Raw genomic sequence first — 56,816 nt, 5'->3', positions numbered from 1 at the left:
TGCCACGACGGCCAGCATCAGGACGGCGAAGGTGGAGACCTTGATGCCACCAGCGGTGGACGCCGAGCCGCCGCCGATCATCATGAGGATGTCCTGGACGAAGTGGGTCTGGGACTGCATCGCGCCGACGTCGAGGGCCGACAAGCCCGATGAGCGCGTGTTGACGCCGGCCAGCAGCGAGTTGAGGACCTTCGACCCCAGGCCGAGCCCGCCCAGGGTCTCCGGGTTCGTCCACTCGGTGAGGGCCAGCATCACGCTGCCGATGACGGTGAGCACCGTGTAGGTGGCCAGCGTCAGCTTCGTGTGGAGCGTCCACCGCCGGGGCGTGCGCCACCGCGAGGCGACGTCCGTGATGACGGGGAACCCGATGGCCCCGACGAACGTCCCCAGCGCGATGGGCAGCAGGATCCCCCAGTCATTGACATGGGGAGCCATGCCCTCGGAGGTGATGACGAACCCGGCGTTGTTGAACACGGAGACCGCCATGAAGAAGGAGTGCCAGACCGCCTCCGAGAGGGTGTCCCTGAGGTCCAGGAAGACGGGCAGGAAGACGACGAAGAGGACGCCCTCGGCCACCAGCGAGGTCGCGATGACGGCGCGCAGCAGGGTCCCCACCTGGCCGAGCCCCGTCGACCCCGTCTCCTGGGCGGCGAGCATGCGCTGGGTCAGGCCGAGGTGGCGCGACACGGCGAAGCCCAGGATCGAGGCCAGCGTCATCAGGCCGAGCCCGCCCACGGAGATGCCGAGCGCGATGACGACCTGCCCGAACGACGACCAGGACGTCGCCGTGTCGACGGTGGTCAGCCCGGTGACGCACACGGCGGAGACCGCGGTGAACACCACGTCGACGAAGGGGACGCGGTGCGAGCCGGCGGCGGACACCGGCAGGCACAGCAGGATCGTGATGAGGACGATGATCCCGAAGAACACGGCCAGGGTGAGGCGCGCGGGCGAGTTCCGGGCCTGCCGGTCGAACCAGTCGCGCAGCCGTTCCCCGCGGGAGCGGCGCAGCAGCGTCGAGCTGGGCCCCTGGACGGCGCGGACCAGCGGCGTCCCGCGGCGGGGACCGCCCAGCAGCGGATCGGGATCGCGGTCGAGCGAGGTCCGGTCGACGGCCTCCTCGGGATCCGCGCTGGGCGCCAGCAGCTGCCTCTCGCGCCGGCGGCGCCGGATCCTGGTCCTGCGGATCATATGCTCCCGTCCTGGTTGGGGGTCCTGTGGCGGGGCCGGGCGCTGCGCGCAGCCCCGCGGGGTTCCCCGGGACGGGGACGAGGGCGGTGCCGTGTCCCGTTGCGCGGCGGCGCCGGACTCAGACGACTCTCATCGTAGGCGGTGGACAGGTGCGACAGGTGGGTCGCATGAGACACATCGTCGATAGTTGTCGAAGCGGCTGCGCGTTCCACTATCATGACCGGGAGGCTTGTCTTGGTTCGGGTGTGGCCCGTCCGCCTCTGGTTCTTGGGAGACGTGCATGGAGAAGCAGTCCGTGCCCCGTTTCATGACGGTGGCAGAAGTGGCGGACCTCATGCGCGTGTCGAAGATGACGGTCTATCGGCTGATCCAGAAGGGCGACATCCCCGCGATCAGGGTCGGGAAGAGCTTCCGGGTCCCTCAGGCCGCGGTCCGCCAGCTCATCGACGCGGGCCTGGCCGACTGGTCCGATGACCGCACCACGGGAATCGGCGGGTAAGATAGGGCCGTTGTGTCTCCACCCCGGGGACGCGGACCGGGCATCGTACTGTCGACGAGGGAGGAACCCCATGGGCTCCGTGATCAAGAAGCGCCGCAAGCGCATGGCGAAGAAGAAGCACCGCAAGCTGCTGCGCAAGACGCGTCACCAGCGTCGCAACAAGAAGTGACGTGTCGGGATCATGATTCCCGAGTGGGGCCCGGCCGGAACGGCCGGGCCCGACGTGTCTCTCCCGGCGTCCGGCGCGCGCCGGACATGACCGGCGGCCCGGCCCCGCGCACCCGCGTGGGACAATGACGCCATGGCAGAGGACACGGGGCGCGCGTCGTCGACGCTGGTCATCGGACTGGGGCGATTCGGGTCAGCGGTCGCGGCGACGCTGGACCGCCTGGGCCGGGAGATCCTCGGCGTGGAGAAGGACCCCCGCCGCGTCCAGCAGTTCGCCGGGCGCATCCCCCTGGTGGAGGCCGACGCCTCGAACATGGAGGCCCTCGAGCAGCTGGGCGCCTCGGAGTTCTCCTCCGCCGTGGTCGGGATCGGCTCCTCGCTGGAGGCGTCGGTCCTCATCACCGCCAACCTGGTGGACATCGGCATCGACTCGATCTGGGCGAAGGCGATCTCCCGCGAGCACGGCCGCATCCTGCGGCGCATCGGGGCCCACCACGTCGTCTACCCGGAGTTCGATGCCGGGCAGCGCACGGCGCACCTGGTCGGCGGGCACATGCTCGACTACATCGAGATGGACAAGCAGGGTTTCGCCATCATGAAGCTGCGCCCGCCGAAGGAGGTCCACGGCTTCACCGTCGGCGAGCTGGACCTCAGGGGCCGCTACGGCGTCAACCTGCTGGGCATCCTCCGGCCCGGAGAGCCCTTCGAGTACGCGGACAGCCATACGCGCATCAACCCCGAGGACATCATCATCGTCTCCGGCGACGCCATGCTGCTTGAGCGCTTCGCCGACCAGCCCTGAGCCGAGGGGCCCCGCCGGCGGCGCGGCCGGGCCCCGCCCGTTCAGTTGCGCAGGCCGTGCAGGGGCGCGGGAATGCGGCCTCCGCGGGCGACCAGCGCCTCGGAGCCGAACGCGCTGACCGGCATGACGGGGGCGCGTCCCAGGAGCCCGCCGAAGTCGAGCTCGTCGCCGACATCCTTGCCGGGAGCCGGGATGATCCGCACGCCCGTGGTCTTGTGGTTCATGACGCCGATCGCGGCCTCGTCCGCGATGATGCCCGCGATCGTCGACGAGGGCGTCGCCCCGGGCACCGCCACCATGTCCAGCCCGACCGAGCAGATGCAGGTCATGGCCTCCAGCTTGTCCAGCGTGATCGCGCCGATGCGGGCCGCCTCGATCATCCCGATGTCCTCGCTGACGGGGATGAACGACCCCGACAGCCCGCCGACATGCGAGCAGGCCATCAGGCCGCCCTTCTTGACCGCGTCGTTGAGGAGGGCGAGCGCGGCGGTGGTGCCCGGCGCGCCGACCCGCTCGACGCCGATCTCCTCGATGATGCGGGCCACCGAGTCCCCGACCTCGGCCGTGGGCGCCAGGGAGAGGTCGACGATGCCGAAGTCCACCCCCAGTCGCTCCGCCGCGGTCGTGCCCACCAGCTGGCCCATGCGGGTCACCTGGAAGGCGGCCTTCTTGATGGTCTCGGCGACCTCGTCGAAGGGGGCGCCCTGGACCTTCTCCACCGCCCGCTTGACCACGCCGGGCCCGGAGACCCCCACCGAGACCACGCAGTCCGTCTGCTCCACGCCGTGGAAGGCGCCCGCCATGAACGGGTTGTCCCCCACCGCGTTGGCGAAGACCACCAGCTTCGCGGCGCCCAGGCCGCCGGCGTCCGCGGTGGCGGCCGCGGTCCGCGTGACGACCCGCCCCATCTCCGCCACGGCCGACATGTTGATGCCGGCGCGCGTGGACCCGATGTTCACCGAGGAGCACACGAGGTCGGTCGCGGCCAGCGCCTCGGGAATCGAGTCCATGAGCGCCCGGTCGGCCTCGGTCGCCCCCGCGTCCACCAGCGCCGAGTATCCGCCGAGGAAATCGATGCCCACCTCGCGGGCTGCCCGGTCCAGGGTGCGCGCGAACTCCACGCACCCGGCCGCCCCCTCCCGGGAGGCGCCCGCGACCAGCGCGATCGGGGTGACGGCGACGCGCTTGTTGATGATCGGGATGCCCAGTTCAGCCTCGATGCGGCGGCATGTCTCCACGAGGTGCTCCGCCCGGCCCGTGATGCGGTCGTAGACCTTGCGCCGGGCCGTCGGGCCGTCGGAGTCGAGGCAGTCCAGCAGGGAGATCCCCATCGTCACCGTGCGGATGTCGAGGCGGTCCTCCTCCAGCATGCGGATCGTGTCCAGGATGCCCTGGCCGGCCGCCGTCAGGTTCGTCATGTCCGCGCCCCTCACAGCTGGTGCATCGCGTCGAAGATGGCCTCGGACTGCACGCGGACCGCGACGCCCAGCCGGTCGCCCGCGCCGCGCATGGAGTCCTGCACGTCGATGAGGTCGGGAGAGCCGTCGGTGAGCTCGCCCTCCATGATCATCGTGAAGTACTCCCCCATCAGGGTCTGGGAGACGTTGACGATGTTGACGCCGAGATCCGCCAGGGCAGTGGAGACCCCCGCGATGATCCCCACGTGGTCCACCCCGGTGACGGTGATGATGATGTGCATGGGGTCCATCGTGCCACCTGGGCGCGTCCCCTCCCGACGCGCCGCGTCAGAACAGGCCGGTGATCCGGCCGTCCGCGTCGACGTCGATCCGCTCGGCCGCGGGGGAGGCCGGAAGCCCCGGCATCGTCGTCACCGAGCCCGCGAGCGCGACGACGAAACCGGCGCCCGCGTCCACCGTCAAGTCGCGCACGGTGACGGTGAACCCTCGGGGGGCGCCCAGCAGGCGGGGGTCGTCGGAGAAGCTGTACTGCGTCTTCGCCACGCACACGGGAAGCCCGCCGAACCCGTTGTCCTCCAGCGCCCGGGCCTGGCGCCGCGCGGCAGGCGTGAGCTCGACGCCGTCCGCCCGGTAGACGCGGCGGCACAGCTGGCCGAGCTTGTCCTCCAGGGAGGAGCGCACGTCGTAGGCGTACCGGAATCCGCCGTCCCGTCCGGCGGCGCCGCCCTCGCGCCCCTTCCCCCCGCACAGGTCGATGACCGCGCGAGCCAGGTCCGTCCCGCCCGCGCCCCCGCGCGCCCAGACCTCCGAGCGCACGGCGCGCACGCCCTGGTCGGCGCAGCTGCGCTGGACGAGGTCGAGCTCGGCCTCCGTGTCTGAGGGGAAGACGTTGAGGGCGACGACGGCCGGAAGCCCGAAGACGTCGGTGATCGTGCGGACGTGCTGGAGGAGGTTCGGCAGCCCGCGCCCGACGGACTCGGCATCCGGGACGTCCAGGCTCCCCCTGGCGACGCCCCCGTGCATCTTCAGGGAGCGGACCGTGGCGACGACGACCACCGCGTCGGGCACCAGCCCGGAGGCCCGCGTGACGATGTCGAGGAACTTCTCCGCGCCGAGGTCCGCGCCGAATCCCGCCTCGGTGACCGCGTAGTCCCCCAGCTCCAGGGCCATGCGGGTGGCGACCACGGAGTTGCAGCCGTGCGCGATGTTGGCGAAGGGGCCGCCGTGGACCAGGGCCGGCGTGTGCTCGAGCGTCTGGACGAGGTTCGGTTTGAGCGCGTCGCGCAGCAGGGCCGTCAGCGCTCCGGCGGCGTGCAGGTCGGCGCAGGTGACGGGGCGCCCGTCCGGGGTGGAGCCCACGACCATGCGCGCCAGCCGGGCGTGCAGGTCCTCCAGCGAGGTGGCCAGGCACAGCACGGCCATCACCTCGCTGGCGGCGGTGATCTGGAAGGAGTCCTCGCGCGGGGTCCCGTTGACGGGACCGCCCAGCCCGCTGACGAGATGTCGCAGTTGGCGGTCGTTGACGTCCAGCGCCCGTTTCCAGGTGATCCGCCGGGGATCGATGCCCAGCGCGTTGCCGTGGTGGATGTGGTTGTCCACCATGGCGGCGAGCAGGTTCGCGGCGGCGCCGATCGCGTGGAGGTCGCCCGTGAAGTGCAGGTTGATGTCCTCCATGGGGACGACCTGCGCGAGGCCGCCGCCCGCGGCGCCCCCCTTGAGCCCGAACACCGGGCCGAGGCTGGGCTCGCGCAACGCCACCACGGACCTCTCCCCGAGGACGCGCAGGGCGTCGGCCAGGCCGACGGTGGTCACCGTCTTCCCCTCGCCCGCGGGCGTCGGGGACATGGCGGTGACGAGGACGAGCCGGCCCCGCCTGCGCTCGGGCCTCCCGGGGGCCCCTTCGCCGTCCGGAGCCGGCAGGACCGAGAGGTCGACTTTCGCCTTGTCCCGCCCATAGGGGTGGAGCTGGTCGGGGGCGATGCCCAGGCCCGAGGCGATGTCGCCGATCGGGTCCAGATGGGCTGCCTGCGCGATCTCGATGTCCGACGGAAGCGGCGTGGATGTCATGGCCTGTCTGTGTCCTTCGCGATGCCCGGTGGCGGTCGTCCCCCAGTCTGCCATTCTCCGATGCCCCCGGGTTCCCGCGCGCGGGCCCGGCCGGGGCGGCGGCGCAGATGCCGATGCCTGCGTCTACGGTGTCCCCATGGCGAGGACGAAGACGGAGTACCGGTGCGCGGAGTGCGGGTGGACGTCCCCGAAATGGGTCGGCCAGTGCCGTGAGTGCCGCGCCTGGGGCACCCTGGAGGAGGCGGGGTCCCCCGGCCTCGCCGTGCCCGCGGCCGCGGCGCCGCGCCGAGCCGCGGTGCCCATGACGCAGGTGGACGCCTCCGGGGCGCGGCGGCGGCCCACCGGCGTGGGCGAGCTCGACCGCGTCCTGGGCGGCGGCATCGTCCCCGGCGCCGTCGTGCTGCTGGCGGGCGAGCCCGGTGTCGGCAAGTCCACACTCCTGTTGGACGTCGCGGCGCGGGCGGCCTTCGCCCAGCGGATGGCGGGCGGCCTGGGTCCCGTCCTGTATGTGACGGGAGAGGAGTCCGCCTCCCAGGTGAAGTCGCGCGCCGAACGCATCGGGGCGGTCGACGAGTCGCTGCTCCTGGCGGATGAGAACGACCTCGGCGCCGTCCTGGGCCACGTGGAGGCGAACGCGCCCTCGCTCCTCGTCGTCGACTCGGTGCAGACCCTGCAGTCCTCCCAGGTCGAGGGCGGCGCGGGCGGTGTCACGCAGGTGAGGGCCGTGGCGGCCGGGCTGATCCGCACGGCGAAGGAGCGGGCCATGCCGGTGCTGCTGGTCGGCCATGTCACGAAGGACGGCGGGATCGCTGGGCCCCGCGTGCTCGAGCATCTGGTCGACGTCGTCTGCCAGTTCGAGGGCGACCGCCATTCCCCGCTGCGTCTGCTGCGCGCCGTCAAGAACCGGTACGGGCCCACGGACGAGGTCGGCTGCTTCGAGCTCAGCGACACCGGCATCACGGGCCTGCCCGACCCCTCGGGGTTGTTCCTGTCCCAGACCTCCCTCGATGTGCCCGGGACCTGCGCGACGGTCAGCCTCGAGGGACGCCGCCCGATGCCCACCGAGGTCCAGGCCCTCCTGGCCGAGCCCTCGGGGCCCCCGCGGCGCACGACCTCGGGGGTGGACCGCAATCGCGTCCTCATGCTGCTCGCGGTCCTCGACACGAGGCTGCGGGTGCGCAGCTCCGACAAGGACGTCTACGTGTCTACCGTGGGGGGCGCCCGCACCGCCGAGCCCGCGGTCGACCTGGCGATGGCGCTGGCCATCGTCTCCTCCCTCACCGGAAAGGCGCCGCGGAGGGGAACGGTGGCCTTCGGCGAGGTCGGGCTCACCGGGGAGGTCCGCGCGTGCACGGGCGTCCAGCGCAGGCTCCAGGAGGCGGCCCGCCTCGGCTTCTCCCGCGCCGTCGTCCCCGCCCAGGGCTCCGCGGAGCTGCACGCCGTCGCGGGCCTCGACATCCTCCCGGCGTCCGACCTCGCGACGGCCGTCGCCGCCGCTCTGCCCTAGACCTGCCGTAGACTCAAGGGGTAGTCGGCATCCGCTGCTTCATATCCCGGGCGGAGGACAGTCAGGAGACATGAACTCAGATCAGGCGACGCTCCGATCGGCCCTCCAGCTGATCGCCCCCGGAACCGCGCTCCGCGAGGGACTCGACCGCATCCAGCATTCCCACACGGGGGCGCTCATCGTCCTCGGGTTCACCCCCGAGGTCGAGGCCCTGTGCTCCGGCGGCTTCGAGCTCGACGTGGAGTTCACGCCCGCCCGCCTGCGCGAGCTGTGCAAGATGGACGGCGCCGTGGTCCTGGACACCGACAACTGGCGGATCCGCCGCGCGAACGTCCAGCTGCTGCCCGACCCTTCGATCCCGACCGACGAGTCGGGCATGCGCCACCGGACGGCTCAGCGCACGGCCCGTCAGACCGGGCTGCCGGTGTTGTCCCTGTCCGCCTCGATGCGGCTCATCTCGATCTACGTCGGAGACCTCCACCATCCGTTGTACGAGCCCGAGGCCCTCCTCGCCCGCGCCAACCAGGCGGTGGACACTCTCGACCGCTACTGCCAGCGCCTCGACGAGGTCCTCCAGACCCTCACCATCCTCGAGATGCGCGACTCCGCGACCGTCCGCGACGTCGCCACCGTGATCCAGCGCATGGAGATGATCCGCCGGATCACCTCCGAGATCAACGGCTACCTGGAGGAGCTGGGATCCGACGGCCGGCTGCTCGCCCTCCAGGTCGATGACCTGGTGCGCGGCTCGGCCTCCGAGCGCGCGCTGGTCCTGCGCGACTACGTCCACACGTCTTCCGCGGTCGCCGCCGCGGAGAGCCAGCTGTCCGAGCTCGGCGGCGACCAGCTCATCGACCTCACCGCCATCGCGAACGTCCTGGGCCTGGGCGTCTTCGACATCGCGGACCTCGACCGCATCATCCAGCCCCGCGGCATCCGCGCCCTCTCGCTGGTCCCCCGCCTGCCGTGGAGCGTCATCAAGACGATCGCGGAGAACTGGGACTCGCTCTCCGAGCTGCGCGCCGCCAGCGTCGAGGACCTGCAGAAGATCGAGGGGATCGGGCCCTACCGCGCCAAGCTCATCCACGAGAACCTCGAGCGGCAGCATGCGATGGCGGCCGCGGGCGTCGTCGGCTGGTGACCCGGCGTCGGCGCCGGGGCGCCTACCGGACCTCGAAGATCGCCTCGTCGCCGATCCGCTGGCCGTCGAGCAGGACCTGCGCGCGGTAGGTCCCAGCGTCGGCGATGTCGCCCGCGCCGTCCCCGTCGGCGTCCAGCGCGCCGCATCCGTCGTGGACGCCGCCGTCCCAGGTGAGCGTCCCCGACCACGAGTCGCCCGTCGCGAACAGGAGGGGCGTCCCCGACCCGGTCGCCGCGTCGGCCCCCTCCCCCGACTGGCCGTCCGTCGCCTGGCAGGCGGAGCCGTCGGCGATCACCTGGTCGCCGCTGAGGATGCGCAGGGCCAGCTGGCTGGTCGTCATCGAGCAGTCCGCCGCCGAGGCCCCGGTGAGAGCCACCTGGACGGTGGCGCCCGCCCCCACGGCGACGGGGCCGGAGACGCCGATCTGGATCGTCAGGTCCTGGGCCGAACACGGGTCGATGACGACGGACTGCAGGCCGGACGTCCCGCCCGACATCCTGTCGGCGAGCCCGGGACCCGACTGCCCGTCATCGCCCGACTGGCCCGACTCGGACGTCGCGCCGTCCCCGCCGCCCCCGGACACCGCGTTCCCCAGCGCGCCGACCAGCCGCACGGCCCCGAGGACCAGCAGCGCGACGGCCGCCACCAGGGCGAGCCCCGTGAGGATGCGCCGGGGCCACAGGTTGGCCGTCCTCCTCCGCGTCGCCGTCATGGTGCCGACCGTACCTGTCCGCCGCCCCGCTCGTCACGCGGGCATGCCGGGGGCGCGGCGGGTCCCAGCGTCGCCGTCACGGTCCTGGTCGTCGGGGCGGATGAGGCACCACCGCTCCACGATCACGCCCACGACGACGAGGACCAGCGAGGCGAGGGCGCCGAGCCCCGCCGAGCCCGCCGAGGACGCCATCGCGGAGGCCTCCAGCCGCAGCGCGCCGATGGCCGCGACGCCGGCGAGCAGACCCAGGCACACGGACCCGGCCAGGGAGGCGGCCCGGGCGGCCACCGCCGTGCGCATCGCGAGCAGCGGGGTCATCCAGGTGCGCCGATGGGCGCGCATCCGCCGCACGGCCACGCCCGCCCACAGCAGCACCGCCGCCAGCGTCAGCAGGACGACCGCGAGATACGGGGTGACGATGACAGGGCTGCGGCCGGTCCCGACCAGGACGGCACTGACCAGGCCGCTGGCGCCGGCGCAGACCGCGGCGATGAGCCCCAACTGGCCGATCGACTGGGGCGTCACCGCCCCCGACCGCCATCCTGACGGACGATCGGCTGCTGGCCGGTGACCGTCGGGCGGACGGTGACGCGCCGCATGATGGAGGTGGTCTGCCCCGGCGTGTCACGCGGCAGCGTCCCGGTCGCGGCCGAGGGGGGAGCTTCGGGTCGAGGATCGACCGCCTCCGCGGCGCCGCCTCCCCGGCGGGCTCCGGTCCGCTCCCCGCGCTCGCCCCGCTCACCGGCGCAGCCGAGCCGAGATCGCGCGCGTCGTCCACGATGCGCACGTCCTCGCGCGGGGGGAAGTTCCAGGCGGGCAACGAGGGCGGGCCCTCCGGTGCGCGGGCCGCGCCTCCGGCGGACTCCGGCGCGTCGCCGGAGGAGGGAGCGGCGGCTGCCGGAGAGGCGGTCCGGGCGCCGGCGCGCACCGGCACCCACTTCGGGGCGCGCCGCCGGCCCGGGGAGGCCGGCCGCGCCCCGCTCCGGTGGTCCTCCTGGGGGACGGCGGCCGCCGGGGCGGCACCCGCCTCCGGCGCGGGGCGACGGCCCTCGGCGCGCGCGGCCCGCGGGGCTGTGACCGCAGCGGGCGGCGGGGCCGGCCGCGCCGGACCCGAGGCCGCCTGGGGCGACGCGCCGGAAGCGGTGTCCGCCCCCCACTGGGCCCACAGCTTGCGCCAGAGGTAGTCCGCGCCGGACCCGTCGGGACGCAGATCCTTCTGCGAGGTCTCGGGCAGGCGATCGATCCGGCTGTGACCCGATACGCGCGGGCCCGGAACCGCCACGACCACCGAGCCGCCGGCAGGGGTCGGCAGCACCGGCTGGGAGGCATGCCCCGCGAGCACGCGGTCGGACTCGGCGGCCACGGACTCGGGTTCCTCCAGCCAGTCGGAGACGGCGTCGCGGATCCCGTCGCGGTCGGGCGCCGTGCGCGCCAGCAGCTCGACGCGACCGGCCCCCTCCAGGACGGCGTCGGGGTCCGCCAACTCCCACGGGACCAGCACGAACGCCCGCGAGCGCGCCCTCGGGTGGGGCAGCGTCAGGGCGGGGTCGCCGGAGGCGACCCCCTGGATCTGGATGATGTCGATGTCGAGGGTGCGCGCCCCCCAGCGCTCGTGCCGGATCCGGCCCGACCGGTCCTCGATCGCGGAGGTGGCCGCCAGCAGCTCCCGCGGATCCAGACCGGTCCGCGCCAGGACCACCGCGTTCCAGTAGTCGGGCTGCGCGGCTTGTCCGGGTCCGAGGACGGGAAGGGTGCGCACCAGCGGCGAGACCTCATCGACCTCCAGCCCTTCCACGTCGACGAGGTCCCCGACGGCGCGGGCCAGCGTCGTGGGCGGATCCCCGAGGTTGGCCCCCAGGGCCAGCACGACGCGCCTCCACCCCGCCGTGTCGCGTGCCGGCTGGGAGCGCCGCCCGCCCGGCTCCGCGACGATCGCGGCCGAGGCCTCGTCCCGGGTGGCGCTCTCGCCGGACGCGCCCGCGGACGAGGCCGGCTCCGCCGCCGCGCCGCGCCGGATCGTGATGGCGACGTCGGAGAACTGCTGCCGCAGAGGCGCCATCGGCTTGTGGAGCGTCACCTCCACGCCGTGGACGCGCGGATGGGCCAGGGCCGCCTCGGCGATGCGCTGGGCCAGGGTCTCCAGGAGGTACACCGACGGGCCCTCGAGGACGGCGACGGCCTCCCCGGCGATCTCCCCGTAGTCGACCGTGAGGTCCAGATCGTCCGCGGCGGCGGCGCGGCGCGTGTCCACCCACAGCGACAGGTCGACGGTGAAGGGCTGGGTGCCCTCCCGCTCGAAGGGGTAGACCCCGTGATGCCCGCGGGCCGACAGCCCGCGCAGGGTGATGATGTCGAAGATGCCACTCACGCCCATTCCCTCCCCGCGGTGTCGGCGGCGCGGACCAGCCGCGCGTTCGGAGCGACGTCGTGCACGCGGACCGCCCACATCCCCGCCTCCTGCGCCCGGCGGGTGACGGCTGCGGTCGCGGCGTCGCGGTCCCCTCCGCACGCGCCCTCCAGGAAGCGCTTGCGGGAGGCCCCGATCAACACAGGGTACCCGAGGTCGCGCAGGCGGCCCAGCGAGGACACGACCTCCCACGACTGCTCGGCCCGCAGGGAGAAGCCCAGACCGGGATCCACGATGATGCGGGACGAGTCCACCCCGGCGTCCAGGGCGGCGCGCACCTGGCGGCCGGTCTCCGCCATGAGGTCCCCGACCAGGTCGGGACCGTAGCGGAAGTCCTCGTCCGCGGCGCCGGGGAAGCCGCGCCAGTGCTGGACGACCAGGGCGCAGCCCGAGGCCGCGACCGCGGCGTTCATCGCCGGGTCGTGGCGCCCGCCCGAGACGTCGTTGACGATCGCGGCCCCCGCGTCCGCCGCGCGCCTGGCCGTGCCCGCGTGGACGGTGTCGACGGAGACCACGACGCCCCGCCGGGCCAGCGCCCCCACGATGCCCCCGATGCGCGCCCATTCCTGCTCGCCGGTGAGCCGGGCGGAGCCCGGGCGCGTCGACTCCCCGCCGACGTCGACGAGGTCGGCCCCGGCCTCCACCATCTCCTCGGCGTGGGCGAGGGCCGCGGCGGGATCCGCGAAGCGGCCCCCGTCGGAGAAGGAGTCCGGTGTCACGTTGAGGATGCCCATCACCAGCAGACGGCCGGTGGGCAGGGAGAAGCCGTCGGGCAGGCGGGGGGCAGGGACCGCCCTCGTCACCGATGGCCCCCCAAGATCAGCGACATCGTCTCCGCGCGGGTCGCGGGGGACCGCAGGATCCCGCGCAGGGCGGAGGTGACGGTGCTCGCCTCGGGCTTGCGCACGCCGCGCATCGACATGCACATGTGCTCCGCCTCCAGGACCACGATGACGCCCTGGGGGTGCAGCTCCCCATCGATCGCGTCCGCGATCTGGCTGGTCAGGCGCTCCTGCAGCTGGGGGCGCCGGGCGTACCCCTCGACGACGCGCGCCAGCTTCGACAGCCCCGTCACGCGCCCGTCCGCCGGGATGTACCCGACATGGGCGCGGCCGCGGAAGGGCAGCAGGTGGTGCTCGCACACCGAGGAGAACTCGATGTCGCGGACCAGCACCAGCTCGTCGGTGCCGGTGGTGAACAGGGTGCGCAGGTGCTTGCGCGGATCCTCCTCCATGCCGGCCAGGAGCTCCCGCCAGGAGCGGCCCAGACGCGCGGGCGTGTCGCGCAGCCCCTCGCGATCCGGATCCTCCCCCACGGCGATGAGAAGGTCGCGGATGGCGCGCTCGACGCCCGCCTGGTCATACATCAGTGGTCTGCCTCCTGTGCCGGCGTGAATGCGGTGCTGTGGGGATCGGTGGGCTGGGAGTGCGCCGGCTCCTCTCCTCCGGCCACGGGCCGCCCGAAGACGGCGCCCTCCACGGCGGCGTCGGCGCCGTAGTTCCACACCGGGCGCTCGGGCTGCTTCTGGATCCTCGAGAAGACCTCGGCGAGCTGGCGCTCGTCCAGGGTCTCGGCCTCCAGGAGGCGCGAGGCCAGGTCGTCGAGGACCTCCCGGTTGCGGGAGAGGATCTCCCAGGCCTCACGGGTGGCGTCGTCCAGCAGGGCGCGCACCTCCTCGTCGACGACGGCCGCGACCCGGTCGGAGTAGGGGCGCTGGCCCCCGCGACCCACCTCGCGCCCAACGAAGGGATCGGTGTCCGAGGATCCCAGCTTGACATTGCCGACGCGCGCGGACATGCCATACTCGGTGACCATCGCCCGGGCGCTCTCGGTCGCCTTCTCGATGTCGTTCGACGCGCCGGTGGAGGGATCGCGGAAGACCATCTCCTCCGCGACGCGCCCGCCCATGGCGTAGACCAGGTCGTCGAGCAGCTGATTGCGGGTCTTCGAGTAGCGGTCCTCCGTGGGCATCACCATCGTGTAGCCGAGCGCCCGCCCTCTCGGGAGGATCGTCACCTTCGTCACCGGGTCGGTGTAGCGCAGGGCCGCGGCGCACAGGGCGTGTCCGCCCTCGTGATAGGCGGTGACGGCCTTGTCGTGCTCGTTCATCACCCGGGTGCGCTTCTGGGGGCCGGCGATGACGCGGTCGATGGCCTCGTCGATCGCGCGATTGTCGATGAGGTCCGCGTTGGAGCGGGCCGTCAGCAGGGCGGCCTCGTTGAGGACGTTGGCCAGGTCCGCGCCCGTGAAGCCGGGGGTCCGCTTGGCGACCTGGTGCAGGTCGACGTCGGGGGTCATCGGCTTGCCCTGCGAGTGCACGCGCAGGATCGCCTCACGGCCCTTGAGATCCGGGGCCTCCACGGAGATCTGCCGGTCGAAGCGCCCGGGTCGCAGCAGGGCGGGGTCCAGGATGTCCGGCCGGTTGGTGGCCGCGATGAGGATGACGTTGGCGCGCTCGTCGAAGCCGTCCATCTCGACGAGCAACTGGTTGAGGGTCTGCTCGCGCTCGTCGTTCCCGCCGCCGATGCCGGAGCCGCGGTGGCGGCCCACCGCGTCGATCTCGTCGACGAAGATGATGGCCGGGGAGGCCTTCTTCGCCCGGTCGAACAGGTCGCGCACACGCGAGGCGCCCACGCCCACGTAGAGCTCCATGAACTCCGATCCCGAGATCGAGAAGAACGGCACCCGCGCCTCTCCCGCCACGGCCTTGGCCAGCAGCGTCTTCCCGGTGCCGGGCGGGCCGTAGAGCAGCACGCCGCGCGGGATGCGCGCGCCGACCTTGTGGAACTTGTCGGGGTTCGACAGGAACTCGCGGATCTCCTCGAGCTCCTCGACTGCCTCGTCCTCGCCGGCGACGTCCTCGAAGGTGACGTCGGGGCGCTCCTGGCTGACGTCCTTCGCGCGCGACTGGGCGAATCCTCCCATCATCCGGGAGCCGCTCATCCGCGACATCAGCCACCAGAACAGGCCGAGGAACAGCAGCATCGGCACGAGGAGCTGCAGCATCGAGCCCAGGAAGGACGTCTGCGGATGCACCGCGTTCCACCCCTGGGCGGGATCGACGTCCTGGACGGCGCGGATCACCGCTGACGTCTCCGAGCCCGCGTAGGTGAAGGCGATCGCCTTGCCCAGGTTGCGCGTCGCGTCCCCGGCGCCCGTCGACTGGTGCGTGTAGTCCTCGGAGAGCAGGAGGTTGACCTGTTGGGTGGAGTCGTTGACGACGACCCGCTCGACCGTCGTGCCCTTGAGGATCTCCAGGCCCTCGGAGGTGTCCACCGTCTGCGGCTGGAACATGCGCCACACGAACCAGCCCCCCACGACCAGCACCAGCAGCGGCACCAGGATGTAGGTCCAGTTGACCCTCTTCTTGCTTGCGTTGTCGGCCACGAAAGTCCTTCTGTCCTTCTGAGTCGGTCGCGCCCCGGGCCGGCCGCCCGGAGACGGGTGTCAGTCGCTGTACACGTGGGGCGCCAGGGTTCCGACGAAGGGCAGATGACGGTACCGCTCGTCGTAGTCCAAGCCGTAACCGACCACGAACTCGTTCGGGATGTCGAAGCCGACGTAGGCGACCTCGACCTCCACCTTGACCGCGTCGGGCTTGCGCAGCAGCGCCGCGATGCGCACCGAGGACGCGCCGCGGGTCTCGAGGTTGTCCTTCAGCCACGAGAGGGTGAGCCCCGAGTCGATGATGTCCTCGACGATCAGCACGTCCCGGTCGTGCACGTCGGTGTCGAGGTCCTTGAGGATCCGCACCACGCCCGAGGACTTCGTGCCCGACCCGTAGGAGGACACCGCCATCCAGTCGATCTCGACGGGGGAGTGGAGCTTGCGCGACAGATCCGCCATCACGACGACGGCCCCCTTGAGCACCCCCACCAGCAGCAGGTCGCGCCCCGCGTAGTCGCGATCGATCTGAGCCGCGATCTGGTCGAGGCGGCGGTCGATCTGATCGGCGTCCACCAGGACCTTCGTGAGGTCCTCCCCCATGTCCGACGCGTCCACGCCGTTCCCCTTCCCCGGGCCGAATCCCCGTGTCCGCGGGGAACAGGACGGTCCAAGCGTGCCACAGTTCCCGCCGGCGCGGCATCGCGGGCCCGCATTCTCGCTGAGGGCGGACGTCCGCGGGCGCGCGGACCGCTCCGCGCCGCGGGGCCGTCTCACCCTCGGGGCGTCCCCCGCTCCCCCGGCCGCCCCGGGGCCAGCCGGACCGCCCCCCCGGGAAGGCGCCGGGCCGTCAGCCCCGGCAGATCGGCGGACCCCTGCCCATTCCAGGCGGCGACCAGGGCGGACACCCGGCCCACATGCTCGCTCGTCACGTCCCCCGACCGGCCGCCGGCCGCGAGGATCGCCCGGTGCAGCACGCGGTCGCGCACCGCGGCGGGCGCCTGCGCCAGCGCGTCCGCCGCGCAGTCGAGGACGAGGACGCCCCCGCCCGCTGTGCCGCCCGCGGCGTCCACGACCTTCACGGCCCGCTCCCATAGCAGCCCGGCCTGCTCCTCCAGGGCGTCGTCGTCGAGGGCGGCCATCCGGGCCGTCCGCGCGAGCGCGGGCACGGGATCCACGCCCAGCGCCTCCGCGAGCGCCGGAAGGGCGCGGGACCGGACGGCCGACCGGCGCAGCGCGGACCCGTCGGAGGCCCTCCACGGCCCGTCCGGGCTGTTCGTCGGATCCTCGACCCAGGCGAGGCCCAGCTGCTCGCAGCACGCCCCCGTGTCGCGGCGCCGGATCCCGAGCAGGGGCCGGCCGGCCTCCACCCGTCCGGGCTCCCACACCGTGAGCGGGTCCATCGCGCGCAGCGATCCGACGCCCGATCCCCGTGCGAGGCGCAGCAGCACGGTCTCCGCCTGGTCGTCCATCGTGTGGCCCAGCAGCACGAGGACGCGGTCGGCGCCGGCGTCGCGGCGCAGACGGAGCGCCTCCCGCTCCAGGGCCTCCCGGCGCGCCCGGCGCGCGGCGGCCTCGGGTCCTCCGCCGGGGGCCCCGGCGTCGACGGCGGCGACGCGGGCGTCCGCCCCCAACCCGGCCAGGCGGTGGGCGACCTCGTCCGCTTCCCGCGCCGAGCCCTCCCGCAACCCGTGATCGACCGTCAGCGCGCGGACGACGAGGCCCCGGCGCGCGCAGATGTCCACGGCGCACACGGCCAGGGCCATCGAGTCGCGGCCGCCGGAGACCGCGAGGAGCACGCCGGCTCTCTCCTCTTGGCCCGGGGGGATCGCGTGGACGAGGAAGCGGCGGACCGCGGTCGACACCCGGCCGGCCGCGCCGCCCGGGTGGGGCCCGAGGAGGCGGCAGGCGGCCAAGCGGTCAGAGTCCGACACGATCCAGCCAGGCCGCCGGGCGGTCGAACTCCTCGGCCGTGGGCAGGTGATCGGCGGAGCGCAGCAGGGTCGCCTGGCCGCCGGCTCCGACGATGACGCGGGCCAGGTCATGCGCGCTGGCCCGGGCCTCACCGACGTCTCCCACGGCGGCCCCCAGCCTGCGCAGGGAGCTCAGTCCCTCCCCCACCATCGACTCCTGGGCGGTGCGCCGGATCCACCGCACCGAGGAGATGTCCTGCGGCGTCAGGGCGTCCATCTCGCAGGTGACGACCTGGTCGAGCACCAGCGCGAGGCGCGTCAGGTCCCCGGCCCCCGACGGCCATCGGGCGATGAGATGGGACAGGTGGGGGGCCAGCCAGGGAGCCTGCTCATGGAGGACGCCCCACAGCCCGGCGCGCAACGCGACCCAGCGTGAGAAGTCGATCTGGTCCATCGAGGCCCGGTCCGCCGTCGCCACGACATTGGGGGCGACCAGGAAGCGGCGCCGCCCCACCGGGTCCCACAGGGAGTGCAGGCGCGGGCCGACGGCGTGGAGCACGCACACGGGGCCCGCCAGAGACAGGAGCGCCGGACGCGGGCGGGCGGTCCGGGCGCGCCGGTCCCTCAGCTCGTCGACCAGCCGCCCGCAGGCCAAGAGGGCGCCGCGGCGGTCGACGACGACCGTGGGGCGTTCCGCGACCCGGGCGGACGCCTCCTCCAGGCCGGACAGCGGGGCCAGCATGGCGTCGGACCAGTGCGAGGCGCGTCGCAGCCGGGCCACCGACACGGCCGCCCCGGTCGCCGACACGGGCGGACCCGCCATCGTGACACGGGCGACGAGGCGACCGGCATCCGCCCAGCCGGGGGCGCGCAGGAGCTCTCGGACCATGACCCGAGTCTACTGACGCCCGGCGGTGCGGCGCCCGGGCCGTGGCCGCCCATCCGGCGGGGGCCCGCGTCGGCGCGTCCCGCGGGGCCCTGGCGGGTCAGAGGCCGGCGAGCCCTTGGACGAACTCGTCGAGGGGCGCGCGCGTCCAGTAGGCGCCGTCATCGGGCACCTCGTCGTTGCCGACGGCGAACACCAGGGTGCGTCCGTCCGAGGTCGTCACCACGCCCGCCAGCGAGGAGACGGTGGGCAGCGACCCGGTCTTCGCCTGGACGTTCGCGGCGGCGGGCCCCGACGAGAACCGTGTGTCCAGCGTCCCGTCCAGCCCGCCCCACGGCAGGGAGCGCACGAGGTCCCCCAGCGCGGGCGCGTCCGCGCCCATCGAGGCGTCGAGGGCCCCCACCAGCGTCTTCGCCGAGATCCGGTCATTCGTGGACAGGCCCGAGCAGTCCTCCATGACGAGTCCCGTCGTGTCCACGCCCAGGGAGGTGAGGGTCTGGGCGACGGTGGAGGCGGCGCCCGCGTACGAGGGCTCGGCCCCTGCCGCGGCGGCCGCCAGCCGGCAGAACTGGTCGGCGAGGGTGTTGTCGGAGTGGTGGAGCATCCAGCGCACCTGCTGGCCGATGGTCGCGGACTCGACGCGGGCGATCTCCTGGGCGCCGTCGGGCACGGCGGACTCACCGGTGACGACGGCCTCGATGCCGGCGCCCCGCAGGTCGGCGGCCAACTCGGCGGCGACGTCGCGACCCGGGTCGTCGGCGAACCCCTGGTCCGACCCGGGCGTCTCCCGCCCCCCGTCGATGGCGAACGCGCCGACCCGGCCCTCGAAATCACCCGAGTCCTGCGCGTCCCAGGCGGGCAGGTGGGAGGCGCCGGTGAAGATCTCGTGGTTCCACCGCAGCGTGACCTGCGTGATGCCGCGCTCCTCCAACGCGGCGGCCGTCGCCTCGGCGAGGTCCGCGACGCCCGCGCGCCCGTCGACCGCATCCGGATCGCCCTCGCCCCTGGCGAGCATGAGGTCGCCCTGCCCCCACAGGTACAGGTCCGTCCCCTCCAGCGAGGCGCCCGTGGCCAGGGTCGCCGTCTCGTCCAGGTGGGACAGGGCCGATACGGCCGTGAGGATCTTCGTCGTCGACGCCGGGGTGTGCACCGAGGACGAGGACGCGTCGAGCAGCACCTCTCCGGTCGCGGCGTCCATCACCATGCCCCAGGCCTTCCATGAGCCCTCGGAGGCCGCGGAGGAGACCCCGCTCCACAGGCCGGTGACGGAGTCCGCGGCCACGGCGGCTCCCTCCCCCGACTGGGCGAGCTCCATCACCGGCCCGGACTGGGCGGCGAGCTCGGGGGGGTCGGCGGGCTCGGGGGCGTCGGAGGCGGTGAGGACGCCGGGGACGAGGTCGCGCGCATCGGCCACGGCGTACCCGGCGACGATCACCAGGGCGGCGGTTGCGCCTACAATCGCACCAAGACCCCTGCGCCGCATGCGTGCATCCCCCTCAGTGACCCGATCGTCCGGCTTCCCCGGACAGTCGACACACTATCGGACATGCGGTTCGGACCAGATCACGCGGCCGGTCCGGACGCGCGGCGGCGACCGTCACAGCGGCCCGCGCCGGTGCGGCCGGACGCGCCGCCGCCCAGACAGGAAGTGAGCAGCCACCGTGGAGTTCGACGTCACCATCGAGATCCCCAAGGGCAACCGCAACAAGTACGAGATCGACCACGAGACCGGTCGCATCCGCCTGGACCGGATGCTCTTCACGTCCACGCGCTACCCCGACGACTACGGCTTCATCGACGACACCCTGGGCTTGGACGGGGATCCCCTGGACGCGCTGGTCCTGCTCGACGAGCCCACGTTCCCGGGCTGCGTCATCCGGTGCCGGGCGCTGGGCATGTTCCGCATGCGCGACGAGAAGGGCGGCGACGACAAGGTCCTGTGCGTGCCCGCCTCCGACCAGCGCATGTCGTGGCGCACCGAGATCGACGACGTCTCGGAATACCACCGTCTGGAGATCCAGCACTTCTTCGAGGTGTACAAGGACCTCGAGCCCGGCAAGTCCGTCGAGGGCGCCCACTGGGTCGGCCGCGAGGCCGCGGAGGAGGAGATCACGCGGTCCTTCGAGCGCGCGAAGAAGAACGGCTTCCGCACGACCGCCGATCCCGCGCACTGACGCCGCCCTGCGATCGGCGCGGACGAGGGCGTCCCCGGCCCGTCGGATGGACAGGTCGGGGACGCCCTCGGTCGTGCTGCGCGCGGCGCGCTCAGGCCAGCCGCACGACGTAGGGCATGAGCTGTCCCCAACCCCAGATGGAGTGGATGCCGACGGGGACGCCCTCGATCTGGGCCTCGATGATCGAGTCGCCGCCCAGCGACATCGCGACGTGGTAGATCGAGGACCCGTTCGACCAGAAGAGCAGGTCGCCGGGCTGGCGTTGGCTGAGGGGGACCTTGTAGCCATAGTTGTATTGCGCCGCCGACGAATGCGGCAGGTAGATGCCCTGCGAGCGGTAGGCCATCATCACCAGGCCGGAGCAGTCGTACCCGCCATCGCTCGGCCCCTCACCGGCCCACACATAGGGCCAGCCGATCTGGGACTTCGCCCACGCGATCGCGCCCTGGGCGGCGGAGCCGCCGCCCGACGGGACGGGGGTCACCGGCTCGGGATCCGGGACGTATCCGCCCCCGCCGCCGGTGTTGCCTCCACCACCGGTCGAGCCGCCGCCGGAGGAGGATCCGCCGCCCGCAGCGGCCGCCTGCTGCTGGGCGACCTCGGCCGCGGCCCTCTCGGCCTCGGCCTTCGCGGCGGCCTGGCGCTGCGCCTCCAGGGCGGACTCCCGCTGCTCGATGAGATCGGCCGTGGTGTTCTCGCGCTTCGCGAGCTCGTTGACCAGCACCTGGCGTCGCTCCTGCGTCTGCGTCTGCAGCGACACGGCGCTCTCGGCGGCGGACTGGGCGGCGTCGGTGCGCGTCTGGACCTCGGCGGTGGCCGCCTCCTGGGCAGCCTGGGCCTTGTCCGCCGCGTCCGACATGATCCGGGCGACCTGCTCGAGGGCCGCGACCCGCTGCATCTTGGCATCGGCCGCGGACCCGAAGGTCTCCAGGGTGGACTGCTTGAGCTCGACCTGGCTGAGCCCGTCCGACTCCAGGTAGGGGGTGAGGGCGTCCAGGGAGGATCCCCCCTCGCGATAGGCCGTCTGGGCGACGGAGGCGAGCTCCTTCTTCCCCGCCTCGTAGTCCGACTGCGCCTTCTCCGCATCGGCCTTCGCCTGGGTGGCCGTCGCCGTGGCCTCCTCGAGCTCGATCTTGGACTGGTTGAGGTCCTCGGCCGCGACCTGCGCCGCCTGCGTCGCCTGCTGGGCCTGGGAGGTCGCGCTGGCCAGTTCGACCTCGATCTGGGCGACGGACATCTTCGCGGCGTCCGCAGCCGCCTGGGCCTGATCGATGTCGTCCTGCGAGGGAGTCGCCTGCGCGAGCCCGGGGACCAGCAGCCCCAGGGTCGCCATCATCGCGGCCAGGCCCGCCAGTGAGCCGCGCCGCCGTCCGGCCATCCGATGGGGCCTGCGAGTTCTGAGAGCCACGATGTCCACCTGCGCCGATCGTTCGTCCGTGTGTGCCGCTGCGGGTGCTGCTGGGAGCGTCGCAGGCGGCGCGCGTGCACCTTCGAACGTAATGCACACGAAGCTCACTTGCAACAGGTTTCACAGATATGGTCGTTCTCCTCACCAGCCTCCTGTGTCACTTTGTGAACTCTTGACACCTCTGATCCGCACGACGACCGCCGCGCCCGCCATCGTCACCGGATTCCGCATTGTGGGCACCGCTCGGCCGACGCCGTCCCGAACCCGTACCTTGTCCCCATGTTCCGTCGTCGAATGCCGAGCTGACTGCACGTCAGCCCACACCACGCCGAGCCGGTTGACCGGGCCGCCCGCATCCGGGCGCGCGCCCGTCGGGGTCGGGCGGAGCTGGAGCGGAACCTGCCGTGCAGCACAGCCCTCCACAGCGGGAGGCACTCGGCGTGGTTCGCGACCCCGTTGCAGCAGACCCAGACCTCCGGTGCCCGGATCCCGCTCCTCACAACCCTCCCACCAGGTGGACCGGCGGACGCCCTCGTCCCTCCCGGCCCTGGGCCCGGGGTCCCGAACCCCGACGACCGTCAGGAGCACACCATGACCGAACAGCACACCGCCTCCAACGCCGCGAGCTGGCGATTCGAGACCAAGCAGATCCACGCGGGCTGGGACCGCGACCCCCTCACCGGCGCCACCACCCTCCCCATCTACCAGACCTCCTCCTACGCCTTCGCCACCGCCGACCAGGCGGCGGCGCGCTTCGCCCTGCAGGAGCTCGGCCCCATCTACACCCGGCTGACCAACCCCACCAACGAGGCCGTCGAGAACCGCCTCGCCGCGCTCGAGGGCGGCGTCGGCGCGCTGATCGTCTCCTCCGGCCAGGCGGCCTCGGCGCTCTCGATCATCAACCTGGCGACGGCCGGGAACAACGTCGTCGCCTCCCCCTCCCTGTATGGCGGCTCGGTGACCCTGCTCAAGAACACCCTGGGGCGCCTGGGCATCGAGGCGCGTTTCGTCGAGGACCCCGAGGACCCGGGCCAGTGGACGGCGCTGGCCGACGAGAAGACGGTCGCGTTCTATGGCGAGACCATCCCCAATCCGAAGGGCGACATCCTCGACATCGAGGCCGTCGCGGCCGCCGCCCACGAGGTCGGCGTCCCCCTGATCGTCGACAACACGGTCGCGACCCCCTACCTGATCCGCCCCTTCGAGTGGGGCGCGGACATCGTGGTCCACTCGACGACGAAGTACCTGAGCGGGCACGGCAACGCGATCGGGGGCGCCATCATCGACTCCGGCCGCTTCGACTACACCGCCGACGCGGAGCGCTTCCCCTACTTCAACACGCCCGACGAGTCCTACAACGGCCTGGTCTTCGGCCGGGACCTGGGAGAGGGCGGCGTCTTCGGCGTCAACCTGTCCTTCATCCTGCGTGCCCGCACGCTCGGGGAGCGCGATCTGGGCTTCGCGGCGTCCCCGTTCAACTCCTTCCTGCTCGAGCAGGGGATCGAGACGCTCTCCCTGCGCGTCGAACGCCACGTCGACAACGCGCTGGCCGTGGCGAGATGGCTGGAGGGGCATGGCCAGGTGATCTCCGTGAACTACGCGGGCCTGGAGTCCTCCCCCTACCATGCCCTCCAGCAGAAGTACGCGCCCCGCGGGGCCGGCGGCCTGCTGTCCTTCGAGATCGAGGGCGGCGCCGTCGCCGGCAAGGCCTTCGCCTCGGCGCTCGAGCTCCTGCCCACCGTCGCCAACATCGGCGACGCGAAGTCCCTGGTCATCCACCCGGCGTCCACGACGCACTCCCAGCTGTCCGAGGCCGAGCTGGCGGCCGCAGGCATCGATCCGGGCACCGTGCGCCTGTCCATCGGCATCGAGCACATCGACGACATCCTGGCCGATCTGGAACTCGGGTTCGCGGCCGCCCGCGAGGCGGTGGAGGCGGTCTCGCCCTCCTCCGCCCAGGTGGGCTGAGACCATGTCCGCACGCCCCGCCCCCTCTCCCTCCGCCCCCGCCTCAGGGGGGTGGCACGAGGGCGACCCCGCCGCATTCCGGCGGTTCGCCGACATCGGGCCGCTCAGGCTGGAGAACGGGGCGGGGCTGCCCCAGGTGCGTCTCGCCTACGAGACCTGGGGAACGCTCAACGCGGCCCGCGACAACGCGGTGCTCGTGCTGCACGCCCTGACCGGCGACGCCCACGTCACCGGGCCGGGCGGCCCCGAGGTCCCCGGGCAGCCGACTCCGGGGTGGTGGAGCGAGATCGTCGGGCCCGGCAAGGTCATCGACACCGGGCGCTTCTTCGTGGTCGCCGCGAATGCGCTAGGGGGATGCGAGGGGTCGACCGGGCCGTCCTCGATCGCCCCGGACGGGAGGGCATGGGGGTCGCGTTTCCCGGTGGTCTCCACCCGCGACCAGGTCCACGCCGAAGTCCGCCTGGCCGACTACCTCGGCATCGCGCGATGGTCCCTGGTCATCGGCGCGTCCATGGGCGGCCAGCGGGCCGTCGAGTGGGGGGCCGGCCACCCCGAGCGGGTCGAGCGGCTGGCCGTCGTGGCCTCGGGCGCGCAGACGACGGCCGAGCAGTCCGCGTGGATCCACACCCAGGTGCACGCCATCGAGCTGGACCCCGCCTGGCACGGCGGGGACTACTACTCCGAGGCCGAGGGGCCCACCGGCGGGCTCGCCCTCGCCCGTCAGATCGCGCACACCACCTACCGGTCGCCCCGGGAGCTCGATGCCCGTTTCGGCCGGCTCCCCCAGCATGAAGAGGACGTGCTCCGGGGAGGGCGCCTCGCCGTCCAGTCCTACCTCGACCATCATGGCGAGAAGCTGGTGCGCCGCTTCGACGCCGGGTCCTATGTGGCGCTGAGCCGCGCGATGCTCAGCCATGACGTGGGCCGCGACCGCGGCGGGGTGCGCGAGGCGCTGCGGGCGGTCCGAGCGCGGACCCTGGTGGTCGCGGTCGACTCCGACCGCCTGTTCTTCCCCGCCCAGGTCTGGCAGATCGCCGACGGCATCCCGGGCGCCTTCTACCGCGAGATCCACTCCGACCACGGCCATGACGGCTTCCTCATCGAGCACGACCAGATGACGGCGCTGCTCGACGAGTTCCTCAACCAGCGCATCCCCGCGCGACGGTCCGTGCTCGCCGGCTGAGCCCCCGTCATCCACTGCCGGACCGTGGAGTTCGTGCCGAACCGAAGCCCCAAGTCGCTTCGGTTCGGCACGAACTCCACGGTTCAATGACAACTCCGCGGTGCCGCGAAGGGCAGAGACCAATCACCCAGAGGGTTGACAGTCCATCCGGTTTCATGGTTCATTAGTCGTGTAACGAACCGAAGAAGTGAGACCGGACGCCTCAGGTCGGAAAGGGGGCCCGCTCATGGCGACGCATTTCGACTCCGTCACCCCGATCTACATCCAGATCGCCGACGACCTGCGGCACCAGATCCTCATCGGCACCCTCAAAGAGGGAGACCAGGTCATGTCCACCACCGCCTACGCAACGACCATGCGCATCAACCCGGCCACCGCCGCCAAGGCGTTTTCCCTGCTCATCGACGAGGACCTGCTCGAGAAACGTCGCGGCATCGGCATGTTCGTGCACGCCGGCGCCCGCGAGCGGCTCCGCGAGCGCGGACGCGCCGCCTACTTCACCGACGTCCTGGACCCCGCGCTCGCGCAGGGACTGGACCTGGGCCTGGACACCGAGGCCCTCATCGCCCATGTCCGCGCCCTGGCCGCCAGCCGGCCCGCCGAAGCAGAGGACCTCCCATGATCGCCACCGACTCCCTCACCCACCGCTACGCCCGCGCGCCGCGCGCCGCGCGCCGGCCGCACGCGGCCCCGTCCGGCGCGGCCCTGGACGGTATCTCGATCGAGGTCCCGGCCGGATCGATCACGGCGCTGATCGGCCCGAACGGTTCGGGGAAGACGACGCTGCTGCGCATCCTCGCCGGTCACCTCCCCGAGACCGGCGGCACGGTCCGCCTGGGAGGCCGGGATCTCCCCTACGACCGGCGCCTCCCCTGGACGGCCTACGCCCACGAGGGCGGCAATTTCTCCGACGACAACGTCCGCCAGGTCCTGCGCTTCGCCCGCACGCGCCCCACCTGGGACGAGACCCTGTTCCGCCACCTGGCGGACCGCTTCGCGCTCAGGCTCCGCGGCAACGCGAGCAAGCAGTCGACGGGCCAGAAGTCGATGCTGGCGGCCTGCCTGGCCCTGGCCTCCGGAGCGCCGGTCCTCCTCCTCGACGAGGTCCACGTCGGCCTGGACGTCCCCGCCCGCTACGCCTTCTACGAGGAGCTGATCGCCGCCGCCGCTCGGGCCGCCGCCGCCGGGTCGCCCCGCACGATCGTCCTCTCCTCCCATCTGGTGTCCGAGCTGGAGCCCTTGACCGATGCCGTCATCGTCCTCAAGGCGGGCCGCGTCCTCGCCCGCACGACCGTGGACGAGCTACGCGCCCGGGTGGTCGCCCTGGTGGGCCCCGCCCCCGCGATCCGCTCGTTCCTCGCCACCGGCGAGGGCGGCGCCGTTCTGTCCGAACGGACGCTCGGCCCGACGATGGAGGTCGCCCTCGACGGCGCGCCATCGCCCCGCGTCCTGGAGCGCCTGCGCGCCCAGGGCATCGAGTCCCGCCCGGTGTCCTTCCAGGACGCCTTCGTCAGCTTGATCCAGGAGGACCCCCGATGAGCTCCCCGTCCCCCTCCGCCGAGGCCTCCGCCTGGGAGGTGCCCGCCGACGACGCCCGACGAGTTCCCGCGCCCGCCCAGCCCTCACTGCGGGCCCTCACCCGGCTCCAGCTGCGCTCCAGCGCGGTCCTGCCGGTCGTGTTCCTGCTGGTCGCGCTCGCGCAGATCCTCTTCCCGGTGGTCATCCTGCTGGCCATCGACGGCGAGGACGCCCACACCGTCACCTTCGTCGATTCCGCGCTGTTCACCTGGGCGGTGATCCTTCTGGTGTCCGGCATCGTCGAGGCGAGCTCTCAGACCCGCCTCCTGGCGACCGCCGGCGCCACCCGCGTCCGCCATGCCGCCAGCGCCTGGCTGTCCACCGCGCTCCTCACCGTGGGCGTCGCAGCGATCTGCGTCGTTGCGACGGCGCTCTCCCAGGCCTGGGGTGGCTCCCTATGGAACACGTGGTCCGACAGCGGAGAAGTCCGGGCGGCCGGCGTCGTCCTGGCGCTCGCCGACCACCCGGCGGCGACGATCCTCCCCGCAGCCGCGCTCCTCGCCGCGGTCGCCTCGGCCGGCCGTCTCATCGGCAGCGCGTTCCGGGAGTGGGCCCCATGGGCCGCGATCCCCGCGATCATCCCGGCCGTGGCCCCAGTCATCCCGTCGGCGGCCTGGTACTACGCCGCCGGATCCACCGGCGGCCTGTGGTCGATGTGGGGCGCCCCGACCTGGTGGGTGCCGGCGCTCGTCGTCGTCCAGACGGGGGCCGCCTGGCTCTCCCAGACCCGGGGCGCGCTGTCCACCGCCGCCTGAGCCTCCCCGGCGCGGCGGGCGCCGTCTGCGCCTAGGCTGGCCCCATGACCACGGCGGAAGACGGTCCGGGCGCCATCGGGGACGGCCCCGTCCCCACCACCTCTGCCGCGCCCTCCACGCCGGACGCCCCCCCGGAGGTCGACGTCCTGGCCCCGTGGGGTCCGGCCGGCCCGCCGCCCGAGGACGCCTGGCGCACCGACGTCCTTGGGGAGGCCTTCGAGTCCCGCACGATGGCGCTGATGCCGGACGAGGAGGGCCCGGTCGTGGCCACGCTCGTGCGCTACCTGCCCTACCGCGACCACGAGGCGCCGACGGAGGCCTTGGGCTACCCGCGTTTCGCCGCCCTGTACATCCACGGCCGCAACGACTATTTCTTCCACACCGAGCTGGCCCGGCGCGTGGCGATGTCGGGAGGGCGCTTCTTCGCCCTGGACCTGCGCAAGTACGGCCGCTCCCTGCGCCCGGGGCAGACGATCGGCTTCGTCGGCGACCTCGACGACTACGACGAGGACATCGCCGCCGCCCTGGACCTCATCCGCTCCGAGGTGGGGCGTCTGCCTCTGGTCCTCATCGGGCACTCGACGGGCGGGCTCACCGCCACGCTGTGGGCCTACCGCCATCCCGGCGCGGCGGCAGCGGTGGTGCTGAACTCCGCCTGGCTGGAGGTCCAGACCATGGCGGCCGCCCGCAGCTCCGTCCAGCCGGTGCTCGGGCGCATCGCGGCGCGCAACCCCCTGTGGGCCGTGCCTGTGGGCGGCGGGCCCGACCTCTACGCGCGCTCGCTCGCGGGGGGGTGGGCGGGGTCCGGTTTCCCTCTTCCCTCCCGGCTCCGGGGCCACGAGGACGACCCCGCCGTCGCGGGCTGGGACTACGCCCTGGAGTGGAAGCGCCCGGGCTCCTATCCGGCCTACGCGCAATGGCTGGACGCCGTGTTCCTCGGCCAGGAGACGGTCAAGCGCGACGTCCGCCTGGAGTGCCCCGTCCTGTCGATGGTCTCGGCCTCGTCGTTCCCCGGGGAGAAGTGGGCGCCGGAGGTCTTCACCTCCGACGCCGTTCTGGACGTCGACGTGCTGGTGGAGCGCTCGGCCAGGCTGGGGCCCCTGGTGACGATCGCCCGTTTCCCCGGCCGCCACGACCTGTTCCTGTCGGACCCGGACGTGCGCGCCCAGGTCTGGGACGTCATGGGGCGCTGGCTGCAGGCCTTCGTCTGAGAGCCCGTCCGCCGGAGGCGGGTCAGCGCTGGTGCGCGGGGACCCCGTGGGGGGCGCCCGCCGCGGCCTTCGAGTACTCGCGGAGGATCTCGTCGTTGACCTCGTCCAGGGACTCGGCCAGGGTCGGGCCCAGGGCGTCGCCGAGGTGCCACTCGGCCCACCCGTCCAGACCCGACACGCCGTTGGCCACGAGGGCGGCCGTCGGGTCGGAGAAGCTCCTGGCGTTGACGAGCACCCGCCCCGCCGCCGTCAGCGCGCCCCTGACCTGGGGCGTCACGGACGGGCGCAGCGCCAGCGGCACGTCCTCGCCGACGATCTGCCCGAGGGCCTCCAGGCCGGCGGCGTCGCGGTCCAGCAGCTCCACGTCCTTCGGCGCGTCCCTCCGCGCTCCCCGATCAGCGCCGTCCCGGCTCGCCGAGGCGCGGTCGGCCGACGAGTGCGACGCCGCATCGGCCGCCCGGGCGGCCTCGTCGACGGCATCGGGGCCCCCCGCGGCGGGCGCGCCGGACGTCGAGGCGTCCAGCTCCGAGGCGCGGGCGTGCCGGGGCCGCTCCATCGCCTCCAGCGCCTCGACGGCCGCCTCGCCGACCGGGATGTCCTCGCGGCCAGGAGCGGGCACCGCCTCCGGGCCGGGGTGGCCCGAGACCGGTTCGCGCAGGGACTCGAGCTCGGGGATCTGCCCGGTGCGCCCCAGCAGGACCTGCGGGACGTGGCCGTACAGGCGCGGGCCGACCGCATGGACCTCCAAGAAGGAGCGCCCATTGGACATCTGACGCAATGACATCTCGTGGACCTCGACGCCCGAGGACGCCAGGACGTCGAGCGCCGGGCGGACCTGCAGGTCGATGGAGCCGACCACCATCACCAGGCGCGGGCCGGGGGCCGGGGAGGGCGGCATCGAGTCGCGGAAATGCATCCATCCGGCTTTGAATCCCTCGATGTCGCCGGGGTACTCGCGCGCGAGATCCGTCCAGGACAGGGCGGCGGTGTCGGCCAGCCTCGACAGAGAGGCGATGAGGGTCTCGGAGTCCAGGTGCTCGACGACCTCCACGGAGACGACCTGCCCGGAGGCGTCGAGGGCGGTGAGCCGGGGCTGGACGTTGGTCGGATCGGCGACGCGCGACATGTCGCGCCACGTGATGGGGAACAGGGGGCGGGAGACGATCTCGAGGACCTGGTCGCGCACCAATTCGAGCACGTCGGGCGTCAACCCGTTCGCGACGGGCCTGCCGAACTGCGCTGGGAACAGATGCCCGTCCTCGATCTCGAACAGAGCCATCCGACACCCCCACCTGTTCTTCCGTCGTCAGGACGCGCGATCCGCCGCGCCGCCCGCAATGTGCGGCCATTGTCCCACAGGCATGGGTCAACGGGACGAGGGCCGCGCCGGGGCCCCGCCTCCTCCGTGGACGGCCCTCAGGCCGTCCACCACTGGCGGAGCGGATACCAGTGGCCGTCCTCCTCGGAGGAGGCGCCCTCGTCGACGGGGAGGACCGCGGAGGGGCCCCACCCCGCCCCCAGCCCGGGCCGCACGGCGAGGAACTGGTGGATCTGGATGCCGTTCGTCTCGAAGCTCAACCGGGCGCCCGACATGTAGAGGCCCCACAGCAGCGCCGTCTCGCGGCCGGCCTCCCCGACGCAGACGTCCCAGTTCTCCTGGAGGTTCTCGCACCAGTGGCGCAACGTGATCGCATAGTGCTGGCGCAGATTCTCCTCGTGGATGACCTCCAGGCCGGAGTCGCCCAGGTGCGTCATGACGACACCGGGCGCCGCGAGTTCCCCGTCGGGGAAGATGTAGCGGTTGATGAAAGCGCCGGCGTGCTGGCCCTGCCGGGAGTCGCGCCGCGTGATCTGGTGGTTGAGCAGGCGCCCGCCGGGGCGCAGCAGCGAGTGCATCTTGCGGAAGTACCCGTCGTAGTGGCGGACGCCGACATGTTCCATCATGCCGAGGGAGCACACGGCGTCGAAGTCCCTCTCGGGCACGTCGCGGTAGTCCATGACCCGCGCCTCGGCCAGGTCGGAGAGCCCCTCGCGGGCGATCCACTCGTTGGCCCACTCGACCTGCGGCTCGGACAGGGTGACGCCGATCGCCCGGATGCCGCGCTTCGCGGCCGCCACCAGCATCGACCCCCATCCGCAGCCGATGTCCAGCAGCCGGTCGCCGGGGTGCAGATCGAGCTTGTCCAGGACCAGGCGGAGCTTGTTCTCCTGGGCCTCCTCCAGCGTCGCTCCGGGATGCGGGAAGCAGGCGCAGGTGTAGGTCATCGACGGGCCGAGCACGTGGGCGTAGAACTCGTTCGACCGGTCGTAGTGGGAGGTGACGGTCTCCGCGTCGCCCTCGTGGGAGTGCGGGAGCGCGCCGTGCAGGGCGCGGCGCCAGGCGGGCAGCTGCTCGCTGACCGGGGGCTCGGGCGGGACCAGTCCCCGGGTCCCCACGGCCGTCAGGATCTCGCGCAGAGCGCGGGGCGAGGGCGCGTGCAGGCCCGTCACCATCGGCGCCAGAGCGCGGAACGCCGGGTAGGGGTTCGCCGGGTGCACGCCCGTCGCCGTGAGGTCTCCGCTGATGTAAGCACGTGCGGCGCCGAGTTCGTTGGGGGCCGTGAGCAGGCGGCTGAGTCCGCGGGGGTTCTCCAGGCGCAGCCCGAAGGGGGCGTCCTCCGGGCCCGTGGCGGACCCGTCGAAGGCGGTGAAGCGGATGGGAAGGGGCGGCGTGGTCACCGCCTCGAGGATCTGGGCGACGGTCATCTTCTGGGCCTCCTGGCCCCGCGTGCTGGCCCAGCGCGTCTGTGTCCCGGTCATCGTCACTCCTCCGACATCGTGTGCGTCCGACGCCTCGTCGGGGCCGGGTCGTCCCGGCGGGGCCGCGGGTCATTCCTCATGCTCACTGTATGGCCGCGCCGGGTTTCGCGCACACCGTCCTCGCCTCCCCGGGCTCTCTCCGCTCCCCTTGCCGTCTACCGCCGAGGGCGGCGCCGCCGCGTGTCCGCGATCCTCTTCGAACAGCGCGCTTCTCACCGAGCCGCGGGCATCTCAGCGAGCCGAAGCCGTGCAGCGCTTCAGCTCGGTGAGAGCTCCGCGGTCCGGCGTCTGCGCGCGTTCCCTGACGTCCGCCATGGCGGACGTCAGCCCGGGAGTCGAAAGCGTTCAGTTCGATGTCATCGAGCCGATGCCGGCCGGGGCAGCCGGCTGCGGCTACGAGGGCGTCCCGCCCTCGTGCGCCGCGGAACCGTCCTCCCTCTCCGCACCGGCGCGGAGCCCGCCGAGGAGCGAGGTGAGCGTCGGCCGGAGAATGAACGCGAGGATCAGGCAAAGGGCGGCGACCGGGGGAGCTGTCAGCATCTGAAGCTCGGAGACGGCAAAGCGCAGTACTCCCGCCAGGGGTCTGCTATAGCTCTCCACGGCCGGAAGATAGGCCAGCTGCTCCGCAACCGTCCGCGAGGCCAACGACACCAGGTAGAGCAGAACGGCCAATCCATAGAGCCGGCGCGAGCACGCCTTGATCACATCGATCCTCTGGTCCATCGACATGGCTCCCCTCCCCTGGGCAGAATCCGCCGGCGCTCGTCGGCATTGTTTCCCAGCATATGTACCGGACCGAGTCTGGGGGCCTTCCGGCGGGGAGGAATCCGCCGAGGCCCGGCCGCGGCCCATCCGCAGGCAGAAGAGGCCCGTGGCGCTCGCGCACTGGCAGGGTGAGACGTCGGGCGAGCCGCACAGCGGATACCCTACGGAACGAAGCGGGACCGGCACGGGCACACGTGCGTGTCGCCTACGGCACTGGAGGAGTGATCACCGTGAGCGCGGAGCTTGTCGCGACGATGAGCGGGCGCCTCGATGGGATGGCTGCCGGTCTGGGCCGGGTGGAAGAGCGCCTCATCGGGATCGATGGCCGCCTGGGACGTGTCGAGGACCGGATGGCGGACGTCGATGGGCGTCTGTTCGCGTTGGGGACGGCTCCGTCTGACGCGCCACGCCCTCAGCGGCCCGCCGGGTGACGCGACGCCTCCGCTCTCTTGGCCGGATGATCAGACCGGCCGGATCAGCGAGTTCACGCTGCGCGGCGTCGATCCGGACTTTCGTCCGGGCCAAGTCCTGGTCTGCTCGATTCCAACGGCGCCGGACAGACCGCGCTGTTCCGAATCTTCACGGGCCCGCTCCCTGCCGATGCGGGATCCGATCGCGACTTGACGATCTGTGCCGTCGGCATTCTCCTTGGGAGCCGGTGACGGCGAGGGCGAGGAAGAGGCACCCGTCGGCGAGGCCCGTCAGAGCCTCCTGGTCCCTCTGCCCACTCAGCCCGGACATCCCGACCCACTCCCCGCCACGGGTGACACAATCGGCATGTGAGCGCGCAGACATCGGGGACTCATGGGCCCACGGCCGCGACGGGGGCGGCGTCGCCCTCGCCGGGTCCGGGACCGGCCCCGGCTCGCCCGGCCCCCGCCCAGCGAGACCCCCATGAGGACCCGGCCGCCGCGCGCCTCCTGGGCGAGCTCGCCCGCGCGCTGGACGGCGAGGTCGACGCCACCACCGGCACGCGCGCCCGATACTCGACCGACGCCGGCAACTACCGGATCCCGCCGCTGGCCGTCGTCTTCCCCGCGTCGGTGGACGACGCTCTCCAGGCCCTGGCGATCTGCCGGACCCGCCGGGTCCCCGTCACGAACCGCGGCGGCGGCACCTCCTGCGCGGGCAACGCCGTGGGCCCCGGCATCGTCCTGGAGTTCTCCCGCCACCTCGACCACGTCGTGTCCATCGACCCCGAAACACGCACCGCCGTCGTCGAGCCGGGCTGCGTGGAGGCCACCCTGCAGGCTGCCGCCGCACCCTTCGGGCTGCGCTTCGGGCCCGACCCCTCCAGCCAGAACCGCGCCACCATCGGCGGCATGGTGGGCAACAACGCCTGCGGGCCCCACGCCACCGCCTGGGGGCGCACGGCAGACAACATCGTGTCGCTCGACTGCGTCGACGGGACCGGCCGGCGCTTCACCGCCCGGACCTCGCACGAGGCCGCGCTCCCCGAGGTGCCCGGACTCGCCGCCCTGGTCGACGCCCACCTGGCGCCGATCCGCGTGGAACTCGGGCGTTTCGGGCGCCAGGTGTCGGGCTACTCGCTGGAGCACCTGCTGCCCGAGCGCCGGCGCAACCTCGCGGCCATGCTGGTGGGCACCGAGGGCACTCTGGTGACGGTCCTGTCGATCACGGTCCGCCTGGTCCCCCTCCCCACGGCGCCGGTGCTGGTGGCGCTGGGCTACCCCGACATGATCGCCGCAGCCGACGACGTGCCCGCCCTGCTCGCCCACCATCCGCTGGCCGTCGAGGGGCTGGACTCCCGCCTGGTCGACGTCGTCCGCCACCACAACGGCCCCGGCGCCGTTCCCGGGCTCCCCGCCGGCGAGGGCTGGCTGATGTGCGAGGTCGGAGGCGCCTCCCCAGAGGACTCGCTCGCCCGCGCCCACGCGCTGGCCGCCTCCGCGTCGAGCAGGGCCGTGGCCGTCTACCCGCCCGGCGCGGACGCCGCGGCCCTATGGCGCATCCGGGCCGACGGCGCAGGCCTGGGAGGGCGCACCCCCGTCCGCCTGGATGGGCGGGGCAGTGTCGTCGGCGGCAACGAGCAGGGCTGGCCCAGCTTCGAGGACGCCGCCGTCCCGCCCGAGCGCCTGGGCGCCTACCTCCGCGACTTCACCGCCCTGATGGCCGAGTTCGACGTGGACGGACTGCTCTATGGGCACTTCGGCGACGGATGCGTCCACATCCGCCTGGACCTGCCCCTGGAGACCGACGAGGGCGTCGCCCACTCGCGCCGGTTCCTCGAGCGGGCGGCGCAGATCTGCGCCGCCCACGGAGGCTCCGTCTCCGGCGAGCACGGGGACGGACGGGCTCGCACCGAGTTGCTGCAGTTCATGTACTCCCCGGAGATGCTCGAGCTCTTCGGCCGCGTCAAGCACCTGTTCGACCCGGAGAACCTGCTGAACCCCGGGGTGTTGACGAGCCCCGTTGGACCCGCGGCGGCCCGATCGGGCCCGGCAGGGGGCGCCCTCGTCGACGACGAGGACGGACCCCTGGCACCGGACCCGCGGCGCGCCAGGTGGCGGGAGGGGATCGACCTGCTCGACCAGTTCCTGAGGCGTCCCGGTGCGGCGCCGATGCCCGCCGACGGCGGATTCGCGTTCGGTGAGGACCACGGGGACTTCACCACGGCGCTGCACCGGTGCACCGGCGTCGGCAAATGCCGCGCCGACATCGCGGGGACGTTCATGTGCCCGTCGTGGCAGGCCACGCGCGATGAGAAGGACGTGACGCGCGGACGCGCCCGCACCCTGCAGGAGGCGGCGAACGGGCAGCTCGTGCGCTCGATCGCGAGCCCCGAGGTTTTGGAGGCGCTCGATCTGTGCCTCGCCTGCAAGGCGTGCTCCTCGGACTGCCCGGCGGGCGTCGACATGGCGAAATACCGCTCGGAGGCCTTCTTCCGCCGCTATCGCGGCCGGCTGCGGCCGTTGTCCCACTACACGCTGGGATGGCTGCCGCGCTGGACCCGGTTGACCGCCCGCGTGCCGGGGCTCGCCGCGGCGGGCAACGCGGTTCTCGGCGTGGGCGCGCTGCGCGGGCTGGCGTTCCGCGTCATCGGCCTGGACCCGCGCCGGGGGATGCCCGGGTTCCAGAGGGGGACGTTCTCGCGATGGGCGCGGCGTGAGCGGGGCCTGGCGAGTTCGGCGGGCGGCATCCGCCCTCGCCCGCAGGAGACGGCCGTCCGGACCGGCGAGGTCCGTGCGCCCACTGGCCCCCGTCACGTCGTCCTGTGGGCGGATTCCTTCTCCGAGACCCTGGACGACGCAGGCGCCCGCGCGATGGTCGAGGTCCTCGAGGCCAACGGCTTCACCGTGCTGGTCCCCCCGGCCGATGCGTGCTGCGGGCTGACCTGGATCACCACCGGCCAGCTGGGCGGCGCGAAGAAACGCCTGTCGGCGCTGCTCGGCGTGCTGGGGCCTTTCGCCGTCAACGGGATCCCGATCGTCGGGGTGGAGCCCTCATGCACTGCGGTGCTGCGCGACGACCTGATCGACCTGCTGCCCGACGACCCTCGATCGCGCGCCGTGTCGGGGGCGGTCCGGACCCTGGCGGAGCTCCTCGCCACCGTTCCCGCGGACGAGCGCCGGCTGCCGGACCTCACAGGCGTGCAGATCGTCGCCCAGCCGCACTGCCACCACTACTCGGTGATGACGTGGTCGGCCGACCGGGAGTTGCTTCGATCGCTGGGCGCCGACGTCGTCGAGCTGGCCGGGTGCTGCGGGCTGGCCGGCAACTTCGGCTATGAGCGGGGCCACTACGATGTGTCGGTCAGGGTCGCGGAGAACGCGCTGCTGCCGACGCTCCGCGAGCATCCCGGCGCCGTGTTCCTGGCCGACGGGTTCTCCTGCCGCACGCAGGCCGCGCAGCTGGCCGGGCGCCGAGGGATGCACCTGGCGACGCTCCTGAACGGGAGGGCCTGAGGAGAGGGGCCGGGATCAACGAGACGCGGTCTCGGCGGGGTTTCCGCGACGCAGACGGGCGAACAGACGCCGAGACCCCACACCGTTGCCGCGCGGGCGCAGTGGGATCATCGGGCAGCCCGCGCAGTGGACGCGGACCTCCTCGCTGGCGCCGGCCAGTCCCCCCGCAGAGTGACAGGCGCCCAGCCCCGACGCGCACAGCGACGCGGCGTCGACCAGCAATCCGGACCGGCGCATCTCGTCGACCATGACGCCTGCCATCTCCGCAGAGATCCCGGCGCGAGCGGCTGCGGCGCTGACAGTGGCCCCGGCCTCAAGCGCGCGGAGCACCGTCTGGCGCGCCGACCGCATCCGCGCGCGCTCGCGCCCCGGGCGCTCCGCCGCCAGCGCCGCGACGCTCACAGGAACAGCCTCCCGATCTGGAAGATGGCCGTGGCGAGCACCCAGGCGACCGCCAGCTGCACGCCCACGGCCGCAGCGGTGCGTTTCCCGCCGATCTGTCGGGCCTGCTCCGCCACCGTCGCCATGCACGGCGTGTACGCCAGGACGAAGACCATGAAGGCGAACGCCGCCAACGATGCGGCGTCGGTCCCCGCGGACTGGTCGAACGAGCCCCTCACCAGGTCCGGCAGTGAGCCCAGGTCTGTGCCGCCGTCCTCGGCGTCACCGCCGGCCGTCTCCGGATCCATGTTGTAGGAGGTGACGATCGAGCTGATCACGGTCTCCTTCGCGACGAACCCCGTCATCAGCGCGCCGGTGAGGTGCCATTCGCCGAACCCGGTAGGCTCGAAGACCGGCACCAGGACCTGCGCGGTGCGCCCGTAGAGGGAGTCCTCCATCGGCAGGTCCTCCTGCGCGAAGGAGAACCCGGAGACGACCGGGATCGCGCCCATGAACCACACGACCAGCGTCATCGCGACGATGATCCGGCCCGCGCCCTTGACGAAGGCCCACGCCCGCATCCACGTGTTCTTGAGGATGATGAGCAGGCGCGGCATCTGGTAGGGGGGCAGCACGAGCATCAGCGGGGCCTGCGACTCGCGCTTCGTGAGGAACGGCTTGAGGGCCAGCGCCGCCAGCACGACCAGGAGCAGGGACATCATGTACAGCCCGAACACCACCGTCCCCGTGTCCTCGGGGAAGAAGATGCGGGCGATCATCAGGTAGATCGTCAGCCGCGCGGCGCAGGACGTGTAGGGGGTGATGAGCGTGGTGACCAGCCGCTGCCGGTCGCTGGGCAGTGTGCGGGTCGCGGCCAGCGACGGCAGGTTGCATCCGAAGCCCATGATGAGCGGCATGATGACGCGCCCGTCGAGGCCGATCGCCCGCATGACGCGGTCGCCCAGGAAGGCGGCGCGGGCCATGTACCCGGAGTCCTCCAGGATGGAGATCATCAGGAAGATCGCGAACATCAGCGGAAGGAAGGAGGCGACCACGCCCAGGCCGGTGCACAGGCCGCCGACCAGCAGCCCCTGCACCCAGGTGTCCTCCCACCCGACCAGCCCGAGGAGCGCGTTGACGCCGGCGGCCACCGACACCGCCCCCGGGTCGGTCGACGAGAACAGCCCGTCGAAGAAGTCCTGGATCGGGCCGACCCACTCTCCGGCGATCTTGAACAGCAGCCACATCAGGGCGAAGAACACGGGGATGCCGACGACGGGATGCAGCAGGAACCGGTCGATCCGGTCCGAGCGCGACAGCGCGGCCTGAGCGGCGGTCGTTCCCGACGCCTCCCGCTGGACGTCCTCGACCCATGCGAAGATGTCCTCCGCCTCCGCCAGGGGGTCCTCGACGAGGGCGCCGGCCGCGTCCCGGCCGGGGCCGGAAGCGTCTGCCCCGCCGTAGCCGGGCGCCGACGGGTCGGGATCGACGTCGCGCACGTGCGGGCCGGCGCTCAGGGCCGAGGCCACCATGTCGTCGAGGCCCTCGACCCCCTTCGAGGTCCGGGGATCGATCGCCATGACCGGGATGCCGAGCGCCTTCGACAGGGCGGAGGCGTCGATCCTCTCGCCCTCCCGCTCGGCCACGTCGGCCAGGGTGATGACGGCCGCGACAGGACGGCCGGTGCGCGCGACCTGGCCCAAGAGGTAGAGGGAGCGCGTGAGCGCCGTCGCGTCCAGCACGACGAGGATGAGGTCGGCGGACCGGCCGCGGACCGGATCGGTGAAGGATCCGGGAGCCCCGGCGACCGTGTCGACGACGACCTGCTCGTCACGCGAGTTCGCGATCAGCGAGTACGTCCCCGGAAGATCCAGGACCCGCGCCCCCACCGCTCCCCAGCGGCCCGCCATGACCTCGACCGTGGTGCCTGGCGCGTTGACGACGCGCTGGCGGGCGCCCGTGACGATGTTGAACATCGTCGATTTGCCGACGTTCGGGTTGCCGACCAGCAGGATCGTGGGCTCGCCGGCCACGGCGCCGGCCTCGTCCTCGAGGACGTCGACGGCGACCGGGGCCTCGCGGGTCAGGGTGATCGGGACGCGGCGGGCGCCGCTCGCCCGGCGCAGGAGGGACGAGGGCGTCGCCAGCCGGCGCGACGGCTTCTGGGGGGCGCCGCCGGATGGATTGCACTTCGGGCAGCTCATGCGCGGGCCTCCTGCTGCGTGGTCCCCGCAGCAGCGGAGCCGGCGGTCTCGACGTCGATGAGCCGGGCCGAGCGGCGGTCCACCGCGATGCGCGTGCCCGCGATGTTGATGACGATCCCGCCGAATGCCGCGCGGTTGGTCAGGCGGAATTCGGCGCCCGGGCGCATGCCGAGCTCCTCCAGACGCAGGCGATAAGCGGGATCCACATCGATTCGGGCAAGGCGGGCCTGGGCGCCCGTCGGGCATGTGCTCAACAGCATGTCACCAAGATAAGCCCTCCCTTACTTTCGGGAGAGGGACCTTCGTGTGTGATCTGCGGGACCCGCGACACGGAGAGGGAGCGCCGCCCTCGCGGAGGAGAGCCGGCGCTGGGCTCCGGGGACGGCCGCGACCCGCAGCGCCGGGTCGGCCAGGACCCGCCCGTCGACGGTCATGAAGATCGAGCGCAGTTCCGGGTGCTCCCGGTCCATCGCCAGCGCCGCGTCCAGCCCGCACACCAGATAGGCCGTCGAGAAGGCCTCGCAGACCATCCCGTCCTCGCCGCACACGACGACCCCGCACAGGTCCGTGACGGCCGGGCGGCCGGTGACGGGGTCCAGCGCGTGGCTGCGCTGACGGCCCGGACCGATCCGGGTTCCCGGATCCGCGGACACGGACAGGGACCCCGACTCCAGCACCAGCGTCCCGAAAGCCTCCAGGCCCCGCCACGGGCTGGCCAGCGCGACCCGCGCCGCAGCGCCAGCCACGGCCATCGAGGACCGGCCCAGCGAGACCAGGACGTCCGAGGCGCCCGAAGCCTGGGCCAGGTCGCGCAGCTGGTCCGCCGCATACCCTTTCGCGATGCCCCCCAGGTCCACGGCCCGTGGGTCGGCGCCGACCACGCGCGCGCTCACGCCCGCGGCGTCGGCGGACACCTCGATCCGCCCGCGCACCGGGCCCGGATCCGCCCCTGGGGCGTCCTCGCCGCGGGCAGCGCCCTCCCAGGCGCGCACCCGCGCCCCCAGCAGCGCGGAGAACCCGGCGCGGGTGCGCCGACAGAGGTCCTGCGCGCTCGAGAGCACCGCGGCCGTGTCCTCGCCGACCGGGCGCCACCGCCCGTCCAGGAGCGACACCTCCGAGGCGGGGTCGAAGCGGGTGAGGAGGCCCTCCAGATGTGCGGCCCGCCCTGCCAGACGGCGCGCGAGGTCCCCCTCTCCCCGCCCGGCCGGCCCCCACGACACATGTCCCAGCGTGCCCATGGTCGGGAACGTGCACGAGGCGGGCCGGGGGGCTCCGCCCCGCTGGGGATCAGGACTGCTGGGCATCCGCCACGGCGTCCGCCACCGCGTCCAGGAACAGGCGGTGCGACAGCGAGGCTCCCGCGATCGCCTCGACCTGGTTCTGGTCGCCGGTCTCCTCGAACTCGGAGACGAACTCCTTCTCAGCGGCGATGGCGTTCTGAGCGCGCTGGTAGAACTCCTGGTCGGCGGGCGTGCCGTCGCTGCCCAGGCCGTAGTCCTCGTCGTGGGGGGTGCCATCCTCGTCGTAGACGAGGAATGAGGCGTCGGTGACGGCGCCACCGGAGACGGAGAACGTCACCACCCCGTAGGAGCCGTCGTCCTCCGTGGCCGACGTGCCGGTGTAGTCCCCGTCGGGCAGGGTGCCGGCGGCCGGACCCGCGTCCACGGCGCACCCGGTGAGCACAGCCTGCCCGATCGCCGCGCCGACGGCGGCCCCGGCCAGGAGAGCGCGGGCCCGGAGCGGGCTCCGGGCGCTCACCGCGCCCCTCCCTCTCCCACGCCGCGCCCCTTCGTGGGCGTGCTCGCCACATCCGCCGCCTCACGGGCGATGCGGCCGTGCTCCAGGATGATCTGGCGCCCGCCCTGGGCTGCGACCTCGGCGTCATGGGTGACGACGATGAGGGTCGTTCCGGCGTCGTGGAGGGTGTGGAAGAAGTCGATGACGATCCTCTCGTTGACCTCGTCGAGGTTGCCGGTGGGCTCGTCGGCCAGGATCACATCCGGATGGTTGATGAGCGCGCGGGCGACGCACACGCGCTGCTGCTCGCCTCCGGAGAGCTCGCGCGGCAGGTGGGTGGCGCGGTCGGCCATTCCGACGCGATCGAGGGCCGCCATGGCCTCCTTCTCATCCGGGATCGAGTGGTAGTACTGGGCCAGCATGACGTTCTCGACGGCCGTGAGGTGCTGGACGAGGTGGAACTGCTGGAAGACCAGGCCGATCTTCTGGCGGCGCACGGTCGCCAGCTCCGGTTCGCCCATCTTGTCCAGGCGCTCGCCCTCGAGCAGGACGATGCCCTCGGTCGGGCTGTCCATGCACCCCAGGATGTTCATCAGCGTGGACTTCCCCGACCCCGAGGGACCGACGATCGACACCCAGTCCCCGCGCCGGATCTCCAGACTCACGTCATCCAGGGCCGCCAGTTCGCCGTAGCGTCGGCTGACGTTCCTCACGGAGTAGATCGACTCCCCCTCCGCCGCCTCGCCGGTGGCGCCCCTCACGGGGTCCGCCCCCTCTCGGACGGCCGCGCGCGCGGTCTCATCCGCCATGGTCACTCCCCTCCCAACACGTCGACGGGATTGATTGCCGAGATCCGCCGGGCCGGCAGCAGACTGCCCACCAGGGCGACGGCCACGGAGAACACCAGGGTGAGGGGGACGACCCACCAGTTCACCCCGATCTGGACGGCGAAGGCCCTCATCGAGATCTCGTCCGCGATCCACACGCCGAGCGCCGCCCCGACGGCCCCGCCCAGCAGGCCGAGCAGCACCGACTCCCCGACGAACTCGCCCATGACATCCCTGGCGAGCGCCCCCAGGGCCTTCTTCAGGCCGATCTCCCGCGCCCGCTCGGAGACGACGGCGCTGAGCGTCGCCGAGATCGAGATGAGGGTGAGCAGGCAGATGATCACGCTGACGATCCAGATGAGCGTCTGGAGCGTCTGGGCGACGCCCGACTCGGACTCGCTGACGCGGCGCACGACCTCGGCCTCCATGCCGGTCCCCTGCGCCCCCACCGCGTCGGCCACGGCCGCCAGGTCCGCGCCGTCGGCGTCCACCGAGTACTCGATGACGTCGTAGGCGGTGACCCCGCCGGTGAACTCCGCCAGGGTCTGCGGGTTCGTCACGATGAGGTCGTCCTCCGCTCCCCCGGTGCGGAGGATCCCGGTGACCGTCAGCTGCCGAGCGGCGCCGTCCTCGGTGGTGGGCTCCGTGAGCCCCACCTTCTCCCCGACCGAGAAGCGGTAGAGGTCGGCCACGCTCTCCCCGACCAGGATCTCGTCCGCACCGGTGGGGGCGGACCCGTCGATCTCCCAGTAGGGGCGCACCGAGAGGGCGTCCTCGATGTCCGTGCCCATGACCTGCACGGCCTGCTGGTTGTACAGCAGGTTCGCGTACTGGTAGGCGGCGCGCCCCAGCGCGGCGTCGCCGACGGCGCGGTCCGCGGCGTCGAGCTGGTCGGCGGAGAGGCTCGCCGCCCCGTCGGGGAGGACCACCATGTTGGCGCCGTAGGACCGCAGCTCGCGCGCCATCTGCGCGGGGACCGCATAGGCCACGAGGCCCAGGCACGACAGGGTCGTGGCGCCCACGGCGATCGACAGCGACGCGATGAGCACCCGGGAGGCCCTGTGCCAGAACGACTGCGTGATCATCCGCAGGTACATCCGGCGATGTCCGTCCATGTCCCCCTCACCTCCCGTGCAGCACCTGGGCGGGCTGCAGGCGTAGCAGATACCGGATCGACGGCAGGCACCCGACCAGCGCCGTCACGAGGATGACCAAGGCCATGAGGGGCGCGACGATCGGGCGCACCGCGATGCCCGATCCGAACACCAGGTGCCCCACCAGTTGGGCGAGGCCGATGCCCAGCCCGAAGCCTGCGGCGCCGCCGGCCAGCGCCACGACGAAGGTCTCGGTGAGGATCGTGGCGACAATGGACCGGTTGCGCGCTCCGAGCGCCTTCATCAGGCCGATCTCCTTCGAGCGTTCCATCACCGAGGCCGTCACCAGGTTCGCGATGCCCAGCGAGGCCGCGACCATCGCGAAGACCGCGACGACCGTCATGATGAGCTGCGTCTTCTCCAGGATCTCGCCCTCGGTGTCCGCGATCTGGTGCACGGGCTTGGCGACCACGTTCGTCATCGCCTCCTCGATCTGGTACGCGATCGAGCTGACATAGGCCGTGCAGTACCAGGTCTCCCATTCGTCGATCGACAGCGTCGAGGGATCGCGCGCGGCCCGGCGCGCGAGGTCGTTGTCCGGGGTGGTGATGGCCCGCACCTCGATGCTGCCGACCTCGCCGGGGCGTCCCGCCATCGCCTGGGCCGTCGCCAGGGTGGTGAAGAGTTTCGAGTCCTCCTCGTCGCCCGACTGGATGACGCCCGTGATCGTCACCGTTCGCGGGGACGCCCCGCTCGCGGCCGGGGTCGAGGACGACCCCGACTGGGAGCCCTCCTGCCCCGACGGGACGGCGGCCACGCTCACCCGATCACCGGCCTGCACGCCCAGCGTCTGGGCCAGCCGCGCGCCGATCAGGGCCTGATCGTCGCTCTGGGGCCAGTCCCCGGCGACATCCCACCAGTCGCGCATGTTCTCGATGCCCGTGGTCACCGACTGGCCGGTGGCCAGATCCAGGTCGTGGCTGAACCACGTCCCGGCGATCGTGGCCTCCTGTCCGTCGACCGTGGCGGCGACCTCCAGGAAGGGCGCGAAGTCCTCGATGTTGTAGGCCCAGAAGATCGTCTTGATGTCCGCCAGCTCGTCCTCACGGATGGAGCCGGCCGACGAGCTGGAGGCGGAGTCGACCTCGTACATGTCGGAGACGATGGCGGTGGACTGGGGCAGAACCTGGATGTTCGCCCCGTAGGAGCCCAGCTCCTCCTGGACCTTGTCCCCGACGTCCAGCATGACGGCCAGCATGGAGGTGGTCAGGCTGGAGCCCAGCAGGATCGTCACGGCGATCATCAACCGTTTGCCCACCTGGCGCCGCAGCGCCTGGACGATCATCCTCCAGAAGAACATGGCGCCGCCTCAGCTCCTGAAGACCTTGACATGGCTCTCCAGCTCGTCGACCGAGAAGGTCAGCGCGTCATCCGTCTGCCCGTAGGAGATGGGGATGGGGTTGCAGCCCCCCTCGAAGCCGATGGTCTGGATGTTCATCATGACGCCGCACCGCCGGCAGATGACCTTGCCGTCGTCCTCGTAGTAGCCGGCGTCCCCGCAGATCTCGCACGCGTCCAGGCCGGTGCCGAACGCGGACTGGTTCTTCTGGATGACGATGAAGCGCACATCGGTGCCGTCCTGCGCCCGGTAGGCGAAGCGATGGAGGTGTCCGTCGCTGACCAGCTCGCGCGAGACCAGCACGGAGTCCCCCTGGACCTCCGAGGGCTCGATCGCGGAGAGCTCGGGCACGTAGTCGGCGCGGCGCTTGCCCTCGGTGAGCGCGCCCACGAAGACCAGCGCCCCCACGACGGAGAGACCCAGGAACCGGCGACGCGAGAGCTGCTCGGCGCGCTCCAGCCGCTCCTGCGCCGGGTTCGGGTGCGCGGCGCGCGCGTGGGCCCACAGCGCCACGATGCCCGGGATCGCGATGAGGATGGCCAGCGACAGCTGCGTCGTGGCCTCGTGCTCCTGGATCCACAGGACCCAACGGAACACCAGCGAGCTGCGCGGGACCAGGCGCCGGGTCGCGAATTGCTGGTAGAGAAGGATCGCGCGGGGCAGCACCATCGCGGCGAACACGACCGTGGTGATGACCGAGCGCATGTACCAGGGGACCCGCGCCGCCGAGACGACGTACCCCCAGGAGGCCACGACCACCAGCAGGGTGCCCAGCACGTATCCGGCCAGGCGCAGGAGGCTCTCCGTGTCGAACAGGCTGGAGCCCATCGGCGTGATGCCGGAGGCGTTGAAGAAGTAGGTGAAGCCGTAGAACACGGAGGCGGTGGCCAGCGCCGCCAGAGCGGTGGCCGACAGCGCGCGATGGCGGCGCCCCTGGGCGATGTCGTGGAGGTCGCGGTTGCCGAAGACCCACAGGGCGACCAGGAACAGCAGGATCGCGAGGAAGGTGAGAGGCCCGACGATCGCGTTGAAGGTCGGGACGTCGATGTGGGTCGTGTTAATGCGCAGCCACGCGACCACCGCGCCGCCGGCCAGACCGGCCGCTCCGATCGACCATGTCAGGCGCGCGAGGGTCCGCCGTTCGCGGGGGGAGTAGGCGCGGGCGGCGACCAGGATCGCCACGGCGAGGCACAGGGGCAGTGCGCTCTGGACCGAGAGGACGAACAGCTTGAGCATGACGGCGGTGAACCAGGTTCCGCGTCCCGCGGGGACGCCTCGATGTGTGCGGGGGCAGGGCGGGCGCCGCCCCGGGAGCGCGCGGCTCCGGGGCGGCGAACCGGATCAGATCAGCTGGCCGTCCCACTGCCAATTGTCGAATTCGAAGGTCAGGGGCTCGGTCCAGAACCGTCCCTTGACGCCGGAGGAGTCCTTGCCGGTGTGCAGCATGAAGGAGTCCGCGGGGGAGGCGATGGTGACCACCACGTTGTAGTTGCCGGGATCCAGGGAGATGTTGTTGCCGTAGTGCGGCCCGTCCGAGGCAATCATCGGCATCATCGTGCCCAGGTCGACCTCCTCGCCGGTGTCGATGTTCGTCGCCACGGCCGTGACATCGAGGTAGGGGAGGAACTGGTCGGCCTCATAGCCCCATTCCGTGGCCTTCTCGTTGGTGGCGACGTCGATCTCGAAGTGCATGTCGGACTCCGAGGCGGCCGGCATCGCCATGGAGCCGTGCTCGAGGTCGACCGCCTGGAAGTACACGGCGTCGACGGTCAGAGCGTCGTTGGTCTGGGGGCCGGAGTCGCCCACCGGGATCTCGTTGATGCCGATGACGTCGGCCTCCGCCGAGGCGTCGTCCGTGGCGTCGGCGGCCGCCGACTCCTCGGTGGTGGCGGCCGGCGCGCTGGAGTCCGCCGACTCCGCGGAGTCGCCGGAGCTGCACGCGCCCAGCGAGACGGCCATGGCCGCGGCAGCGGTGCAGGCGAGGAGCTTCTTCTTCACGTTCGGGATTCCTCTCATCTCTGTGTGACAGCGGCGGGGTCCGGGACGTGGGCCCCCCGCTTTTCGGCCCTGGACTTGCGGCGCTGAAGGACGGCCAGCACGACCAGGATCGCGACGACGGCCAGTTGCGCCGCCAGGGTCTCGGCCGTGGGGTACAGGCCGAGGATTGTGACCTGCGGGACTCCGGGCACCAGCGTCTGGGAGACGAGGGTCGCGTCCTGGAATTCCTTGACGGCCCCGCCGGCGATGGTGACGGACAGGATGCCCAGCAGGACGGAGGTCCAGGTGAAGAACGGCCTGAGCGGCAGCCGGACGCCGAACACCCACACCAGTGTGAACAGGAGGGCGAGCAGCGCGACGGCCGCGCCGACGCCCATCCAGATCTTCGCGTGGTCCCCGCCGGTCTTCGCGCCGGCGATGATCGGCGCGAAGAACAGGATGGTCTCCGATCCCTCGCGCAGGACCGCGAGGAAAGCGGCGGAGGCGAGCGCGAAGGAGCCGCCCGCCGCGACGCCCTTGCTGGCGGTGCGGTCGATGTACTCCTGGAAGCGCGCCCCGCTGGCCTTCGACAGAATCCAGTTCGACACCCAGATCAGCATGATGACGGCCAGCAGGCCGGTGATGCCCTCTAGGAGCTCCTGGCTGAATCCCGAGGTCGCGGAGCTGGCCAGCCTCGAGAACAGGACGGCGAGCCCGATGGAGATCGCGAGGGCCGCGACGACCCCGGTCATGATGCCGACCAGCTGGTCGCGTCTGCCGGCCTTCATCGCGTAGGTCACGAGCGCGGCGACGACCAGGAGCGCCTCGGCGCCCTCGCGGACCAGGACCAGGAAGGAGGCCCAGAACCCGCTCCAGCCGAGTTCGTCCCGCGAGGTCATCTCGTCCAGCTGCGCGGCGTCCTGGGTGATCGCCGCCGTCAGCTCATCGGCCTTCGCGGCGTAGTCCTCCACACTGAGGCTTCCGTCGCGCCCGTCCTGGCGAAGCTGGGTGAACATGGACTCGAGGTCAGTGACGCGCGACTGCCCGATGTAGGAGATCGTCGCCTTCTCCAGGCCGTCGGCCTCGTAGTGCGCGAGGTAGGCGTCCCTCGCGGCGGAGGCCGCGCTCTCGTAGTCCCCCTGGGCGTAGGCCGTCTTCGCAGCCTCGATGCGCTCGATGATCCGCTGGCCGACGCGCGTCCACTGGTCGTTGAGCTCCGGGGTGGCGGCCAGATCGGCGACGTCGGCGCGCAGCAGGTCGACGGTCGCGGTGGTGGCCTCCTCGACCTCCGACTGGGAGGCGGCGTTGCGGGCGAGATCGCGCAGGGCGAGGAGCTGGGTGACGAAGGCGTCGGCGCGATCCGTCCCCAGGCGGTGGTCGATCTGCGCCTCAAGGCCGCTGACCTGGTAGGTCTCGTAGTAGGCCTTCCGGATGGAGGTCTCGACGCCCTCGGTGTCGCCCGCGGCGTACTGGTCGGGGACCTGCTGGATCGTCTCGGTCATCTGCTCGACGACCGAGTCCCAGTCCGTGTCCTCCGCATGCGCGGCGGGGGCGACCATCAGCGCGGCGACGCCCAGGCACAGGACCATCAGCAGGAGGCGGATCGCGCGGCGTCCCGCGAGGAAGGGGCGGAGACCCGAAGCATCTGACGCCCGTGTCATCTCCCCTGATCGACGTCCCGGCACCGCGATGGTCCCCGTCGTGCTGCTCACTGGTGCGACGTCCGTTCTTCCTGAGGTTTGGTGAACCTAAGTCTACGAACGCCACCTCGGAAGTAAAGAGGGCCCTTGGTCCCAGATGAGGTGAGGCTTCCCTCAATCGAATGGCTCTGACCTGTCCCGATGCCCTCGCGGCCTCCGACGCCGCGAAGCGGGGCCCGGCGGCTGACGCCACCGGGCCCCGACGATGCCGCGTCACCGCCCCGCTCAGGCGGTGGCGTCTCCCAGGACGTCCTCCACGGCCGCGCGGCCGGCCTCGAGGCGGGCGACGGGCACCCGGAACGGCGAACAGGACACGTAGTCCAGCCCGACCGCGTGGAAGAAGTGCACGGAGTCGGGGTCCCCGCCGTGCTCCCCGCATACGCCCAGCTTGATGCCCGGCTTGGTCGCGCGCGCCTTCTCCACCGCGATCCGCACGAGCTCGCCGACGCCGTCGACGTCGATAGACTCGAAGGGGGAGACCGTGAAGATCCCGGCCTCCGCGTATTCGTTGAAGAACGTGCTCTCGACGTCGTCCCGGGAGAAGCCCCAGGTCGTCTGCGTGAGGTCATTCGTGCCGAAGCTGAAGAAGTCGGCCTCGGCCGCCAGGTCGTCGGCCGTGACGGCCGCGCGCGGCAGCTCGATCATGGCGCCGACGGTGATGGCGGAGAGATCCGCGCCGGTCCTCGAGGCCACCTCGGCGATGATGCCCTCGGTCTTCTCACGCAGCAGGCGCAGCTCGCGCACGGAGCCGACCAGGGGCACCATGATCTCCGGCTTGGGGTGGAGGCCCCGGGCCGCCAGCTCCGCCGTCGCCTCGCACAGGGCCCGGACCTGGAGGTCGTTGAGTCCCGGCATGTAGATGCCCAGGCGCACTCCGCGCAGCCCCAGCATGGGGTTCTGCTCGTGCAGGCGGCGCGCCACCACGAGCATCGCGAGGTCATCGGGGTCGGCCCGCCCCTTGGTGGCCAGATCGACGGCGACCCGGATCTCCAGCTTGGTGAGGTCGGGGAGGAACTCGTGCAGCGGCGGGTCGATGAGGCGGACCACCATCTCCTTGCCGTCCATGACTTCGAGCATCTCCAGGTAGTCCTGCTTCTGGAGCCTCTCCAGCTCGTCGAAGGCGGACTGGCGCTCGGCCGACCCGGGCTCGGAGACGATGGCGTTCTCCACCAGCTGGCGGCGCGCGCCCAGGAACATGTGCTCGGTGCGGCACAGGCCGATGCCCTCCGCGCCGAAGGCCAGCGCGTTGCGCGAGTCGTTCGGCGTGTCGGCGTTGGCGCGCACCTGGAGGCGGCGCACCTCGTCAGCACGGGTGAGCAGACGGTCGACCGCGGTGACGAGCTCGCGGGTGTCGGCGTCGTCGCCGGCGGCCGCGAGGCCCGCCTCCAGGCCGTGGGACAGATAGGTCGTCACGGGCGAGTCGACGACGGGGACCGCGCCCAGAAAGACCTCGCCGGTCTGGCCGTCGATCGAGATGGTGTCCTCCGCGGTGAGCATCCGCTCCCCCACCGTCACGGTGCCCGCCGCCGCGTTGATGACCAGGGCGTCGGCCCCCACCACGCAGGTCTTGCCCATACCGCGCGCCACGACGGCCGCGTGGGACGTCTTGCCTCCGCGCGCAGTGAGCACGCCCTCGGCGGCGACCATGCCCGGCAGGTCGTCGGGGTTGGTCTCGCGGCGCACCAGGACGCACCGGCGCCCCTCCTTGGCCGCGGCCTCGGCCTGCTCGTTGTTGAAGACGATGACGCCGGCCGCGGCGCCCGGGGAGGCCGCCGTGCCGCGGGTGAGCGTCTCCTTGGAGGCCTCGGGATCGAACTGCGGGAACATCAGGCTGGTGAGCTGCTCGCCGGTGACGCGGGTGAGGGCCTCGTCGGCGGTGATCAGGCCTTCGTCGGCCAGCTCGATCGCCACGCGGAACGCCGCGGCCGGCGTGCGTTTGCCCACCCGGGTCTGCAGCATCCACAACTTGCCGCGCTCGATCGTGAACTCGATGTCGCACAGGTCCCGGTAATGGGTCTCCAGCTTCGCCATGATGGCCCGCAGCTGGTCGTAGGAGGTCTTGTCCAGTTTCTCCAGGTCCGCCAGCGTCAGCGTGTTGCGGATGCCGGCGACGACGTCCTCGCCCTGGGCGTTGGGCAGGTAGTCGCCGTAGACGCCCGAGTGGCCGGTGGAGGGGTCGCGCGTGAAGCACACTCCCGTTCCGGAGGTCTCGCCCATGTTGCCGAAGACCATGGCGACGACGTTGACGGCCGTGCCCAGGTCGTCGGGGATGCGCTCCCTGCGGCGGTAGACGCGCGCGCGCTCGGTGTTCCACGAGCGGAAGACGGCCTCAGTGGCCAGGTCCAGCTGCTCGCGCGGATCCTGCGGGAAGGGGGAGCCGGTCGCCCGCTCCACGATGTCCTTGTACGTGGCGACCAGCCCGGTCAGGTCCTCCTCGGTCAGATCCGTGTCCGCCGTGACGCCGCGCCGGGCCTTGAGCTCCTCCAGCGCCTCCGAGAACAGCTCGCCGTCGAGGTCGAGCACGGTCCGGCCGAACATCTGGATGAGGCGCCGGTAGGAGTCCCAGGCGAAACGCCCGTTGCCCGACACCGCGGCCAGCCCCGCCACCGACCGGTCGTTGAGGCCGACGTTGAGCACCGTCTCCATCATGCCGGGCATGGAGAACTTCGCCCCCGAGCGCACCGAGACCAGCAGCGGGTCGGTGGCATCGCCCAGCGTGCGCCCCATCGTCTGCTCGACCCGGCGCAGGGCGGCGGTGACCTCGTCGGCCAGCGATGCGGGAGGCGCCCCCGCGTCCAGGTAGGCCCGGCAGGCATCGGTGGAGATCGTGAATCCCGGGGGGACGGGCAGCCCCAGATTCGTCATCTCCGCCAGGTTGGCTCCCTTTCCGCCGAGCAGGTCCTTCATGGACTTGTCGCCCTCGACGAAGTCATACACATACTTGACCAATGGAGGTCCTCTCTCCGTGACGTCGCTGCCACTCCAGCGCTGCGTGCGCAGTGCCTCAACTGTACCCATTCAAGGACCTACGTCACCAGACGACGGCGAAACCGCTCCTCACCCCACGGCAGGCGACCGGGACCTTCGTCGGACAACCGTCACCGCCACGGACATCGGCCCCGCCCGCCGCTCTTCGCGGTGGCCGATGGGATGGGCGGGCACGCCCTCGGCGAGGTCGCCGCCCGGACCGCCCTCGACGCGCCAGCAGCGCCCCGGCCCGGCGTGCCGCTCCCTCCGGCGAACATCCTCACCCGCGCGTTGGGGGTCGGCATGCCGGGGCCGCCGGAGCCCGATGTCGCCTGCGCTCCGGCCCTGGCCGGGGACCGTCTCGCCCTCTGCTCCGACGGCGTGCACGGCGTCGTCGAGGAGGACCTGCTGTGCCGGATCGTCTGGGAGGCGCCCGACCCGCAGTCCGCTGCGGACGCCCTCGTCGTGGAGGCGGTTCAGGCGGCCCCGGGCCTGCCGAACGGCCAGCGGCCCGCCGAGGGGCGTCCGGTCGGCGGAATCGGTGGGGAACCAGGGTGCTCCCCGATTCCGCCGGCCCCGCGGGCGTGATGGGCTGTCCCCATGGCATTGACACGGAGCTCCACTGACAAGATCCTCGGCGGCGTCTGCGGCGGCATCGCCCGGTCCAGCGGCCTCACCCCGGCGACCGTCCGTCTCCTCACGGTGCTCGTCGGACTCACGCCTGTCCCGGTGATCCCGATCTACCTCGTGCTCTGGCTCGCGCTGCCGGCGGAGTGACCCTGCCGGGCCGCCCCGCGGTCCGCGTTCGCGCGGCGCCGCCCTCGCCCCCATTCCGGAGACGAGGGCGGCGCCGGCCCAGGGACGGGTGCGTCAGCCGACGTGCTGCTCCTCCGCCGCGGCGACGGGCCCCGCCGGCGACTCGCCCTCCCGGCCCTCGCGCGGCGCCTGGATCGCCCCGTCGGACGCGAAGGTGAACTCGCGGTCCGCCCCCTCGCCCTGGACGCCGACGGTGACGACCTGGCCGGGGAGGACCTCGCCGAACAGGATGCGCTCGGACAGGGCGTCCTCGATGTCGCGCTGGATCGCGCGGCGCAGCGGGCGGGCGCCGAGCACCGGATCGAAGCCCCGGTCGGCCAGCAGATCGCGCGCCGCGTCGGTGAGCTGCAGTTCCATGCCCTGGGCGCGCATGCGCTCGGCGAGCCTGGCGACCATGAGGTCGACGATCTGCTTGATCTGGTCCTTCTCCAGCGGCGGGAACACGATCGTGTCGTCGACGCGGTTGAGGAACTCGGGGCGGAAGTGCTGCTTGAGCTCCTCGTTGACCTTCGCCTTCATCCGCGAGTAGTCGTGGGTGAGATTCTGGGAGGACTGGAACCCGGTGAGCACGCCCTTGTTGATGTCGCGCGTGCCCAGGTTCGTCGTCATGATGATGACGGTGTTCTTGAAGTCGACCTTGCGGCCCTGTGCGTCGGTGAGCCGGCCCTCCTCCAGGATCTGCAGCAGCGAGTTGAAGATATCGGGGTGGGCCTTCTCCACCTCGTCGAAAAGCACGACGGAGAACGGACGGCGGCGGACCTTCTCCGTGAGCTGGCCGCCCTCGTCGTAGCCGACGTACCCGGGGGGCGCGCCGAACAGCCGGGAGGCCGTGTGTTTCTCGGAGAACTCCGACATGTCGAGCTGGATGAGGGCGTCCTCGTCGCCGAAGAGGAACTCCGCGAGCGCCTTGGCCAGCTCCGTCTTGCCGACGCCCGTGGGGCCGGCGAAGATGAACGACCCGCCGGGGCGCTTGGGGTCCTTCAGGCCGGAGCGGGTGCGCCGGATCGCCTGGGACAGGGCCTTGACGGCCTCGTCCTGGCCGATGACGCGCTTGTGCAGCTCGTCCTCCATGTGGAGGAGCTTCGCGGACTCCGTCTGAGTCAGCTTGAACACGGGGATGCCGGTCGACATGGACAGCACCTCGGCGATGTCGTCCTCGGAGACCTCGGCGATGTCGTCGAGGTCCCCGCCCTTCCAGGCCTTCTCCTTCTCCGCGCGCCGCTCGCCGAGCTTCTGCTCCTCGTCGCGCAGCGACGCGGCCTTCTCGAAGTCCTGGTCGTCGATCGCGGACTCCTTGTCGCGGCGCACGCCCGCGATCTTCTCGTCGAGCTCGCGCAGCTCGGGGGGCGCCGTCATCCGTCGGATGCGCAGGCGGGCGCCGGCCTCGTCCATCAGGTCGATCGCCTTGTCGGGCAGGAAGCGGTCGGAGACGTAGCGGTCCGCGAGCTCGGCGGCGGCCTCGATCGCCTGGTCCGTGATGATGACGCGGTGGTGGGCCTCGTAGCGGTCGCGCAGCCCCTTGAGGATGCCCACCGTCTCCTCGACGTTGGGCTCCTCCACCTTGACCGGCTGGAAGCGCCGCTCCAGGGCGGCGTCCTTCTCGATGTACTTGCGGTACTCGTCCATCGTCGTGGCGCCGATGGTCTGCAGCTCCCCGCGGGCCAGCATCGGCTTGAGCATCTGGGCGGCGTCGATCGACCCCTCCGCGGCGCCCGCCCCGACCAGGGTGTGGATCTCGTCGATGAACAGGATGATGTCCCCGCGGGTGCGGATCTCCTTGAGGACCTTCTTCAGGCGCTCCTCGAAGTCGCCGCGGTAGCGCGACCCCGCCACGAGCGAGCCCATGTCCAGGCTGTAGATCTGCTTGTCCTTGATGGTCTCGGGCACGTCCCCGCGCACGATGGCCTGCGCGAGGCCCTCGACGACGGCGGTCTTGCCGACGCCGGGCTCGCCGACCAGCACCGGGTTGTTCTTCGTGCGCCGGGAGAGGACCTGCATGACGCGCTCCATCTCGGTCTGGCGCCCGATGACGGGATCGAGCTTGCCCTCGCGGGCGGCCTGGGTGAGGTTGCGCCCGAACTGCTCGAGGATCGCGGAATTCGTCTGCCCCGGGTCGCGCAGCGGGGCGCCCGAGACGCCCACGGCCTCGCGCCCGTCGCCCTCTCCGGTCTGGCGCTGGTAGCCCGACAGCAGCTGGATGACCGTCTGGCGGACCTGGCCGAGGTCTGCGCCGAGCTTCGTCAGCACCTGGGCGGCCACGCCCTCGCCCTCCTTGAGGAGGCCGAGGAGCAGGTGCTCCGTCCCGATGTAGTTGTGTCCCAGCTGGAGGGCCTCGCGCAGCGAGAGCTCGAAGACGCGCTTGGCGCGAGGCGTGAAGGGGATGTGGCCCTCGACGGGCTTCTCGCCCTCCCCGATGATGTCGATGACGGCGGCGCGCACGTCGTCGCGCTTGATGTCCATCATCTCCAGGGCCTTGGCGGCCACGCCCTCGCCCTCGGTGATGAGCCCCAGAAGGAGGTGCTCGGTCCCGATGTAGTTGTGGTTGAGGCCCCGGGCCTCGTCCTGCGCCAGGACGACGACTCGCCGCGCTCGGTCGGTGAACCGTTCGAACATGGGCTCCTCCTCGGTGGATGGGGTGCAGACGCACGGGAACGCCTGACAGCTGGTCCCCACACTACGGGCATCGGGAGCCGGCGTCAGGACTGTTCACTCAAGGCGTGAGGCCCGCCCTCAGGCACCGGCCCCCTAGGGGACGGCGCTCCGCTGCGGCCGGGCGCACAGCGCGAGGTAGGACACGGCCGCGAGCGCGGCGGCCCCGCCCATGACGGCGGTCATCGAGGCCGCGGTGGCCTCGCCTCCCACCGCGACCAGCTGCGCGGCGACGCCGGAGAACAACGCCTGGACCGCGCCCTGGACGGCGGCGGCCATCCCGGCGTCCGCCCCGTGCGGCTCCAGCGCCAGCGCCGTCGTGTTCGCCATGATCGGCCCGTTCGCCAGGGAGGCGAAGACGATGACGACCATGAGCAGCCACAGCGGCGGCTGCCCGGTGAGCGCCGCGAGGGCCGCCGCGACCAGGGAGGCGGCCAGGCTGAGCGCCAGCGCGCCGGCCAGCACGCGCCGGGGCGTATGCCGCACGATGAGCCGGCTGTTGAGCAGGCCCCCGATGATCATGACGACCGCGTTGAGGGCGAACACCAGCGAATACTGGAGGGGACGCAGCCCATACTGGTTCTCGATGACGATGGCGGACCCGGAGATGAACGCGAAGAGCACGCCGCATCCGAAGGCCTGGGCCAGGGTGTATCCGAGGAACATGCGGTCGGTCAGGACACTGCGGGCGCTGCGCCGCAGCCAGCCCGCCTCCTCCCCGCTCCGGCGCCTCCCGGGAGGCAGGGACTCGCTGACGACGCCCGCGCAGCCGGTGAGGAGGGCCACGGCGATGCCGGCCAGCACCCACATGATGCCGCGCCACCCGATGGGCTCGGCCAGGACCCCGCCGAGGACCGGCGCGATGATGGGCGCCAGGCCTGTGATGACGCCGAGCAGGCTGAGCACCTGGCCCAGGCGGACCCCGCTGGACAGGTCGCGGGCGAGCGCCTTGCCCATCGTGATGCCCACCGACCCGGTGAAGCCCTGCAGGAAACGGGCCGTGATGAGCAGCCCGATCGAGGGGGCCGCGGCCGCGCCGATGCTGGAGAGCACGAACAGGGCGGAGGCCACGAGGAGGGGTCGCCGACGTCCGAAGCGGTCGGACAGGGGGCCCCAGAACAGCTGGCCCACGGCCATGCCGACCATGTACAGCGCGACCGTGGACTGCACGTGGGCGGAGGTGACGCCCAGATCGGTGGCGACCTCCGGCAGGGAGGGCGTGTACATGTCGGTCGCCAGGGGCGTGACCGCTCCCAGCAGCGCGACGACGGCCATCAGCCCGGCCGTCATGGTGACGGCGCGCCCGTCCATGGCAGGCCCCATGCGCCACCACCGCCCGATGCGGCCGGCGTCCCGTCCGGGGACGGGGGCGGGCGCCGCCTCCGGCGCGGGCCGCTCGAGTGTGTCCGCGGTCCGCTCAGGCATGGGCGGCCTCGCTCTCCTGCGACGTGACGAGGGCGTCGCCACGGCTCTCGGCTCCGGCAGGCCGGGACGGGCCGGTCCGTCCCTCCGGCGGCGGGGCGAGCCTCTCGTCGAGGGCACCCAACAGCGCGAGGGCCGCGTCCAGGCGCGCCGGGTCGTCGCCGACCAGAGGGGCGAGCATCGCCGCCCATCCGGCGCGGATCCGGTCCAGGTTCTCCGCCGCCAGGCCGGTGGAGGCCAGGCGCACGCATCGGCGGTCCGCGGGATCGGGGCTCCTGCGGACCAGGCCCCGGGCCTCCAGCGAGCGCAGCGCGGCGCTCATGTTGGAGGAGGTGAGCCCGACCCGGGCGGCGGCAGCGGACGGGGAGATCCCCGGAGCGGAGCTGACGACGCGCAGGACCAGACTCTCCACGGGTGAGAGCACATCTACGCCGGCGGCGTGGTCCCGCACGGTGATCTTGCGCGCCACGCTCAGCACGGCGTCCGCCAGGTCCGCGACGGCCTCGTTCCGTTCATCCATACGGTGTCCCCTCTCATCGGCACGAACACCACCGATGATAAGAACGCTATCTTTCCATAGTCAATTGCGCCCGCATGTCGTCGCGCGCACCCGGGGCGCGCCCTCACGCCTCGACGAGGACGGTGAAGGGGCCGTCGTTGACCAGATCGACCCGCATCTTCGCGCCGAAGACGCCGGTGGCCACCTCGACGCCGCGGGCGCGCAGCCCCGCGACCACGGCGTCGACCAGCGGCTCGGCCTCATCGCCGGGGGCGGCATGCGACCACGACGGGCGCCGGCCCTTGCGCGTGTCGCCGTAGAGGGTGAACTGGGAGACCACCAGCACGGGCGCGCCGGTCGAGGCCACCGACTCCTCGTCCTCGAGGATGCGCAGCTCCGCGATCTTGCGGACCACGGTCTCCACCTGGGCGGGACCGTCGCCGCGCGCCACCCCGACGAGCGCCACCAGCCCCGGCCGGCCGATCGCCCCGACCACCGAGCCGTCGACGCTCACGCTCGCATGCAGCACGCGCTGCAGGACGGCCCTCATCGCGCGGACCCCAGCCCGCTCGAGCCTCCCGCGCCCGGCACATCCGGCCGCCGAAGCGCCGGGTTGGACAGCCCGACTCCAGGACGCTGCGCTGGCGAATCCTGGGCCCTGCCCTCGATCGGCACGATCAGCTCCTGGGACGCAGCCACCCCGTCGATGTCGAAGACGACGTCGGCGGGAACGGCGCGGGCCACCAGGGCGAGCGCGATCGGCCCCATCTCCGCATGGCGCGCGACCGAGGTCACCACCCCCACCTGGCGCCCGCCGCGCTCCAGCCGCGCACCGGCCCGCGGAATCTCCCCCATCGACCCGTCGAGTTGGAGGAACACCAGCCGTCGGGGCGGGCGTCCCAGGTTGAGGACGCGCGCCACCGACTCCTGCCCGCGATAGCAGCCCTTGTCGATGTGGACAGCCGTGCGCAGCCAGTCCAACTCCGCCGGGATCGCGCGGGCGTCCGCCTCGCGCCCGATCCGGGGACGCCACGCGGCCACGCGCACCGCCTCCCAGGCCAGCAGACCGGCGGGCCGGCGCCGACCGGCCTCCTCCGGCGCGCCCGCGCCTCCCAGCCAGGCGGCGGCGAAGTCACCGGCCCGCTCGCGCCGGACGAGATGCAGGTGGGCCTGCAGCCCCGCCCCCGGATGGCGGCCGCGGAAGTACGCGGTGCCCCCCTCCGCCACACCAGGCCAGGGGTCATCCCAGGTCAGCAGCCATCCAGGCCAGACCCCGGTCCCG

Annotated in this window: 50 protein-coding genes and 1 pseudogene (2 of these 51 only partly in view); 16 read left to right on the top strand and 35 right to left on the bottom strand. The window is 72.3% G+C overall.

The genetic code is table 11. The annotated features are described in order from the left end of the window. Positions 1 to 1,191: the 5' portion of a TrkH family potassium uptake protein gene (locus tag ACFQWG_RS13065; RefSeq protein WP_380975981.1), read on the bottom strand. The gene continues 357 nt to the left of window position 1, outside the view; 1,191 of the gene's 1,548 nt are visible here — the first part of the coding sequence; the start codon lies at positions 1,189 to 1,191; the stop codon falls past the left edge of the window. A gap of 280 nt (positions 1,192 to 1,471) precedes the next feature. On the opposite strand from ACFQWG_RS13065, the gene ACFQWG_RS13060 reads away from it, so the two are divergent. The 3 genes from ACFQWG_RS13060 to ACFQWG_RS13050 all read left to right on the top strand — a co-directional run bounded on the left by ACFQWG_RS13060 (position 1,472) and on the right by ACFQWG_RS13050 (position 2,660). Further along, complete coding sequence (locus ACFQWG_RS13060; protein ID WP_291497569.1) at positions 1,472 to 1,690, top strand: helix-turn-helix domain-containing protein; 219 nt, start codon at positions 1,472 to 1,474, stop codon at positions 1,688 to 1,690. A 70-nt stretch (positions 1,691 to 1,760) separates the two neighbouring features. Beyond that, complete coding sequence (locus ACFQWG_RS13055; protein ID WP_003792170.1) at positions 1,761 to 1,859, top strand: 30S ribosomal protein bS22; 99 nt, start codon at positions 1,761 to 1,763, stop codon at positions 1,857 to 1,859. A gap of 132 nt (positions 1,860 to 1,991) precedes the next feature. Beyond that, positions 1,992 to 2,660: a potassium channel family protein gene (locus tag ACFQWG_RS13050; protein WP_380975980.1), complete on the top strand. Its 669-nt coding sequence runs from the start codon at positions 1,992 to 1,994 to the stop codon at positions 2,658 to 2,660. 41 nt (positions 2,661 to 2,701) lie between these two features. On the opposite strand, the gene ACFQWG_RS13045 is transcribed toward ACFQWG_RS13050, so the two are convergent. From ACFQWG_RS13045 to ACFQWG_RS13035, 3 genes are read right to left on the bottom strand one after another with little or no spacing between them, the layout of a single operon-like run. Continuing rightward, positions 2,702 to 4,078: a PFL family protein gene (locus tag ACFQWG_RS13045; protein ID WP_380975978.1), complete on the bottom strand. Its 1,377-nt coding sequence runs from the start codon at positions 4,076 to 4,078 to the stop codon at positions 2,702 to 2,704. Positions 4,079 to 4,089: 11 nt separating this feature from the next. Further along, complete coding sequence (locus ACFQWG_RS13040) at positions 4,090 to 4,359, bottom strand: ACT domain-containing protein (protein WP_380975976.1); 270 nt, start codon at positions 4,357 to 4,359, stop codon at positions 4,090 to 4,092. A gap of 46 nt (positions 4,360 to 4,405) precedes the next feature. Further along, complete coding sequence (locus ACFQWG_RS13035) at positions 4,406 to 6,145, bottom strand: formate--tetrahydrofolate ligase (protein ID WP_380975974.1); 1,740 nt, start codon at positions 6,143 to 6,145, stop codon at positions 4,406 to 4,408. A gap of 136 nt (positions 6,146 to 6,281) precedes the next feature. Here ACFQWG_RS13035 and radA point away from each other — a divergent pair, with 136 nt between their 5' ends. Together radA and disA are read left to right on the top strand one after the other, a co-directional pair. Next, positions 6,282 to 7,652 carry a DNA repair protein RadA gene (gene radA / locus ACFQWG_RS13030; protein WP_380975972.1) on the top strand — a complete coding sequence of 457 codons (1,371 nt, stop codon included), beginning with the start codon at positions 6,282 to 6,284 and terminating at the stop codon, positions 7,650 to 7,652. Positions 7,653 to 7,722: 70 nt separating this feature from the next. Beyond that, positions 7,723 to 8,793, top strand: coding sequence for a DNA integrity scanning diadenylate cyclase DisA (gene disA / locus ACFQWG_RS13025; protein WP_291497557.1), 1,071 nt, complete (start codon positions 7,723 to 7,725; stop codon positions 8,791 to 8,793). A gap of 22 nt (positions 8,794 to 8,815) precedes the next feature. Here the strand turns inward: disA and ACFQWG_RS13020 are convergent, their stop codons facing one another. From ACFQWG_RS13020 to dacB, 10 genes and pseudogenes are all read right to left on the bottom strand, one after another. Beyond that, the gene (locus ACFQWG_RS13020; RefSeq protein ID WP_380975969.1) at positions 8,816 to 9,505 is read right to left on the bottom strand and encodes a hypothetical protein; all 690 of its coding nucleotides are present in this window, start codon (positions 9,503 to 9,505) and stop codon (positions 8,816 to 8,818) included. Positions 9,506 to 9,538: 33 nt separating this feature from the next. Then, positions 9,539 to 10,030 (bottom strand): DUF3180 family protein, encoded by a 492-nt coding sequence (locus tag ACFQWG_RS13015; RefSeq protein ID WP_380976349.1) that lies wholly within the window; start codon positions 10,028 to 10,030, stop codon positions 9,539 to 9,541. A 970-nt stretch (positions 10,031 to 11,000) separates the two neighbouring features. Then, positions 11,001 to 11,879 (bottom strand): annotated as a pseudogene (gene folB / locus ACFQWG_RS13010) (dihydroneopterin aldolase); the annotation flags it as partial. Next, entirely contained in the window at positions 11,870 to 12,646 is a 777-nt protein-coding gene (gene folP, locus ACFQWG_RS13005; protein WP_380976347.1) for a dihydropteroate synthase, read from the bottom strand. The gene folP and the pseudogene folB, both read right to left, overlap by 10 nt. Before the next feature lie 65 nt (positions 12,647 to 12,711). Beyond that, complete coding sequence (gene folE, locus ACFQWG_RS13000; protein WP_291497602.1) at positions 12,712 to 13,281, bottom strand: GTP cyclohydrolase I FolE; 570 nt, start codon at positions 13,279 to 13,281, stop codon at positions 12,712 to 12,714. Next, entirely contained in the window at positions 13,278 to 15,299 is a 2,022-nt protein-coding gene (gene ftsH / locus ACFQWG_RS12995) for an ATP-dependent zinc metalloprotease FtsH (RefSeq protein ID WP_380975967.1), read from the bottom strand. Before ftsH ends, folE begins: the two co-directional genes overlap by 4 nt. 60 nt (positions 15,300 to 15,359) lie before the next feature. Next, positions 15,360 to 15,914, bottom strand: coding sequence for a hypoxanthine phosphoribosyltransferase (gene hpt / locus ACFQWG_RS12990; RefSeq protein ID WP_380975965.1), 555 nt, complete (start codon positions 15,912 to 15,914; stop codon positions 15,360 to 15,362). A 155-nt stretch (positions 15,915 to 16,069) separates the two neighbouring features. Further along, the gene (gene tilS, locus ACFQWG_RS12985; protein WP_380975963.1) at positions 16,070 to 17,230 is read right to left on the bottom strand and encodes a tRNA lysidine(34) synthetase TilS; all 1,161 of its coding nucleotides are present in this window, start codon (positions 17,228 to 17,230) and stop codon (positions 16,070 to 16,072) included. After that, positions 17,217 to 18,098, bottom strand: coding sequence for a zinc-dependent metalloprotease (locus ACFQWG_RS12980; RefSeq protein WP_380975961.1), 882 nt, complete (start codon positions 18,096 to 18,098; stop codon positions 17,217 to 17,219). The genes tilS and ACFQWG_RS12980 overlap by 14 nt, the downstream gene beginning before the upstream one ends. Before the next feature lie 97 nt (positions 18,099 to 18,195). Continuing rightward, positions 18,196 to 19,578: a D-alanyl-D-alanine carboxypeptidase/D-alanyl-D-alanine endopeptidase gene (gene dacB / locus ACFQWG_RS12975; RefSeq protein WP_380975959.1), complete on the bottom strand. Its 1,383-nt coding sequence runs from the start codon at positions 19,576 to 19,578 to the stop codon at positions 18,196 to 18,198. Between the two features lie 178 nt (positions 19,579 to 19,756). On the opposite strand from dacB, the gene ACFQWG_RS12970 reads away from it, so the two are divergent. Beyond that, entirely contained in the window at positions 19,757 to 20,269 is a 513-nt protein-coding gene (locus ACFQWG_RS12970) for an inorganic diphosphatase (protein ID WP_291497540.1), read from the top strand. A gap of 91 nt (positions 20,270 to 20,360) precedes the next feature. Here the strand turns inward: ACFQWG_RS12970 and ACFQWG_RS12965 are convergent, their stop codons facing one another. Beyond that, positions 20,361 to 21,677, bottom strand: coding sequence for a C40 family peptidase (locus tag ACFQWG_RS12965; RefSeq protein WP_380975957.1), 1,317 nt, complete (start codon positions 21,675 to 21,677; stop codon positions 20,361 to 20,363). A gap of 591 nt (positions 21,678 to 22,268) precedes the next feature. Here ACFQWG_RS12965 and ACFQWG_RS12960 point away from each other — a divergent pair. From ACFQWG_RS12960 to ACFQWG_RS12935, 6 genes are all read left to right on the top strand, one after another. Beyond that, positions 22,269 to 23,645, top strand: coding sequence for an O-acetylhomoserine aminocarboxypropyltransferase/cysteine synthase family protein (locus tag ACFQWG_RS12960; RefSeq protein WP_380975955.1), 1,377 nt, complete (start codon positions 22,269 to 22,271; stop codon positions 23,643 to 23,645). A gap of 4 nt (positions 23,646 to 23,649) precedes the next feature. Continuing rightward, a complete protein-coding gene (metX, locus tag ACFQWG_RS12955; protein ID WP_380975953.1) occupies positions 23,650 to 24,828 on the top strand; it encodes a homoserine O-acetyltransferase MetX in 1,179 nt (392 codons plus the stop codon). 226 nt (positions 24,829 to 25,054) lie between these two features. Next, complete coding sequence (locus ACFQWG_RS12950) at positions 25,055 to 25,450, top strand: GntR family transcriptional regulator (protein ID WP_380975951.1); 396 nt, start codon at positions 25,055 to 25,057, stop codon at positions 25,448 to 25,450. Continuing rightward, complete coding sequence (locus ACFQWG_RS12945; protein ID WP_380975949.1) at positions 25,447 to 26,367, top strand: ATP-binding cassette domain-containing protein; 921 nt, start codon at positions 25,447 to 25,449, stop codon at positions 26,365 to 26,367. Before ACFQWG_RS12950 ends, ACFQWG_RS12945 begins: the two co-directional genes overlap by 4 nt. Continuing rightward, on the top strand, positions 26,364 to 27,161 hold the full coding sequence (locus ACFQWG_RS12940) for a hypothetical protein (protein WP_380975947.1): 798 nt from the start codon (positions 26,364 to 26,366) through the stop codon (positions 27,159 to 27,161). Before ACFQWG_RS12945 ends, ACFQWG_RS12940 begins: the two co-directional genes overlap by 4 nt. Positions 27,162 to 27,205: 44 nt before the next feature. After that, positions 27,206 to 28,372: an alpha/beta hydrolase gene (locus tag ACFQWG_RS12935; RefSeq protein WP_380975945.1), complete on the top strand. Its 1,167-nt coding sequence runs from the start codon at positions 27,206 to 27,208 to the stop codon at positions 28,370 to 28,372. Between the two features lie 22 nt (positions 28,373 to 28,394). On the opposite strand, the gene ACFQWG_RS12930 is transcribed toward ACFQWG_RS12935, so the two are convergent. The 3 genes from ACFQWG_RS12930 to ACFQWG_RS12920 all read right to left on the bottom strand — a co-directional run bounded on the left by ACFQWG_RS12930 (position 28,395) and on the right by ACFQWG_RS12920 (position 31,894). Then, positions 28,395 to 29,651: a hypothetical protein gene (locus tag ACFQWG_RS12930; RefSeq protein ID WP_380975944.1), complete on the bottom strand. Its 1,257-nt coding sequence runs from the start codon at positions 29,649 to 29,651 to the stop codon at positions 28,395 to 28,397. Positions 29,652 to 29,788: 137 nt separating this feature from the next. Continuing rightward, complete coding sequence (locus ACFQWG_RS12925; protein WP_380975942.1) at positions 29,789 to 31,171, bottom strand: class I SAM-dependent methyltransferase; 1,383 nt, start codon at positions 31,169 to 31,171, stop codon at positions 29,789 to 29,791. 393 nt (positions 31,172 to 31,564) lie between these two features. Continuing rightward, on the bottom strand, positions 31,565 to 31,894 hold the full coding sequence (locus ACFQWG_RS12920; protein ID WP_380975940.1) for a hypothetical protein: 330 nt from the start codon (positions 31,892 to 31,894) through the stop codon (positions 31,565 to 31,567). 272 nt (positions 31,895 to 32,166) lie between these two features. Between ACFQWG_RS12920 and ACFQWG_RS12915 the strand changes: the two genes are divergently transcribed. Both ACFQWG_RS12915 and ACFQWG_RS12910 read left to right on the top strand, forming a co-directional pair. Continuing rightward, positions 32,167 to 32,367, top strand: a complete 201-nt coding sequence (locus ACFQWG_RS12915) for a hypothetical protein (RefSeq protein ID WP_380975938.1) — start codon at positions 32,167 to 32,169, stop codon at positions 32,365 to 32,367. 489 nt (positions 32,368 to 32,856) lie between these two features. Further along, positions 32,857 to 35,862, top strand: coding sequence for an FAD-binding and (Fe-S)-binding domain-containing protein (locus ACFQWG_RS12910; protein ID WP_380976345.1), 3,006 nt, complete (start codon positions 32,857 to 32,859; stop codon positions 35,860 to 35,862). Between the two features lie 15 nt (positions 35,863 to 35,877). On the opposite strand, the gene ACFQWG_RS12905 is transcribed toward ACFQWG_RS12910, so the two are convergent. From ACFQWG_RS12905 to ppdK, 12 genes are all read right to left on the bottom strand, one after another. Beyond that, complete coding sequence (locus ACFQWG_RS12905) at positions 35,878 to 36,264, bottom strand: hypothetical protein (protein ID WP_380975936.1); 387 nt, start codon at positions 36,262 to 36,264, stop codon at positions 35,878 to 35,880. Beyond that, complete coding sequence (feoB, locus tag ACFQWG_RS12900) at positions 36,261 to 38,447, bottom strand: ferrous iron transport protein B (RefSeq protein ID WP_380975934.1); 2,187 nt, start codon at positions 38,445 to 38,447, stop codon at positions 36,261 to 36,263. The genes ACFQWG_RS12905 and feoB overlap by 4 nt, the downstream gene beginning before the upstream one ends. Beyond that, the gene (locus ACFQWG_RS12895) at positions 38,444 to 38,707 is read right to left on the bottom strand and encodes a FeoA family protein (RefSeq protein ID WP_380975932.1); all 264 of its coding nucleotides are present in this window, start codon (positions 38,705 to 38,707) and stop codon (positions 38,444 to 38,446) included. Before ACFQWG_RS12895 ends, feoB begins: the two co-directional genes overlap by 4 nt. A 21-nt stretch (positions 38,708 to 38,728) precedes the next feature. Next, positions 38,729 to 39,685: an FAD:protein FMN transferase gene (locus ACFQWG_RS12890; protein WP_380975931.1), complete on the bottom strand. Its 957-nt coding sequence runs from the start codon at positions 39,683 to 39,685 to the stop codon at positions 38,729 to 38,731. Positions 39,686 to 39,734: 49 nt separating this feature from the next. Continuing rightward, positions 39,735 to 40,205 (bottom strand): FMN-binding protein, encoded by a 471-nt coding sequence (locus ACFQWG_RS12885; protein ID WP_380975929.1) that lies wholly within the window; start codon positions 40,203 to 40,205, stop codon positions 39,735 to 39,737. After that, positions 40,202 to 40,993: an ABC transporter ATP-binding protein gene (locus ACFQWG_RS12880; protein ID WP_380975927.1), complete on the bottom strand. Its 792-nt coding sequence runs from the start codon at positions 40,991 to 40,993 to the stop codon at positions 40,202 to 40,204. The genes ACFQWG_RS12885 and ACFQWG_RS12880 overlap by 4 nt, the downstream gene beginning before the upstream one ends. 2 nt (positions 40,994 to 40,995) lie before the next feature. Then, on the bottom strand, positions 40,996 to 42,126 hold the full coding sequence (locus ACFQWG_RS12875; protein ID WP_380975925.1) for an ABC transporter permease: 1,131 nt from the start codon (positions 42,124 to 42,126) through the stop codon (positions 40,996 to 40,998). A 7-nt stretch (positions 42,127 to 42,133) separates the two neighbouring features. After that, positions 42,134 to 43,465, bottom strand: coding sequence for an ABC transporter permease (locus tag ACFQWG_RS12870; protein ID WP_380975923.1), 1,332 nt, complete (start codon positions 43,463 to 43,465; stop codon positions 42,134 to 42,136). A gap of 9 nt (positions 43,466 to 43,474) precedes the next feature. Next, positions 43,475 to 44,740 (bottom strand): Fe-S-containing protein, encoded by a 1,266-nt coding sequence (locus ACFQWG_RS12865; protein WP_380975921.1) that lies wholly within the window; start codon positions 44,738 to 44,740, stop codon positions 43,475 to 43,477. Positions 44,741 to 44,845: 105 nt separating this feature from the next. Then, the gene (locus ACFQWG_RS12860; RefSeq protein ID WP_380975919.1) at positions 44,846 to 45,502 is read right to left on the bottom strand and encodes an iron transporter; all 657 of its coding nucleotides are present in this window, start codon (positions 45,500 to 45,502) and stop codon (positions 44,846 to 44,848) included. Positions 45,503 to 45,516: 14 nt separating this feature from the next. After that, positions 45,517 to 47,142 carry an FTR1 family iron permease gene (locus tag ACFQWG_RS12855; RefSeq protein WP_380975917.1) on the bottom strand — a complete coding sequence of 542 codons (1,626 nt, stop codon included), beginning with the start codon at positions 47,140 to 47,142 and terminating at the stop codon, positions 45,517 to 45,519. Positions 47,143 to 47,406: 264 nt separating this feature from the next. After that, positions 47,407 to 50,130, bottom strand: a complete 2,724-nt coding sequence (ppdK, locus tag ACFQWG_RS12850; protein ID WP_380975915.1) for a pyruvate, phosphate dikinase — start codon at positions 50,128 to 50,130, stop codon at positions 47,407 to 47,409. 189 nt (positions 50,131 to 50,319) lie between these two features. Between ppdK and ACFQWG_RS12845 the strand changes: the two genes are divergently transcribed. Both ACFQWG_RS12845 and ACFQWG_RS12840 read left to right on the top strand, forming a co-directional pair. Next, the gene (locus ACFQWG_RS12845; protein WP_380975913.1) at positions 50,320 to 50,736 is read left to right on the top strand and encodes a PP2C family protein-serine/threonine phosphatase; all 417 of its coding nucleotides are present in this window, start codon (positions 50,320 to 50,322) and stop codon (positions 50,734 to 50,736) included. Positions 50,737 to 50,748: 12 nt separating this feature from the next. Continuing rightward, positions 50,749 to 50,925, top strand: a complete 177-nt coding sequence (locus ACFQWG_RS12840) for a PspC domain-containing protein (RefSeq protein ID WP_291499563.1) — start codon at positions 50,749 to 50,751, stop codon at positions 50,923 to 50,925. A gap of 93 nt (positions 50,926 to 51,018) precedes the next feature. Here ACFQWG_RS12840 and ACFQWG_RS12835 read toward each other — a convergent pair whose 3' ends face one another. The 5 genes from ACFQWG_RS12835 to ygfZ form a co-directional block, all read right to left on the bottom strand. Continuing rightward, on the bottom strand, positions 51,019 to 53,577 hold the full coding sequence (locus ACFQWG_RS12835; RefSeq protein ID WP_380975911.1) for an ATP-dependent Clp protease ATP-binding subunit: 2,559 nt from the start codon (positions 53,575 to 53,577) through the stop codon (positions 51,019 to 51,021). A 132-nt stretch (positions 53,578 to 53,709) separates the two neighbouring features. After that, complete coding sequence (locus tag ACFQWG_RS12830; RefSeq protein ID WP_380975909.1) at positions 53,710 to 55,038, bottom strand: multidrug effflux MFS transporter; 1,329 nt, start codon at positions 55,036 to 55,038, stop codon at positions 53,710 to 53,712. Further along, on the bottom strand, positions 55,031 to 55,555 hold the full coding sequence (locus tag ACFQWG_RS12825) for a MarR family winged helix-turn-helix transcriptional regulator (protein ID WP_380975907.1): 525 nt from the start codon (positions 55,553 to 55,555) through the stop codon (positions 55,031 to 55,033). The genes ACFQWG_RS12830 and ACFQWG_RS12825 overlap by 8 nt, the downstream gene beginning before the upstream one ends. Before the next feature lie 103 nt (positions 55,556 to 55,658). Continuing rightward, positions 55,659 to 56,084, bottom strand: coding sequence for a D-aminoacyl-tRNA deacylase (gene dtd / locus ACFQWG_RS12820; protein WP_291497724.1), 426 nt, complete (start codon positions 56,082 to 56,084; stop codon positions 55,659 to 55,661). Continuing rightward, on the bottom strand, positions 56,081 to 56,816 hold the 3' portion of the coding sequence (gene ygfZ, locus ACFQWG_RS12815; RefSeq protein WP_380976343.1) for a CAF17-like 4Fe-4S cluster assembly/insertion protein YgfZ. It continues 386 nt past the right edge of the window; only the last 736 of its 1,122 coding nucleotides appear in the window; the start codon falls outside the window, past its right edge — the gene reads right to left on this strand; its stop codon occupies positions 56,081 to 56,083. The genes dtd and ygfZ overlap by 4 nt, the downstream gene beginning before the upstream one ends.

Source organism: Schaalia naturae (genome assembly GCF_042665795.1).
GTDB lineage: Bacteria > Actinomycetota > Actinomycetes > Actinomycetales > Actinomycetaceae > Pauljensenia > Pauljensenia naturae.
Note: the sequence above shows the minus strand (reverse complement) of the source record. Positions and strands in the feature narration are given on the sequence as shown.

Coding starts and splice junctions, on each gene's coding strand:
- ACFQWG_RS12935 (WP_380975945.1), top strand. CDS start 27,206: ATGACCACGGCGGAAGACGGTCCGGGCGCCATCGGGGACGGCCCCGTC.
- ACFQWG_RS12875 (WP_380975925.1), bottom strand. CDS start 42,126: ATGGACGGACATCGCCGGATGTACCTGCGGATGATCACGCAGTCGTTC.
- ACFQWG_RS13050 (WP_380975980.1), top strand. CDS start 1,992: ATGGCAGAGGACACGGGGCGCGCGTCGTCGACGCTGGTCATCGGACTG.
- ACFQWG_RS13060 (WP_291497569.1), top strand. CDS start 1,472: ATGGAGAAGCAGTCCGTGCCCCGTTTCATGACGGTGGCAGAAGTGGCG.
- ACFQWG_RS12840 (WP_291499563.1), top strand. CDS start 50,749: ATGGCATTGACACGGAGCTCCACTGACAAGATCCTCGGCGGCGTCTGC.
- dacB (WP_380975959.1), bottom strand. CDS start 19,578: ATGCGGCGCAGGGGTCTTGGTGCGATTGTAGGCGCAACCGCCGCCCTG.
- ACFQWG_RS12920 (WP_380975940.1), bottom strand. CDS start 31,894: ATGGACCAGAGGATCGATGTGATCAAGGCGTGCTCGCGCCGGCTCTAT.
- ACFQWG_RS12950 (WP_380975951.1), top strand. CDS start 25,055: ATGGCGACGCATTTCGACTCCGTCACCCCGATCTACATCCAGATCGCC.
- dtd (WP_291497724.1), bottom strand. CDS start 56,084: ATGAGGGCCGTCCTGCAGCGCGTGCTGCATGCGAGCGTGAGCGTCGAC.
- folP (WP_380976347.1), bottom strand. CDS start 12,646: ATGGGCATCCTCAACGTGACACCGGACTCCTTCTCCGACGGGGGCCGC.
- ACFQWG_RS12945 (WP_380975949.1), top strand. CDS start 25,447: ATGATCGCCACCGACTCCCTCACCCACCGCTACGCCCGCGCGCCGCGC.
- ACFQWG_RS12835 (WP_380975911.1), bottom strand. CDS start 53,577: ATGTTCGAACGGTTCACCGACCGAGCGCGGCGAGTCGTCGTCCTGGCG.
- ACFQWG_RS12865 (WP_380975921.1), bottom strand. CDS start 44,740: ATGCTCAAGCTGTTCGTCCTCTCGGTCCAGAGCGCACTGCCCCTGTGC.
- ACFQWG_RS12830 (WP_380975909.1), bottom strand. CDS start 55,038: ATGCCTGAGCGGACCGCGGACACACTCGAGCGGCCCGCGCCGGAGGCG.
- ACFQWG_RS12895 (WP_380975932.1), bottom strand. CDS start 38,707: ATGCTGTTGAGCACATGCCCGACGGGCGCCCAGGCCCGCCTTGCCCGA.
- ACFQWG_RS12870 (WP_380975923.1), bottom strand. CDS start 43,465: ATGTTCTTCTGGAGGATGATCGTCCAGGCGCTGCGGCGCCAGGTGGGC.
- ACFQWG_RS13040 (WP_380975976.1), bottom strand. CDS start 4,359: ATGCACATCATCATCACCGTCACCGGGGTGGACCACGTGGGGATCATC.
- ACFQWG_RS13045 (WP_380975978.1), bottom strand. CDS start 4,078: ATGACGAACCTGACGGCGGCCGGCCAGGGCATCCTGGACACGATCCGC.
- ACFQWG_RS12980 (WP_380975961.1), bottom strand. CDS start 18,098: ATGGTCCGAGAGCTCCTGCGCGCCCCCGGCTGGGCGGATGCCGGTCGC.
- ACFQWG_RS12855 (WP_380975917.1), bottom strand. CDS start 47,142: ATGACACGGGCGTCAGATGCTTCGGGTCTCCGCCCCTTCCTCGCGGGA.
- ACFQWG_RS12930 (WP_380975944.1), bottom strand. CDS start 29,651: ATGGCTCTGTTCGAGATCGAGGACGGGCATCTGTTCCCAGCGCAGTTC.
- ACFQWG_RS12940 (WP_380975947.1), top strand. CDS start 26,364: ATGAGCTCCCCGTCCCCCTCCGCCGAGGCCTCCGCCTGGGAGGTGCCC.
- radA (WP_380975972.1), top strand. CDS start 6,282: ATGGCGAGGACGAAGACGGAGTACCGGTGCGCGGAGTGCGGGTGGACG.
- ACFQWG_RS13035 (WP_380975974.1), bottom strand. CDS start 6,145: ATGACATCCACGCCGCTTCCGTCGGACATCGAGATCGCGCAGGCAGCC.
- ACFQWG_RS12880 (WP_380975927.1), bottom strand. CDS start 40,993: ATGGCGGATGAGACCGCGCGCGCGGCCGTCCGAGAGGGGGCGGACCCC.
- metX (WP_380975953.1), top strand. CDS start 23,650: ATGTCCGCACGCCCCGCCCCCTCTCCCTCCGCCCCCGCCTCAGGGGGG.
- ACFQWG_RS12925 (WP_380975942.1), bottom strand. CDS start 31,171: ATGACCGGGACACAGACGCGCTGGGCCAGCACGCGGGGCCAGGAGGCC.
- ACFQWG_RS12960 (WP_380975955.1), top strand. CDS start 22,269: ATGACCGAACAGCACACCGCCTCCAACGCCGCGAGCTGGCGATTCGAG.
- feoB (WP_380975934.1), bottom strand. CDS start 38,447: ATGAGCTGCCCGAAGTGCAATCCATCCGGCGGCGCCCCCCAGAAGCCG.
- ACFQWG_RS13055 (WP_003792170.1), top strand. CDS start 1,761: ATGGGCTCCGTGATCAAGAAGCGCCGCAAGCGCATGGCGAAGAAGAAG.
- ACFQWG_RS12890 (WP_380975931.1), bottom strand. CDS start 39,685: ATGGGCACGCTGGGACATGTGTCGTGGGGGCCGGCCGGGCGGGGAGAG.
- ACFQWG_RS13020 (WP_380975969.1), bottom strand. CDS start 9,505: ATGACGGCGACGCGGAGGAGGACGGCCAACCTGTGGCCCCGGCGCATC.
- disA (WP_291497557.1), top strand. CDS start 7,723: ATGAACTCAGATCAGGCGACGCTCCGATCGGCCCTCCAGCTGATCGCC.
- ACFQWG_RS12825 (WP_380975907.1), bottom strand. CDS start 55,555: ATGGATGAACGGAACGAGGCCGTCGCGGACCTGGCGGACGCCGTGCTG.